Source organism: Klebsiella sp. 141198 (genome assembly GCF_050600785.1).
In the GTDB taxonomy this organism is placed as follows: domain Bacteria; phylum Pseudomonadota; class Gammaproteobacteria; order Enterobacterales; family Enterobacteriaceae; genus Klebsiella; species Klebsiella aerogenes.
The window spans coordinates 745,569-802,371 of the sequence record NZ_JAQIRM010000003.1 but is presented as its reverse complement, the minus strand read 5'-3'; the positions used below and the strand labels follow the sequence as shown (position 1 = coordinate 802,371).

Annotated in this window: 55 protein-coding genes, 1 other RNA gene and 3 pseudogenes (1 of these 59 running past the window's edge); 32 read left to right on the top strand and 27 right to left on the bottom strand. The window is 52.3% G+C overall.

Features of this window, described 5'->3' with window-relative positions:
- Nucleotides 1-199: 199 nt before the first annotated feature.
- On the bottom strand, nt 200-1,564 hold the full coding sequence (ffh, locus tag PGR10_RS13785) for a signal recognition particle protein (RefSeq protein WP_020078159.1): 1,365 nt from the start codon (nt 1,562-1,564) through the stop codon (nt 200-202).
- A gap of 166 nt (nt 1,565-1,730) precedes the next feature.
- Between ffh and PGR10_RS13780 the strand changes: the two genes are divergently transcribed.
- A complete protein-coding gene (locus PGR10_RS13780; RefSeq protein WP_015703199.1) occupies nt 1,731-2,522 on the top strand; it encodes a cytochrome C assembly family protein in 792 nt (263 codons plus the stop codon).
- Between the two features lie 17 nt (nt 2,523-2,539).
- Entirely contained in the window at nt 2,540-3,826 is a 1,287-nt protein-coding gene (locus PGR10_RS13775; protein WP_026612238.1) for an HlyC/CorC family transporter, read from the top strand.
- 102 nt (nt 3,827-3,928) lie between these two features.
- On the opposite strand, the gene grpE is transcribed toward PGR10_RS13775, so the two are convergent.
- The gene (gene grpE / locus PGR10_RS13770; protein ID WP_015370253.1) at nt 3,929-4,519 is read right to left on the bottom strand and encodes a nucleotide exchange factor GrpE; all 591 of its coding nucleotides are present in this window, start codon (nt 4,517-4,519) and stop codon (nt 3,929-3,931) included.
- Between the two features lie 123 nt (nt 4,520-4,642).
- Here grpE and nadK point away from each other — a divergent pair, with 123 nt between their 5' ends.
- The 3 genes from nadK to bamE all read left to right on the top strand — a co-directional run bounded on the left by nadK (nt 4,643) and on the right by bamE (nt 7,755).
- Nucleotides 4,643-5,521, top strand: coding sequence for an NAD(+) kinase (gene nadK, locus PGR10_RS13765; protein ID WP_015370252.1), 879 nt, complete (start codon nt 4,643-4,645; stop codon nt 5,519-5,521).
- A gap of 86 nt (nt 5,522-5,607) precedes the next feature.
- The gene (gene recN, locus PGR10_RS13760) at nt 5,608-7,269 is read left to right on the top strand and encodes a DNA repair protein RecN (RefSeq protein WP_430923636.1); all 1,662 of its coding nucleotides are present in this window, start codon (nt 5,608-5,610) and stop codon (nt 7,267-7,269) included.
- A 147-nt stretch (nt 7,270-7,416) separates the two neighbouring features.
- Nucleotides 7,417-7,755 carry an outer membrane protein assembly factor BamE gene (gene bamE / locus PGR10_RS13755; protein ID WP_047044418.1) on the top strand — a complete coding sequence of 113 codons (339 nt, stop codon included), beginning with the start codon at nt 7,417-7,419 and terminating at the stop codon, nt 7,753-7,755.
- Between the two features lie 63 nt (nt 7,756-7,818).
- On the opposite strand, the gene PGR10_RS13750 is transcribed toward bamE, so the two are convergent.
- Both PGR10_RS13750 and PGR10_RS13745 read right to left on the bottom strand, forming a co-directional pair.
- The gene (locus tag PGR10_RS13750) at nt 7,819-8,109 is read right to left on the bottom strand and encodes an RnfH family protein (protein WP_015370249.1); all 291 of its coding nucleotides are present in this window, start codon (nt 8,107-8,109) and stop codon (nt 7,819-7,821) included.
- Nucleotides 8,099-8,536, bottom strand: coding sequence for a type II toxin-antitoxin system RatA family toxin (locus tag PGR10_RS13745; protein WP_015370248.1), 438 nt, complete (start codon nt 8,534-8,536; stop codon nt 8,099-8,101). The genes PGR10_RS13750 and PGR10_RS13745 overlap by 11 nt, the downstream gene beginning before the upstream one ends.
- 153 nt (nt 8,537-8,689) lie before the next feature.
- On the opposite strand from PGR10_RS13745, the gene smpB reads away from it, so the two are divergent.
- The 8 genes and pseudogenes from smpB to PGR10_RS13705 form a co-directional block, all read left to right on the top strand.
- Nucleotides 8,690-9,172 carry an SsrA-binding protein SmpB gene (smpB, locus tag PGR10_RS13740; RefSeq protein ID WP_015370247.1) on the top strand — a complete coding sequence of 161 codons (483 nt, stop codon included), beginning with the start codon at nt 8,690-8,692 and terminating at the stop codon, nt 9,170-9,172.
- Nucleotides 9,173-9,314: 142 nt separating this feature from the next.
- Nucleotides 9,315-9,677, top strand: a transfer-messenger RNA (tmRNA) gene (ssrA, locus tag PGR10_RS13735).
- Between the two features lie 204 nt (nt 9,678-9,881).
- Nucleotides 9,882-10,376 (top strand): annotated as a pseudogene (locus PGR10_RS13730) (integrase arm-type DNA-binding domain-containing protein); the annotation flags it as partial.
- 80 nt (nt 10,377-10,456) lie between these two features.
- Nucleotides 10,457-11,564, top strand: a pseudogene (locus tag PGR10_RS13725) (IS3 family transposase).
- A gap of 417 nt (nt 11,565-11,981) precedes the next feature.
- Nucleotides 11,982-15,188, top strand: coding sequence for a hypothetical protein (locus PGR10_RS13720; RefSeq protein ID WP_430923635.1), 3,207 nt, complete (start codon nt 11,982-11,984; stop codon nt 15,186-15,188).
- Nucleotides 15,181-15,633: a response regulator gene (locus PGR10_RS13715; RefSeq protein WP_430923634.1), complete on the top strand. Its 453-nt coding sequence runs from the start codon at nt 15,181-15,183 to the stop codon at nt 15,631-15,633. Before PGR10_RS13720 ends, PGR10_RS13715 begins: the two co-directional genes overlap by 8 nt.
- Entirely contained in the window at nt 15,630-16,805 is a 1,176-nt protein-coding gene (locus tag PGR10_RS13710; protein WP_430923633.1) for a response regulator, read from the top strand. Before PGR10_RS13715 ends, PGR10_RS13710 begins: the two co-directional genes overlap by 4 nt.
- Nucleotides 16,806-17,356: 551 nt before the next feature.
- A pseudogene (locus PGR10_RS13705) lies at nt 17,357-17,458 on the top strand (integrase arm-type DNA-binding domain-containing protein); the annotation flags it as partial.
- Between the two features lie 157 nt (nt 17,459-17,615).
- Here the strand turns inward: PGR10_RS13705 and PGR10_RS13700 are convergent.
- On the bottom strand, nt 17,616-18,416 hold the full coding sequence (locus PGR10_RS13700; RefSeq protein WP_430923632.1) for a nucleotidyltransferase domain-containing protein: 801 nt from the start codon (nt 18,414-18,416) through the stop codon (nt 17,616-17,618).
- 451 nt (nt 18,417-18,867) lie between these two features.
- Here PGR10_RS13700 and PGR10_RS13695 point away from each other — a divergent pair, with 451 nt between their 5' ends.
- Nucleotides 18,868-19,626: a hypothetical protein gene (locus tag PGR10_RS13695; RefSeq protein ID WP_063447414.1), complete on the top strand. Its 759-nt coding sequence runs from the start codon at nt 18,868-18,870 to the stop codon at nt 19,624-19,626.
- A 1-nt stretch (nt 19,627) separates the two neighbouring features.
- Nucleotides 19,628-20,014, top strand: a complete 387-nt coding sequence (locus PGR10_RS13690) for a DUF7079 family protein (RefSeq protein WP_064736906.1) — start codon at nt 19,628-19,630, stop codon at nt 20,012-20,014.
- Between the two features lie 180 nt (nt 20,015-20,194).
- Here PGR10_RS13690 and torA read toward each other — a convergent pair whose 3' ends face one another.
- The 12 genes from torA to PGR10_RS13630 all read right to left on the bottom strand — a co-directional run bounded on the left by torA (nt 20,195) and on the right by PGR10_RS13630 (nt 32,266).
- Nucleotides 20,195-22,714 carry a trimethylamine-N-oxide reductase TorA gene (torA, locus tag PGR10_RS13685; protein ID WP_430919178.1) on the bottom strand — a complete coding sequence of 840 codons (2,520 nt, stop codon included), beginning with the start codon at nt 22,712-22,714 and terminating at the stop codon, nt 20,195-20,197.
- A gap of 9 nt (nt 22,715-22,723) precedes the next feature.
- Nucleotides 22,724-23,887, bottom strand: a complete 1,164-nt coding sequence (locus tag PGR10_RS13680; RefSeq protein WP_006798114.1) for a NapC/NirT family cytochrome c — start codon at nt 23,885-23,887, stop codon at nt 22,724-22,726.
- A 225-nt stretch (nt 23,888-24,112) separates the two neighbouring features.
- Nucleotides 24,113-24,979, bottom strand: coding sequence for a c-type cytochrome biogenesis protein CcmI (gene ccmI / locus PGR10_RS13675; protein WP_308957871.1), 867 nt, complete (start codon nt 24,977-24,979; stop codon nt 24,113-24,115).
- Complete coding sequence (locus PGR10_RS13670; protein WP_045378283.1) at nt 24,976-25,443, bottom strand: cytochrome c-type biogenesis protein; 468 nt, start codon at nt 25,441-25,443, stop codon at nt 24,976-24,978. Before PGR10_RS13670 ends, ccmI begins: the two co-directional genes overlap by 4 nt.
- The gene (locus tag PGR10_RS13665; protein WP_015370115.1) at nt 25,440-25,997 is read right to left on the bottom strand and encodes a DsbE family thiol:disulfide interchange protein; all 558 of its coding nucleotides are present in this window, start codon (nt 25,995-25,997) and stop codon (nt 25,440-25,442) included. Before PGR10_RS13665 ends, PGR10_RS13670 begins: the two co-directional genes overlap by 4 nt.
- On the bottom strand, nt 25,997-27,949 hold the full coding sequence (locus PGR10_RS13660; protein WP_430919181.1) for a heme lyase CcmF/NrfE family subunit: 1,953 nt from the start codon (nt 27,947-27,949) through the stop codon (nt 25,997-25,999). Before PGR10_RS13660 ends, PGR10_RS13665 begins: the two co-directional genes overlap by 1 nt.
- On the bottom strand, nt 27,946-28,422 hold the full coding sequence (gene ccmE, locus PGR10_RS13655; RefSeq protein ID WP_015703212.1) for a cytochrome c maturation protein CcmE: 477 nt from the start codon (nt 28,420-28,422) through the stop codon (nt 27,946-27,948). Before ccmE ends, PGR10_RS13660 begins: the two co-directional genes overlap by 4 nt.
- Entirely contained in the window at nt 28,419-28,643 is a 225-nt protein-coding gene (ccmD, locus tag PGR10_RS13650) for a heme exporter protein CcmD (RefSeq protein ID WP_087858647.1), read from the bottom strand. The genes ccmE and ccmD overlap by 4 nt, the downstream gene beginning before the upstream one ends.
- Nucleotides 28,640-29,386, bottom strand: a complete 747-nt coding sequence (locus PGR10_RS13645; protein ID WP_430923631.1) for a heme ABC transporter permease — start codon at nt 29,384-29,386, stop codon at nt 28,640-28,642. Before PGR10_RS13645 ends, ccmD begins: the two co-directional genes overlap by 4 nt.
- Nucleotides 29,387-29,419: 33 nt before the next feature.
- A complete protein-coding gene (ccmB, locus tag PGR10_RS13640; RefSeq protein ID WP_430923630.1) occupies nt 29,420-30,079 on the bottom strand; it encodes a heme exporter protein CcmB in 660 nt (219 codons plus the stop codon).
- The gene (gene ccmA, locus PGR10_RS13635) at nt 30,076-30,699 is read right to left on the bottom strand and encodes a cytochrome c biogenesis heme-transporting ATPase CcmA (RefSeq protein ID WP_430923629.1); all 624 of its coding nucleotides are present in this window, start codon (nt 30,697-30,699) and stop codon (nt 30,076-30,078) included. Before ccmA ends, ccmB begins: the two co-directional genes overlap by 4 nt.
- A gap of 184 nt (nt 30,700-30,883) precedes the next feature.
- Nucleotides 30,884-32,266, bottom strand: a complete 1,383-nt coding sequence (locus tag PGR10_RS13630; RefSeq protein WP_430923628.1) for an MFS transporter — start codon at nt 32,264-32,266, stop codon at nt 30,884-30,886.
- A 229-nt stretch (nt 32,267-32,495) separates the two neighbouring features.
- On the opposite strand from PGR10_RS13630, the gene PGR10_RS13625 reads away from it, so the two are divergent.
- Nucleotides 32,496-33,383 (top strand): LysR family transcriptional regulator, encoded by an 888-nt coding sequence (locus PGR10_RS13625; RefSeq protein ID WP_045413269.1) that lies wholly within the window; start codon nt 32,496-32,498, stop codon nt 33,381-33,383.
- Here the strand turns inward: PGR10_RS13625 and PGR10_RS13620 are convergent.
- Nucleotides 33,331-34,221 (bottom strand): MBL fold metallo-hydrolase, encoded by an 891-nt coding sequence (locus tag PGR10_RS13620; protein ID WP_430923627.1) that lies wholly within the window; start codon nt 34,219-34,221, stop codon nt 33,331-33,333. The genes PGR10_RS13625 and PGR10_RS13620 overlap by 53 nt on opposite strands.
- Nucleotides 34,222-34,850: 629 nt before the next feature.
- Complete coding sequence (locus PGR10_RS13615; RefSeq protein ID WP_430923626.1) at nt 34,851-35,663, bottom strand: DUF4225 domain-containing protein; 813 nt, start codon at nt 35,661-35,663, stop codon at nt 34,851-34,853.
- Nucleotides 35,664-36,028: 365 nt separating this feature from the next.
- On the opposite strand from PGR10_RS13615, the gene PGR10_RS13610 reads away from it, so the two are divergent.
- The gene (locus PGR10_RS13610; protein ID WP_045395163.1) at nt 36,029-36,823 is read left to right on the top strand and encodes an SDR family NAD(P)-dependent oxidoreductase; all 795 of its coding nucleotides are present in this window, start codon (nt 36,029-36,031) and stop codon (nt 36,821-36,823) included.
- Between the two features lie 330 nt (nt 36,824-37,153).
- Nucleotides 37,154-37,762, top strand: coding sequence for a transporter (locus PGR10_RS13605; RefSeq protein WP_430923624.1), 609 nt, complete (start codon nt 37,154-37,156; stop codon nt 37,760-37,762).
- 50 nt (nt 37,763-37,812) lie between these two features.
- Here the strand turns inward: PGR10_RS13605 and PGR10_RS13600 are convergent, their stop codons facing one another.
- Complete coding sequence (locus tag PGR10_RS13600) at nt 37,813-38,574, bottom strand: transporter substrate-binding domain-containing protein (RefSeq protein WP_316424865.1); 762 nt, start codon at nt 38,572-38,574, stop codon at nt 37,813-37,815.
- 321 nt (nt 38,575-38,895) lie between these two features.
- On the opposite strand from PGR10_RS13600, the gene PGR10_RS13595 reads away from it, so the two are divergent.
- From PGR10_RS13595 to PGR10_RS13565, 7 genes are read left to right on the top strand one after another with little or no spacing between them, the layout of a single operon-like run.
- Nucleotides 38,896-39,762: a MurR/RpiR family transcriptional regulator gene (locus PGR10_RS13595; protein WP_087858664.1), complete on the top strand. Its 867-nt coding sequence runs from the start codon at nt 38,896-38,898 to the stop codon at nt 39,760-39,762.
- Nucleotides 39,763-39,773: 11 nt separating this feature from the next.
- Complete coding sequence (gene ddpX / locus PGR10_RS13590; RefSeq protein WP_430923623.1) at nt 39,774-40,355, top strand: D-alanyl-D-alanine dipeptidase; 582 nt, start codon at nt 39,774-39,776, stop codon at nt 40,353-40,355.
- Nucleotides 40,352-41,914, top strand: a complete 1,563-nt coding sequence (locus PGR10_RS13585) for an ABC transporter substrate-binding protein (protein ID WP_113374610.1) — start codon at nt 40,352-40,354, stop codon at nt 41,912-41,914. Before ddpX ends, PGR10_RS13585 begins: the two co-directional genes overlap by 4 nt.
- Nucleotides 41,915-41,974: 60 nt before the next feature.
- The gene (locus PGR10_RS13580) at nt 41,975-42,994 is read left to right on the top strand and encodes an ABC transporter permease (RefSeq protein WP_015370098.1); all 1,020 of its coding nucleotides are present in this window, start codon (nt 41,975-41,977) and stop codon (nt 42,992-42,994) included.
- Nucleotides 42,995-43,888, top strand: a complete 894-nt coding sequence (gene ddpC, locus PGR10_RS13575; RefSeq protein WP_430923622.1) for a D,D-dipeptide ABC transporter permease — start codon at nt 42,995-42,997, stop codon at nt 43,886-43,888. It abuts the gene before it with no gap.
- The gene (locus PGR10_RS13570) at nt 43,888-44,877 is read left to right on the top strand and encodes an ABC transporter ATP-binding protein (protein ID WP_213317219.1); all 990 of its coding nucleotides are present in this window, start codon (nt 43,888-43,890) and stop codon (nt 44,875-44,877) included. The genes ddpC and PGR10_RS13570 overlap by 1 nt, the downstream gene beginning before the upstream one ends.
- Nucleotides 44,870-45,814, top strand: coding sequence for an oligopeptide/dipeptide ABC transporter ATP-binding protein (locus PGR10_RS13565; protein WP_015370095.1), 945 nt, complete (start codon nt 44,870-44,872; stop codon nt 45,812-45,814). Before PGR10_RS13570 ends, PGR10_RS13565 begins: the two co-directional genes overlap by 8 nt.
- A 323-nt stretch (nt 45,815-46,137) precedes the next feature.
- On the opposite strand, the gene exaC is transcribed toward PGR10_RS13565, so the two are convergent.
- Complete coding sequence (gene exaC, locus PGR10_RS13560; RefSeq protein WP_087858669.1) at nt 46,138-47,658, bottom strand: acetaldehyde dehydrogenase ExaC; 1,521 nt, start codon at nt 47,656-47,658, stop codon at nt 46,138-46,140.
- A gap of 265 nt (nt 47,659-47,923) precedes the next feature.
- Between exaC and PGR10_RS13555 the strand changes: the two genes are divergently transcribed.
- Complete coding sequence (locus PGR10_RS13555) at nt 47,924-49,705, top strand: sigma-54-dependent Fis family transcriptional regulator (RefSeq protein WP_430923621.1); 1,782 nt, start codon at nt 47,924-47,926, stop codon at nt 49,703-49,705.
- Here the strand turns inward: PGR10_RS13555 and PGR10_RS13550 are convergent, their stop codons facing one another.
- The gene (locus tag PGR10_RS13550; protein ID WP_087858671.1) at nt 49,706-50,302 is read right to left on the bottom strand and encodes an undecaprenyl-diphosphatase; all 597 of its coding nucleotides are present in this window, start codon (nt 50,300-50,302) and stop codon (nt 49,706-49,708) included.
- A gap of 59 nt (nt 50,303-50,361) precedes the next feature.
- Complete coding sequence (locus PGR10_RS13545; RefSeq protein WP_213793432.1) at nt 50,362-51,300, bottom strand: LysR family transcriptional regulator; 939 nt, start codon at nt 51,298-51,300, stop codon at nt 50,362-50,364.
- A gap of 102 nt (nt 51,301-51,402) precedes the next feature.
- Between PGR10_RS13545 and PGR10_RS13540 the strand changes: the two genes are divergently transcribed.
- From PGR10_RS13540 to PGR10_RS13530, 3 genes are all read left to right on the top strand, one after another.
- Entirely contained in the window at nt 51,403-52,008 is a 606-nt protein-coding gene (locus PGR10_RS13540) for an FMN-dependent NADH-azoreductase (protein ID WP_087858673.1), read from the top strand.
- 78 nt (nt 52,009-52,086) lie between these two features.
- Nucleotides 52,087-52,386 (top strand): ArsR/SmtB family transcription factor, encoded by a 300-nt coding sequence (locus tag PGR10_RS13535; protein ID WP_015370089.1) that lies wholly within the window; start codon nt 52,087-52,089, stop codon nt 52,384-52,386.
- A gap of 9 nt (nt 52,387-52,395) precedes the next feature.
- Nucleotides 52,396-52,917 carry a rhodanese family protein gene (locus tag PGR10_RS13530; RefSeq protein WP_430923620.1) on the top strand — a complete coding sequence of 174 codons (522 nt, stop codon included), beginning with the start codon at nt 52,396-52,398 and terminating at the stop codon, nt 52,915-52,917.
- On the opposite strand, the gene lpxO is transcribed toward PGR10_RS13530, so the two are convergent.
- The gene (lpxO, locus tag PGR10_RS13525) at nt 52,914-53,816 is read right to left on the bottom strand and encodes a lipid A hydroxylase LpxO (protein WP_045395192.1); all 903 of its coding nucleotides are present in this window, start codon (nt 53,814-53,816) and stop codon (nt 52,914-52,916) included. The genes PGR10_RS13530 and lpxO overlap by 4 nt on opposite strands.
- A gap of 208 nt (nt 53,817-54,024) precedes the next feature.
- On the opposite strand from lpxO, the gene PGR10_RS13520 reads away from it, so the two are divergent.
- A complete protein-coding gene (locus PGR10_RS13520; RefSeq protein ID WP_087858676.1) occupies nt 54,025-54,204 on the top strand; it encodes a hypothetical protein in 180 nt (59 codons plus the stop codon).
- 40 nt (nt 54,205-54,244) lie between these two features.
- Here the strand turns inward: PGR10_RS13520 and stpA are convergent, their stop codons facing one another.
- The gene (stpA, locus tag PGR10_RS13515; protein WP_213317215.1) at nt 54,245-54,646 is read right to left on the bottom strand and encodes a DNA-binding protein StpA; all 402 of its coding nucleotides are present in this window, start codon (nt 54,644-54,646) and stop codon (nt 54,245-54,247) included.
- 703 nt (nt 54,647-55,349) lie between these two features.
- Here stpA and alaE point away from each other — a divergent pair.
- Nucleotides 55,350-55,799: an L-alanine exporter AlaE gene (gene alaE, locus PGR10_RS13510; protein ID WP_015370082.1), complete on the top strand. Its 450-nt coding sequence runs from the start codon at nt 55,350-55,352 to the stop codon at nt 55,797-55,799.
- A gap of 64 nt (nt 55,800-55,863) precedes the next feature.
- Here alaE and PGR10_RS13505 read toward each other — a convergent pair whose 3' ends face one another.
- Nucleotides 55,864-56,226 (bottom strand): DUF2002 family protein, encoded by a 363-nt coding sequence (locus tag PGR10_RS13505; RefSeq protein ID WP_045361405.1) that lies wholly within the window; start codon nt 56,224-56,226, stop codon nt 55,864-55,866.
- A 149-nt stretch (nt 56,227-56,375) separates the two neighbouring features.
- Here PGR10_RS13505 and PGR10_RS13500 point away from each other — a divergent pair, with 149 nt between their 5' ends.
- Nucleotides 56,376-56,723, top strand: a complete 348-nt coding sequence (locus PGR10_RS13500) for a DUF883 family protein (RefSeq protein ID WP_015370080.1) — start codon at nt 56,376-56,378, stop codon at nt 56,721-56,723.
- Between the two features lie 76 nt (nt 56,724-56,799).
- Here PGR10_RS13500 and PGR10_RS13495 read toward each other — a convergent pair whose 3' ends face one another.
- A protein-coding gene (locus tag PGR10_RS13495) for a PLP-dependent aminotransferase family protein (protein WP_430923619.1) crosses the window boundary here: on the bottom strand, nt 56,800-56,803 show its final stretch. Its footprint extends 1,355 nt past the window's final position; 4 of the gene's 1,359 nt are visible here — the last part of the coding sequence; the start codon falls outside the window, past its right edge; the stop codon is at nt 56,800-56,802.

The following is a 56,803-nucleotide window of genomic DNA, read 5'->3' as shown; positions in this document are numbered from 1 at the left end:
GAAAATTTTACTGATTTCTGGGAAAAATGCAATCAGCATCTTGGTACTGAGCATTAAACAAGGGATAGAAGGCGTATATCGGTGCAGCTAGTTTAGTTCCGGCGTGCGCGCAGAAAGCGGAGCGTACACGTAGTACGTGAGCATTTCGAGCACACCCCGGAGCTAAAATGGCAAACAAGATAGCCTTATACCCTTGTTTTTAGCGGCCAGGGAATCCTGGCGGCATCATCCCTTTCATCCCGCGCATCATCTTCATCATGCCGCCTTTCGACTTCATCTTCTTCATCATGCGCTGCATGTCGTCGAACTGCTTCAGCAAGCGGTTCACGTCCTGCACCTGCATCCCGCAACCGGCGGCGATACGGCGTTTACGCGAACCTTTGATGATTTCCGGCTTGGCGCGCTCTTTCATCGTCATCGAGTTGATGATCGCTTCCATACGCACCAGCACTTTGTCGTCCATCTGCGCTTTCACGTTATCGGGAATTTGCCCCATGCCCGGCAGTTTGCCCATCAGGCTGGCCATGCCGCCCATGTTTTTCATCTGGCGCAGTTGCTCAAGGAAGTCGGTCAGGTCGAAACCGTCGCCTTTCTTCAGCTTGGATGCCAGCTTCTCGGCCTGCGCGCGGTCAACTTTGCTCTCGATATCTTCGATAAGCGACAGCACGTCGCCCATGCCGAGAATACGGGAAGCGATACGGTCCGGGTGGAACGGCTCCAGCGCTTCGGTTTTCTCGCCGACGCCGAGGAATTTAATCGGCTTGCCGGTGATATGACGAATCGACAGCGCCGCACCGCCGCGGGCGTCGCCGTCCACTTTGGTCAGCACTACGCCGGTCAAAGGCAGCGCTTCGTTAAAGGCCTTCGCGGTATTCGCCGCATCCTGACCGGTCATCGCATCGACGACGAACAGCGTCTCAACCGGATTAATCGCGGCGTGGACCTGTTTGATTTCGTCCATCATCGCTTCATCGACGTGCAGACGGCCGGCGGTATCCACCAGCAGCACGTCGTAGAATTTAAGCTTCGCTTCTTTCAGAGCCGCGTTGACAATATCAACTGGCTTCTGGCCAACGTCGGACGGGAAGAAATCCACGCCGACCTGCTCAGCCAGCGTTTCCAGCTGTTTAATCGCCGCCGGGCGGTATACGTCTGCGGAAACGACCAGCACTTTTTTCTTGTGCTTCTCGCGCAGGAATTTACCCAGCTTACCGACGCTGGTCGTTTTACCCGCACCCTGCAGGCCCGCCATCAGAACGACGGCCGGCGGCTGCGCGGCTAAATCCAGCGTCTGGTTTTCTTCGCCCATCGCCGCAACCAGCTCGTTGCGGACAATCTTGACGAACTCCTGACCTGGCGTCAGGCTTTTATTGACTTCATGGCCTACCGCGCTCTCTTTGACGCGGCTGATGAAATCACGCACCACCGGAAGCGCGACATCGGCCTCCAGCAGCGCCATGCGCACTTCGCGCAGGGTGTCTTTAATGTTGTCTTCGGTAAGGCGTCCGCGGCCGCTAATGTTGCGCAGCGTACGCGACAAACGATCGGTTAAATTATCAAACATTGTCTCTCGCCTGAGGTGGAAACGGTCGGTCGCCGCAGCGACACAAAAATACGAATTTGGCGCAGTATAACACGACATAAACCTGAATGTGCTGCAACGGTTGGAGCAGACGTCGCGTGACGCTATACTGCTTCTCTTTCTTATTTAGTCAACAGTCGACGCTCCTATGCCTGTGTTTGCTCTACTTGCCCTTGTCGCCTACTCCATCAGCCTTGCGCTGATCATCCCTGGCTTGCTGCAAAAAAACAGCAGCTGGCGGCGGATGGCGATTCTCTCCGCGACGATAGCGCTGATTTGCCACGCCTTCGCGCTGGAGTCACGTATTTTCCCCGGCGGCGAAGGTGGGCAAAATCTCAGCTTACTTAACGTCGGCTCGCTGGTCAGCCTGATGATCTGTACGGTGATGACCATCGTCGCCTCGCGTAATCGCGGCTGGCTATTGCTGCCTATCGTATACGCCTTCGCGCTGATCAATCTCGCCTTCGCCACCTTCGTGCCTAACGAGTACATCACCCACCTCGAAACCACCCCGGGGATGTTGGTGCATATCGGCCTGTCGCTCTTTGCCTACGCCACGCTTATCATCGCCGCGCTGTACGCGCTGCAGCTGGCGTGGATTGACTATCAGCTTAAAAATAAAAAGCTGGCTTTCAGCAGCGAAATGCCGCCGCTGATGAGTATTGAGCGTAAAATGTTTCATATCACCCAGGTTGGCGTCGTGCTGCTGACCCTGACGCTGTGCACCGGGTTGTTCTATATGCACAACCTGTTTAATACCGAAAATATTGATAAGGCAGTGCTGTCTATCGTGGCCTGGTTTGTCTATATCGTACTGCTGTGGGGGCACTACCACGAAGGCTGGCGCGGCCGCCGGGTGGTCTGGTTTAACGTCGCCGGAGCCGGGCTGCTGACCCTGGCTTATTTTGGCAGCCGCGTCCTTCAGCAGTTTGTTAGTTAAAGACTAAGGAGTCTCTCCTGGAACACATTTCTACCACCACGCTGATCGTCACGCTGATCATCATGGTGATTATCTCCGCCTATTTCTCCGGTTCCGAAACCGGCATGATGACGCTGAACCGCTATCGGCTGCGCCATATGGCGAAACAAGGCAACCGCCCGGCTAAGCGGGTGGAAAAGCTGCTGCGTAAACCGGATCGCCTCATTAGCCTGGTGCTCATCGGCAACAACCTCGTCAATATCCTGGCCTCGGCGCTGGGGACCATCGTCGGCATGCGTCTGTACGGTGACGCCGGCGTGGCTATCGCCACCGGCGTGCTCACCTTTGTCGTGCTGGTGTTTGCCGAAGTCTTACCTAAAACCATTGCCGCCCTGTACCCGGAAAAGGTCGCCTACCCCAGCAGTTTCCTGTTGGCGCCGCTACAGGTACTGATGATGCCGCTGGTGTGGCTGTTGAACACCATTACCCGCGTACTGATGCGCATGATGGGCATTAAAACCGATCACGTCATTAGCGGCGCATTAAGCAAAGATGAACTACGAACGATTGTGAATGAATCCCGTTCACAAATCTCACGGCGGAATCAGGACATGCTGCTGTCGGTCCTGGATCTGGAAAAGGTCAGCGTTAATGACATCATGGTGCCGCGCAATGAGATCGTCGGTATCGATATCAACGATGACTGGAAATCTATCGTCCGCCAGCTAACCCACTCGCCGCATGGCCGTATCGTGCTGTATCGTGATTCGCTGGACGATGCCATCAGCATGCTGCGCGTCCGTGAAGCCTATCGGCTGATGACGGAAAAGAAAGAGTTCACAAAAGAGATCATGTTGCGAGCGGCAGATGAGATTTACTTTGTGCCGGAAGGTACGCCGCTCAGCACGCAATTGGTGAAATTCCAGCGTAATAAAAAGAAAGTCGGCCTGGTGGTTGATGAATATGGTGATATTCAGGGGCTGGTCACCGTTGAAGATATTCTTGAAGAGATCGTGGGAGATTTCACCACCTCAATGTCGCCGACCCTTGCCGAAGAAGTGACGCCGCTTAATGACGGCTCGGTGATTATTGACGGCGGCGCCAACGTACGGGAAATCAACAAAGCGTTCAACTGGCACCTGCCGGAAGACGACGCGCGTACCGTTAACGGCATTATTCTGGAAGCGCTGGAGGAGATCCCAGTCCCTGGAACCCGCGTACGTATCGAACAGTATGATATCGATATTCTCGACGTACAGGACAATATGATTAAGCAGGTGAAGGTGATGCCGGTGAAATCATTACGCGAAAGCGTGGCGGAATAGCGCAGCCAGCAAAGAACAACGGTGAACTTCGGTTCGCCGTTTTTTATTTAAAGCCAATAAAAACGGCCACCCGCAGGCAGCCGTTACTGGCGAACTAGCGAATTACTTCGCTTTCGCGACGGTTACCATCGCGGCGCGAATAGTACGACCGTTCAGGGTATAACCCTTCTGCATCACGCCCAGCACGTTGCCGGCAGCCACATCGTCAGACTCGACCATCGCGATGGCCTGGTGCACGTTAGGATCCAGCGGTACGTTGGTATCGGCAACCACTTCCACGCCAAACTTACGCACGACGTCCAGCATCGATTTCAGAGTCAGTTCGATCCCTTCAACCATCGGCGCCATATCCGGGTTAGCTTTATCAGCCACTTCCAGCGCGCGATCCAGGCTATCGATAACCGGCAGCAGTTCGTTAACGAACTTCTCCAGGGCGAATTTATGCGCTTTTTCGATATCCTGTTCGGTGCGACGACGCAGGTTGTCTTCTTCCGCTTTTGCGCGCAGCATCACATCACGTTCACGCTTTTGCGCTTCGGCCAGCTGTGCTTCCAGATTCGCAATTTTTTCATCGCGCGGATCCACCTGCTCAGCAGAAACCTCAGGCTCTACCGCCTCTACGTTGTCGTGCTGCTCCGTGATAATTTCTTCCGGGGCTTGCCCCTCAGGCGTTTTCTGTTCTTTACTACTCATGAATTTCTCCGCGTTTTTTTCGCATTCATCTCGCTAACTTCGCTTATTATGGGGATCAGTTTCCGGGATTCAAGGGAAGCAGACAGATTGTCATCATTCATTTAACCCAAGGACATCCAGATCATGAAGAACCATTTCAAGTGTATCGGCATTGTGGGACACCCTCGTCACCCAACCGCCCTGACCACACATGAAATGCTCTGGCGCTGGCTATGCGGCAAAGGCTATGAGGTGCTGGTTGAGCAGCAAATCGCCCATGAACTCCAGCTTAGCAATGTTAAAACCGGCACGCTGGCGGAAATCGGCCAGCAGGCGGATCTGGCGGTGGTGGTCGGCGGCGACGGCAATATGCTCGGCGCGGCGCGTACCCTGGCGCGCTATGACATCAACGTCATCGGCATTAACCGCGGCAATCTTGGTTTTCTTACCGACCTTGACCCGGATAACGCGCTCCAGCAGTTGGCCGACGTACTTGAAGGCCACTATATCGCAGAAAAACGTTTTCTGCTGGAAGCCCAGGTGTGCCAGCATGACTGCCAGAAGCGGATCAGCACGGCTATCAATGAAGTGGTGCTGCACCCGGGTAAAGTCGCGCACATGATTGAGTTCGAGGTCTATATCGATGAAGTGTTCGCCTTCTCCCAGCGCTCCGACGGCCTGATTATCTCCACGCCTACCGGTTCGACGGCCTATTCGCTCTCGGCCGGCGGCCCTATTCTCACGCCTTCTCTGGACGCCATCACCCTGGTACCGATGTTCCCGCATACGCTATCAGCGCGGCCGCTGGTGATTAACGGCGATAGCACCATTCGCCTGCGCTTCTCGCAGCGCTGCAACGATCTGGAAATCAGCTGCGACAGCCAGATTGCGCTACCCATCCAGGACGGCGAAGATGTGCTCATCCGCCGCTGTGATTATCACCTCAATCTGATTCACCCGAAAGACTACAGCTATTTCAATACATTAAGCACTAAGTTGGGCTGGTCGAAAAAATTGTTCTGATTTTACAAGCTGCCTCTTTACTGGATAAAAAACCAGTCTATACTGTACGAAAACACAGTAATGGTTTTTCATACAGGAAGGCAGCTATGTTGGCGCAACTCACCATCAGCAATTTCGCTATCGTTCGTGAACTGGAAATTGATTTTCACAGCGGCATGACCGCCATCACCGGGGAAACCGGCGCCGGGAAATCCATTGCCATCGACGCGCTGGGGCTGTGCCTCGGCGGCCGAGCCGAAGCTGACATGGTGCGCCGCGGCGCCAGCCGTGCCGACCTGTGCGCGCGCTTCGCGCTGAAAGATACCCCTGCCGCCCAGCGCTGGCTGGAAGAGAACCAACTGGAGAGCGGGCGTGAGTGTTTACTTCGTCGCGTGATCAGCGCTGACGGCCGCTCCCGCGGTTTCATCAACGGCACCGCCGTGCCTCTTTCTCAGCTTCGCGAGCTGGGCCAGTTGCTTATCCAGATCCACGGCCAGCATGCCCATCAGTTACTCACCAAAGCCGAACATCAGAAAACCTTGCTTGATGGTTATACCGGTGAGTATGCGCTTACTCAGCGCATGGCGGAACGCTACCGCCAGTGGCACCAGAGCTGCCGGGAGCTGGCGCAGCATCAGCAGCAGAGCCAGGAGCGCGCCGCCCGCGCAGACCTGCTGCAATACCAGCTCAAAGAGCTGAACGAATTTAATCCTCTGCCGGGCGAGTTCGAACAGATTGACGAAGAGTACAAACGTCTGGCCAACAGCGGCCAGTTGCTCAGTACCTGTCAGCATGCGTTAACGGTACTGGCCGACGGCGAAGAGGCCAATTTGCAAAGTCAGCTTTATACCGCTAAACAGCTGGTTAGCGAGCTGGTCGGTATGGATAGCAAACTCTCCAGCGTGCTCGATATGCTGGAAGAAGCCTCTATTCAGCTCAGCGAGGCGACTGATGAGCTGCGCCACTACAATGACCGTCTCGATCTCGACCCTAACCGTCTGTTCGAACTGGAGCAGCGCATTTCGCGGCAGATCGCGCTGGCGCGTAAGCATCAGATTGCGCCGGAAGAGCTGCCGGCGTTCTATCTGGCCATGCTGGATGAGCAGCGTCTGCTGGACGATAGCGCCGGTTCGCTGGAGTCGCTGAGCCAGCTGGTCGTTGAGCATCACCGCCTGGCGCTGGAAACGGCGCAAGAACTGCACGCCCTGCGTCAGCGCAGCGCCGATGAACTCACCCAGTTGATTACTGAAAGTATGCACTCACTTTCTATGCCGCACGGGGTGTTTGCCATTGATGTCGCCTTTGATGAACGCCATCTGACCGCCGAAGGCGCCGACCATATTGAGTTCCGCGTCACCACCAACCCGGGGCAACCTCTGCAGCCGATCGCTAAAGTGGCCTCCGGCGGCGAGCTGTCGCGTATCGCACTGGCTATTCAGGTTATTACCGCTCGTAAAATGGAGACCCCGGCGCTGATTTTCGATGAGGTCGATGTCGGCATCAGCGGCCCGACGGCGGCAGTGGTCGGCAAACTGCTCCGCCAGTTGGGTGAATCCACACAGGTCATGTGCGTGACTCACCTGCCGCAGGTTGCTGGCTGTGGTCACCATCATTTCTTCGTCTGCAAAGAGACCGATGGCGAGATGACCGAGACGCACATGCATGCGCTGGATAAACGCGCCAGACTGCAGGAACTGGCCCGTCTGCTGGGCGGTAGCGAGGTGACCCGCAACACCCTGGCGAACGCGAAAGAGTTGCTTGCGGCGTAAACTTTTTGATTTTCACAGAGTCATAGTGAACAGCAAATTGCCAATAGACCTGCAGTCGAAGGTTCCCAACCGGGCAAAGGTCTATTATTATCGGCATATTACAGATGAGCCACGTATTGCTCGGGCCCAAAAAGGAATCAAATCACTATGCGCTGTAAAACGCTGACTGCTGCCGCAGCGGTTCTCCTTATGTTGACCGCAGGCTGTTCCACTCTGGAACGAGTGGTTTACCGTCCTGATATCAACCAGGGTAACTATCTGGCACCAACCGATGTCGCAAAAATTCGTGTCGGCATGACACAACAGCAGGTTGCTTATGCGCTGGGTACGCCGATGATGTCAGATCCATTTGGTAGCAACACCTGGTTCTACGTTTTCCGCCAGCAGCCGGGCCATGAGAAAGTGACCCAGCAGACCCTGACCTTGACCTTCGACAGCAGCGGTGTGTTAACCAACATTGATAACAAACCGGCGCTGACCAAGTAATCTCAGGCCAGTAGAAATGCAAAAAGCGCTCAATGAGCGCTTTTTTTAATTGTGCATTCCCGCTTATTTCTCAGCGTGCTTTTCAGCCCGCTGCCGACGCAGCTCTTTCGGGTCAGCAATCAGCGGGCGATAAATCTCTACGCGGTCGCCATCATGGACTTCGTCGTGCAGCTTGACCGGACGGCTGTAGATGCCGACTTTATTCTTCGCCAGATCGATATCTTCGCGCAGCGCCAGAATGCCGCTTGAGATAATCGCCTGCTCGACCGTCGCCCCAGCCTGCAGCTTCACGCGTTGCAGGTACTGTTTTTCCGGCAGCGCATAGGCGACTTCAACCACAATATTAGCCGACACGATACACCTCTTTGGCGCGCGTGGTGAACGCCTGCACCATATTGGCGGCCAGCTCTTTAAAGATGCGACCAAAAGCCATTTCAATCAGCTTGTTGGTGAACTCAAAATCGAGATGAAACTCAATTTTACACGCATCCGGGCTGAGCGGAATAAACTTCCAGCCGCCAATCAGCTTTTTGAACGGCCCATCGACCAGGCTCATCAGGATACTCTGGTTATCGGTCAGCGTATTACGCGTCGTGAAAGTCTTGCTGATGCCGGCCTTGGACACATCAACCGCCGCCGTCATTTGCGTCGGCCCGGCCTCCAGCACTCGGCTACCGGTGCAGCCAGGCAGGAAATCGGGATAGGACTTCACATCATTTACGAGTTGATACATCTGTTCCACGCTGAAAGGCACCAGCGCAGTACGGCTAATCTGAGGCATAGCAGGTTCCACATTTAAACACGGGACAAATAATATCATTTATCTGCTGCTAAAAAAAACGCTGTACCATAACTCGTGCTAAGATAGCCCATTACGCCTCGCAGGAAGGATTGAGGTAACAATGTTTAGAACTAGCGATGACTTCAGGACATTATGACTAAGAAAAAAGCCCACAAACCTGGATCAGCCACCATTGCGCTGAATAAACGCGCCCGTCACGAATACTTTATCGAAGATGAATACGAGGCAGGCCTCGCGCTGCAGGGTTGGGAAGTGAAATCTCTGCGTGCAGGCAAAGCCAACATCGGCGATAGCTATGTCATTCTGAGAGATGGCGAAGCCTATCTTTTCGGCGCCAACTTTACGCCAATGGCGGTCGCCTCCACGCATTACGTTTGCGATCCGACCCGCACCCGCAAGCTGCTGCTCAATCAGCGCGAGCTCGATGCGCTATACGGCCGCATCAACCGCGAAGGTTATACCGTCGTCGCTCTGTCGTTGTACTGGAAGAACGCCTGGTGCAAAGTGAAAATCGGCGTGGCGAAAGGTAAGAAACAGCACGATAAACGCACCGACGTGAAAGATCGTGAATGGGCGGTCGATAAGGCGCGCATCATGAAGAACGCCGGGCGGTAATCCCCCCTTTCTGCGGGCCAGCTCCCCTGGCCCCACGCTATATTGCTGTTGTCGCTGCTTTTTCATTCGATATGCTGCCAGAATCCTCGCTTCAGGGGCTGGTAACCACCTTCACAAATCTGTTATACTTCAAGTACACATTGGGGCTGATTCTGGATTCGACGGGATTCGCGAAACCCAAGGTGCATGCCGAGGGGCGGTTGGCCTCGTAAAAAGCCGCAAAAAAATAGTCGCAAACGACGAAAACTACGCTTTAGCAGCTTAATAACCTGCTTAGAGCCCTCTCTCCCTAGCCTCCGCTCTTAGGACGGGGATCAAGAGAGGTCAAACCCAAAAGAGATCGCGCGGATGCCCTGCCTGGGGTTGAAGTGCTAAAACTAATCAGGCTAGTTCGTTAGTGGCGTGTCTGTCCGCAGCTGGCGTGCGAATGTAAAGACAAACTAAGCATGTAGTACCGAGGATGTAGGAATTTCGGACGCGGGTTCAACTCCCGCCAGCTCCACCAAAATTCTCCATCGGTGATTACCAGAGTCATCCGATGAAGTCCTAAGAGCCCGCTCGGCACAAGCCCTGCGGGCTTTTTTGTGCCTTGAATTTGTCCCGCGAAGTCTGATGCCAACTAATTAAATCCGAACCTTTTAGGCACCTTGTTAGGCACCTCATAAAGCTTTATTGTTTTTGAGGTGCCTAAAACTATGGAAACCCGGCAATGGCAAGACAAACCAAACCTCTATCCGTTAAGGAAATCGAATCCGCCAAACCTAAGGAAGCGGACTATGTTCTTTACGATGGCGATGGCCTTGAGCTGCTCATCAAATCCACCGGAAGCAAAATATGGCAGTTTCGCTACATTCGCCCTGTTACCAAGAGACGTGCGAAAAAGAGCATAGGCCCTTACCCGTCAGTTACCCTTGCCGATGCCAGAAACTACCGGGCAGAGTCACGCTCTCTCCTGGCGAAACAAATCGATCCACAGGAACATCAGCAAGAACAACTGCGTAGTTCGCTTGAAGCTAAAACCAATACTTTCCAGCTCGTGGCAGAACGTTGGTGGAATGTGAAGAAAGCCAGCGTGACAGAGGACTATGCCGACGATATCTGGCGCTCTCTTGAAAGAGATGTCTTTCCTGCAATTGGCGACGATAGCGTTACAGATATTAAAGCTCACACACTGGTTCAAGCCGTCCAACCAGTTCAGGCCAGAGTGTAAGCATCCCGGTAAAACGAACCATTCACTTTTAGAGAGCTTCCGACATACTGATTATGTTCTCTGAGGAGATCGCCATGCGTAAAGCCCGATTCACCGAACACCACATCATTACCGTTCTGAAGTCCGTCGAAGCCGGACGTACCGTCAAGGATATCTGCCGTGAAGCCGGTATTTTGAAGCCAGCTATTACAACTGGAAAGCGAAGTTTGGCGGTATGGAAGCGTCTGATATCAAGAAGATGAAGGACCTGGAGGATGAGAACCGGCGATTAAAACAGATGTTTGCGGGCCTGAGTCTCGAGTGCAGTGCACTGAAAGACGTTATTGTAAAAAGCTTTAAAACCTGCGATATAGCGAGAACTCGTCAGCTATCTGACGGCACAATTCGCCATGAGCATCCGCACGGCCTGTAGGACATTATCGCTGAGCAGGACGGTCTATGTTTACCAGCCCGATACCCGGCGCGATGAACCAGTGATCCAGCTGCTGACTGAGCTGGCAGAGCGCTACCCGCGATATGGTTTTAAGAAGTTGTTCCAGTTGCTGCGCAGACAGGGTAACACCTGGAATCATAAACGTGTTCACCGGATTTATTGCCTGCTGAAACTGAATTTTCGCCGTAAGGGAAAACAGCGCCTGCCGGTGCGTAATCCTGCTCCGCTGGCGACGCCAGAGGCGATGAACCAGAGCTGGTCCATCGATTTTATGCACGATGCGCTGGTGTGCGGTAGACGCTTCCGGACCTTCAACGTAGTGGATGATTTTAACCGCGAAGCACTGGCGATCGAAATTGACCTGAATATCCCGGCGCAACGGGTGGTCATAGTACTGGACAGGATAGTGGCGAACCGGGGTATCCACTGAACTGCGGATGGACAACGGCCCGGAACTGGTTTCGCTAACACTTGCGCAGTGGGCTGAAGAGCATAGTGTGGCACTGGATTTTATCAAGCCGGGTAAGCCGACGCAGAATGCGTTTATCGAATGGTTCAACCGGACGTACCGGACAGAAATCCTGGATTTTTACCTGTTCAGAACGCTGAATGAAGCACGGGAAATCACGGAAAGCTGGCTGAATGAATACAACAGCGAGCGTCCCCATGAATCCCTGAATAACCTGACGCCGGAGGAATACCGGTTGATGGCTGAAAAACCGGAACTCTCAAAAAGTGCGTGGAACTAAAACGGGTGCGCTTACAGGATACTTACACTAACCCATCCGGGAATCTGAGAAAAGTAAAGGGTGTTTAATTTGTGAGCTTGATTGATTAGATAGTAAGCCTCCCCCACCTACGAGAATACTCGAACATCGTATGCATTTCTTGACAGAGCTATCATTTTCAGTTGTTGTCTACCGAGGTAGGGTCAGTCTAAGGGAAATCTTAACTCAATACTTAAATTGTGGTATGGTAAATTCAATAGTTTCCTAATCATGTAAATCGTTAGGCTAACCTCGAATAAATTGTGAGTTTTATACGATTTGCAAGTTTCCTTTAGAAAGAATTTTTTGACAATTGAAGTCGACTTTAACTACCACAGCATATTTCACAACTGAAATATGTGCGGTAGCTATGTCTAATGTAAATCAGGGGGGGTAAAAATGAAAAAGAGAAATAGGATCTCCGTTAAGAATGTTAATTTTGGTAAAAATTTCATTCCAGCTTTAAATAAAGCAAGTTTATTATTTATTAACAAAGAGTCGATTCCTGTCGCACTAAATAAATTTTTGCATTCCAAAAATCACACAAAAATAGAAAGCGAACTTCCATTTTTAATAAGTTCAAAAAAAGTCAAGGAATCAATGAATGCGTTCGCATATGATTTCAACTCTATGGGTTTAAATCCCATACATACTGACTTACCTTTTAGAACGTTAATTTCCCTTTATAAAAATATATATAAAAGTGAATCGGAACGCCTTTTAAAATATGTTAAATTCAGAGATGATGTCGAATCAGCATTAGCAAGCGGCTGTTATGATGTGTTAGATGAGTTACTTGAACAAGTGAAAGATGAATTGGGTGAATCGTTATGGTACGCTCGCATTAAATTACTTACACTTTATCTTAATGGTGAGGCTGGTGAGATGCAGGACTTCTGTACCTCATTGAAATCTCGTACAGCGGACAGCATGTCCTTATTTATAATTCACTACCTAATCATTTTAACACAATCAATAGACCCAAGAAATGTTATCAATGTTGTATTAAATAAACAATTAAAAGAATTAAAGTCCGCTGGTTTTGTAGACTACGCAAACCTTATGCAAGAGTTTTTAGTTCCGTCACATATGAAAGAAGTAGTAATAACTCCATATATGTTAGAGTTATTCCAAAAAGTTAACTTGATTGATCAATATAATCTGATTACTTCAAGTTTGATATCTTTCTTGATAGATGCAAGGGATGAATTGGATGCCGAGGATAAAAATATTTTCAAAGGACTTTTTCATCTCCTTCAGGATATTACCAACGACTATAAAATTAACAATTTCCTAAACTCTTCAGCACTTGAGGTTGAGCAAAAACCGAACGCCTGTCCCACAAAATCTGTTTCGAACACGCAGATCACAGTACCAGATACTAGCCTTAATAAGGGTGTGTACAATAAACCTATCAGAAATCTTATCGAAATTTATGAATTATCAAAACGTTCCACACAATCTTTTGATGAGCTAAGGGCTCATATTACGCGCTTAAATGGTACAGAAGCATGTTTCTGGCTTGAGGCTGAATTGGTCAAAGCAGTTCCTCATTATCTTCCAGAAAAAAAATCTATACACATTAAAACCACCCATTCCATACTAACTAAAAACACTACACCTGATGAGTTAGTAAAGTTAACGCTTTTGGTCTCACCAGATGATTGTATACCTAATATAGATGAAATAAATCTCATTGATTTCAGTGAAGAAAAACTAACACCAAGCAATGCATTAAGTTCTAATATTGGGTATTCAAAAAAGATCATTGAAAGAAACATCCAATTTTTTATTGATAGTAATGATTTAGACCAAGCAATTAATTTAGCAGCGAACGTTCTTGTTCACAAAGAAGAAACATACTTAAGCCTTCCATTAAAACTATTGATACAAAAAATAGAATCTGAATTCAAACCTACATTAGATTACCTTATCGTCAGCCATTTTTATAAAAAGTACATTTCATCTAATAAATCGACATTGCATAATGAATTATTTGAAGAGTATATAATCGATAACGATGTGACAAAACCATCAGAATTAGTTTCAAACAAAATAACAAAGTCTAGTAAACTTTACTTTTTCTTCAAAGAAATCTGTTCACTTGAAACTATGGATTTTTTATCTGATTTCCAAAATAGCGATGAGCTTCGAGCCGAAAGATTACGACTTCTGGAGTATCTGTATGCTAATGGGAAAATTAGTAAAGATGTATTTTACAAAGAAACAGACGAAATAGTAAACCAGTTTATACTCGATTCTTCAGCAAGCCATTTTCAAATCAGTAAAATTTATGTCGATGAGGTATCTCTAAAGAAAAAGCTAAACAAAGAAATCTCCACTTTATTTGAATCGTATAAATATGCAGAGGATTCAAACGAAGAGATAGAAGTAGTAACTTTAGATGGTGATGAAAGTGTACCAATACAAGCCTTCGTTCGTGGGGCCAAAAGTGATATTTTATTAAAATCAATTGGACTCATGTTAGAAGCTTTCTTATACGATGAAAATCATGGTTTAGATACAAATTTATCTACTGAAATCAGACATGGATTCTTCTCAAATTATCTTCGGTCTGACCTTGAATCCCGACGGTTAATTTCTGAAATTGATGTTGACGGAAATTTTAAAAGCATGACCTACTGGGATGAGATGTATTCAAACATCTTATCAACACCTTTTCTACAGAGTATAACTGAAGAGTTCAAAACATTTACGAATGGATTTAACGAAACAATACGCGAAGCACAAGCATGGATGAAGGTAAGTACATCGCACGAAGATAAAAATGCACTTTTCATTTATAACGTATATGTCAGCCAGTATGACTACTTTAAATTATGGATGGAGTATTGTGAGACCGCTGATGAGTTTATGGACGAAGTTTTTACTATGTTCTGGGAGATCACGGACGAGATTTTAACTCTAATGCGTGAAAAAATAAACGTCGACCTTAAAGGCAAAGTCCAACAGTTGTTTTACGATCTACTGACTCGATTAGATTTAGTGAAAGGTGGTGCACTTTTAACTGACTTGATATCAAACATTGTTGCTTCTCAAAATAAAACAAGTGAGATAATCAGTGAAATATCTGACTGGTTTAATATTAATCAACACAGAGACTTTTCTCAGCAGACATTATCTCAAGTTATTGATGTATCCGTAAATTGCCTTGAGAAAATAAAAGGCAAGAATATTAACATAATAAAATCATTTAATAACGAGCTAAATAATTTTATAGTTGATGGCTTTACTGTTAAAAAATTCATCCTTGCACTAATAAATATTTTTGAAAACAGTTTAAAACATTCAGGACTGAATAGTGAATTACAGATAAACGTTAATGCTTATCTGTCCAACTCAAACATTTGCATTGATATCGTCAATAATTTATCTGAAGATGTCAACCTTGGTCTTACTGGAAGTAAAATTAAATCGTTGAATGAATTATTATCATCGCCTAACTCTCTAGAGTTAATGCGGGAAGAAGGCGGGACGGGGTTGGCTAAAGCCAGTAACTATATGAAGCAAGCCAATCGAGGTTACAGTCTAAATGTTTTTTGCGAACATCAGAAGTTTGTAACGAGGCTATTAAAAAATGATTAAACTACTAATAGTTGAAGATAATTCACATAAGCGTGAGAAAGTTATTGATTATATCCTTGAACTTTTACCAGATGCTATTATAGACCAAGCACATTCGTTTAGCTCAGGAAGTAAATTAGCGATAGATAATAATTATGACACAATAATACTTGATATCAGCTTACCTACATATGACAAAACCGAAAATGACACCGGGGGTAGGAATAGAGCATTTGGTGGCCATGAAATTGCCAGAAAGATAATAAGAAGAAAACTCAGAACAAACATCATATTTATTACACAATTCGATTCTTTTAGTGATCAAGATAGATCGCATTCTATAGATTCATTAGAGGAACTATTAAAAAATGATTGCGGAAATAATTTTATCGGCCTCGTCCGCTACGATAGTTCAAAATATTCATGGAAGGAAACGTTAAGCGAATTTTTGGGAATTAAGTCATGAGAGTAATCATAGTAGATGATGATAAAGTCCGCAGTGAGAGTATAAAAAATTGGCTTGTTGCAGTAGGTATTACCTCAAGTGATTTTGTCACTATTGTATCTTGCACAAGCATGGCTCGAACTTCAATAAAGAATTTTTTCTACGATATTTTAATTTTAGATGTAGTGTTACCTAAAAGAGATGATGACAAATCTAAATGGATCAATGGCATTGATCTTTTGAGCTACATTAATACATCTCCGCTTGCCAAAAAACCTAGCAAAATAATAGGAATGACCGCCTACTCCGATGATATACAAAATTTCAAAGCTGAGTTTGAACGTTATTGCTTCACGGTTGTTGAAGTGGTTAAAGACAATGAGGAATGGAAACCAAAATTCCTTAATGTTTTCAATTATCAGTCATCATCAAAACTTGCCAGTTTAGATGACGAAAAACCGATCATTGCTATGACAGTACACGGTATTAGAACTTTCGGGAATTGGCAGGAGAAGTTAAGAACACTGATTCAAAACAGAGCATCATATATCGATTTTCAAACGTATAAATATGGCTATTTTGCAGGTGTCAACTTCTTCATACCCTTCATTAGAAATACTCAAATAAAAAGATTAAAAGCAAAACTTACAGACTCATTCAAAATAAATCACAATAAGCATTTCGTTTTTTTCGCTCATAGCTTTGGGACATACATAGTAGCAAGGGCTATCAATGAAATAATAGAAAATGGAGATATTGTACCACAATTAACATTGGTACTTGCAGGTAGTGTTCTTCCATCAAACTATGATTTAAATACCATACTTGACCACAATAAAAATAATGTCATTGTAAATGATTGTGGTAATAGTGATTATGTCCTATGGCTTAGTGAGGCACTTGTACCATCCACAGGCATGGCTGGTAGAACCGGCTTTTATGGTGTAAGCAATAGTAGGTTTGTTAATAGATATCATCCAGGGGGCCATAGTCATTACTTTGAAGTTGATGGCTTCATGGAAAAATATTGGCTCCCTATACTTTGGAATGATACAGTGATAGGCAACACTGATATTAGACCATTTTCATTTTTTGAGCATGGGATACTTGAGCAATTGGTTGTTCTTTCGCGAAAATTAAAACCCCTTTACCCATTAATATTCGCATGCTTACTATACTTTGCTTTCAGATAATTTACAGCAGTGCATTACACTCTTAACTTTAAATATTTTATGCTCATCAACAGTCCCTCTTTCCAATTGATAGCATGAGGGATTGTTTATTTTTACTTTATTTTCTGTCAACATAAACATTTCTATTTCAGAACCTATCATTTCGACATATTAAACATTAACAACATTTACTTTTACAATCACGTTTAGAATCAGTTGTTGTCGAGCATAGTATTTCCCGGTTTTTATTATTTTAAAATCGACCAACTTATAAACCTTTATTTAATGATTCCTTTTTAGGCCCGTGAAAAAATCACTTTAAATGTATGTTATTACAATTCAAATAATTACAACCTAAAACACAGAGACGCCAGCCCACCAAAATTCTCCGTCGTAATTACCAGAGTCATCCGATGAAGTCCTAAGAGCCCGCACGGCGCAAGCCCTGCGGGCTTTTTTGTGCCTTGAATTTGTCCCGCGAAGTCCGAAGAGAACTCATTAAATCCGAACCTTTTAGGCACCTCATAAAGCTTTATTGTTTTTGAGGTGCCTAAAACTATGGAAACCCGGCAATACCAAGACAAACCAAACCTCTCTCAGTTAAAGAAATCGAATCTGCCAAATCCAAAGAAGCGGGCTACGTTCTCTATGATGGTGGTGATGGTGTAAATATCGCATACAGGCAGGTCACGTTTTTAGATAGCGGACCTTACTCTTGACACCTGAACCTGGCTTTAGCATGGGATTGTAGTAACTAAACTGCGACAGCCAATCCTGGGATTTAGATCGCTGGTACTTTACTCCGACCGTGTAAGCGACCGGAGTACAGGTTTAAACCCTGTTAGAATACGCTTTCAGCATCGCGAGAACCGCACAACGAGCCGCATCATCTGCGATATTCTCAGGCAGAGCATCAGCTCGCAGATTGATATAAGCGTCAACAGCCATTCTGATGGCCATGCTGACGGAGTCACGATCGTGCGTTGCCAGCGTGGAAGTCAGTAGACCATCAGGATCAATGCCGTGGAATTCAATGCGGCGAACCCCACGTTGCGGAAGATTGGCACGACGGTACAGCATTGGCCCCAGCACCTGCTCGCGGAAGAATGACAGCATCCCCATCGCTTCGAAGAGTTCGCCCCTTCCCAACTTAACCACTGCATAATGCAGCCAGATCCAGGCTCGGGACTCAAACCACTCCGGCGTCATATCAGGCCAGTGAGCACTAAATTTTGCCAGTTGTCGCTGCAGAGCAGTGTTATCACGGGTAAATAACACTGCTGGCTCCTCAACGCGTTGAGTGAGCATTTCCAGAGTGACGAATTTCAGATCGACATGAAGTAGTTCTGGGCCATACAGGCATATTAGCAGGCGAGGCTCTCCGACATGTTCCCCGGTAAAAGCATGGAGCAGATGGCCTAATGTTCCGGCAAGCTCCCTACGCTGCGTCATGATTTCGTCATAGTGTAGAGTGTCTACGACAACGACAAAATCGAGATCGGAGTATTTATCAAACCCACCATGAACAATTGAGCCACCAGCGAGAAGGGAGTGAATTCGCGAATCAGACTGAAATTTAAGTTTGAGTTGCTCTGCAAAACTTCTGTGTAAATCGGGTAATGTACTCAGCATACTTTTTCCTGTTCACAAAAAATACAAAGCATTTCAGAATATCGAGTTGTTTATATTCAGGCCAGATATTTTTGCAGGAACAGTGATGTCCGCAGCAGGTTATCCCGACGAGAAATATTGTCCTATGAGTCTGGCGCTACTTCTGGCAATCGTTTATTCCGGTATCTGACATACACTGTAGTGTCAGATACGCATTGTGAAGTGATAACTCTTCGCACTTCACTTGCTATGTACTTAATATTTTAATAAAAATAACTTATTGAACAGTATGACCCGTAAAACAAAAAAGAATTTTAAGCTCTATTCAAAACGCAGCTGGAGCTTAGTTCCAGTAACTAAGGGAACTCCGAATTGCCGGTTTCGTTTCAGAAATCATATAGAGTTCACTTAGCAAAAAAACAGACCATAAGTATCATTAGGAACCTATCTATTAGTAATGATGAGGTGCTGAATGGGATTCACATACCCTGCTGTCGCTGGAGCACTGCAGAATGATCAGAGAGCCTTTTCTGCTGCTCTGGCCTCGCTGCAAGGAACGGCATCAAACTTTGCCGCGCATTGTATTCAGGACTCCCGTGTTAGAGTGCAATATCTACGTGATATTCAAAACATGTCCGCCGAGTTTGTTCAATCAGTTGGAAGTGGGAAAATGTCTCCCAGAGAAGCCGCCACATTAGCCTCTCAGATGCGCAACGAAATTCTGGATCTTTCACGGCTAAGAAACAGCCCTGTCGGTAGAGCCTACGCGAAAAAGTTAAAACCATCGGGGCGTACGATGGCTGACCTAACTGAACATTATGCTACGAAGATGTTTCAGCAACCTTTCGAGTCTCTATCGGAAAGACAGCAGGCCACAATCTTTAAAGAAATGATCCACTCGGCTGGACGTGACAGGGGCGCAGTATCGGGCATCGCTAAAACCTTGGGTATGGCCGGTAAGCGTGTCCTCTTTGTCTCTTTAGCTGTCGCCGCTTACGAAATCTATCAAGCGGAAGATAAAACCACCGAAACGATGCATCAAGGTGCTATAGCCGCTGCTGGTGTTGCCGGAGGATGGGGAGTCGGAGCTGCAGTGGTCGCAACAGGTGTTTGTGCGGCAACTGCGCCTGTTTGTATTGGTGTTGCTGCATTAGTGGGCGGAATTCTCGCATCGGTCGGAACAGACCTTCTGTTTGGAACCTTATATGTTTCACCACAGGGGAGAAACTAATATGCAACTAACAGAAGCTCAACTGATGACCCGCGTTCCTGTCTGGCACGCATTATCGGAGCTGTTTACCGGACGCGAACTCCAGGACTACGACTACCGATGGATGGCGCAGAAGTTAAAGGAGTCTGGTTTAAGTCGGGAAGAGATCTTTGTGATTCTGGATGAGGAGGTTGCCCCTGCCCTCCAGTCAAATCTTCTCTACAACCCAACGCCGGTGATGGACGGTTGGTCAGAGGAAGATATTAAACAGCTCGTTACAGAGTATGTATATAAGAAGCCGACAATTATCGAGCGCATTATTCCAACCCGCTTACTGCTGAAACAGCGACGTAAACATATTCAGGATGAACTCACCAAGCTTTTCGATGAGCTGGATAAATGCTTCTGAAAGGGTTTTAAGCGAAGCGATTGGCATACGTTTAGGTTTACACCCAAAAGCGAGGCTCATGCAGTACAGGAAATAAGACGTTGTGAAATTAGAGATGCCGTGAATATATTCACTTTCACCTGATAAACAGACACTCCCTCACGGAAGTGTCCGTTTTGTCTTTCAAACGTCAGCTGCGGGTTACGCGCCTACCGGCACATCGTGCGCGGTGTTTTTCAGCGCCGGTCCGGTGTACTTCTCGATCTGCAACTGCGACATCTGGCCACAGTTCCCCTGCGCCAGGCTGGAGGAGCCCACGTCAAAGGTCAGACAGTTGACGTTACCGTTTTTACACAGCGATCCCGGCTGTGACGGGTCGGCCGGATCAAACCATGCCCCTTCGCTGATGCGCACCACACCTTCGCGAACGTTATCGGTAATCACCGCTCCGACCAGGATCTGCCCGCGATCGTTAAAGGCGCGAACCAGATCGCCTTCACTGATGCCGCGCGCGCTCGCATCTTTCGGATGGATCCAGATGGCTTCGCGATCGGCTACCGCGTATTTCTTGCGCAGCGGCGTATTATCGAGCTGCGAATGCAGACGGTTAATCGGGTGACCGGTATTAAGCGACAGCGGATATTTCTCGGCTTCCGGCCCGCGATACCACTCGTGCGGCGGCATCCAGGTTGGAATCGCTTTGCAGTCCTCGTAGCCCATTTTAGCGATGGCGTCAGAGTAGATCTCGATTTTCCCTGACGGCGTCCCCAGCGGGTTGAGCAGCGGGTTCTCGCGGAAATCGGCGAAACGCACCCACTGGGTGTTCTCTTGCGGGATCGGGAAGCGAATGTAGTTGTTGGAAGCCCAGAACATATCAAACGGCGGCAGCGCCACGCGGGCGTTGCGCGCCTGGGCTTTCATCTCGTCATACATGCCCTTCAACCACAGCATCTCATCTTTGCCTTCGGTAAAGGCCTCGTGCACCCCAAGGATCTCGGAAATCCCCGCAAAGACATCAAAGTCGTTTTTCGCTTCGTTCTGCGGCGGTACGCACTGGCGCAGCGGGAAGACATAAAGCTGCGAATAGTCGCCGCCCATGTCCATGTCGTTGCGCTCGTAGGTGGTGGTCACCGGCAGTACGATGTCCGCGTGTTTCGCCGTCGCCGTCCAGTACGGTTCGTTCACCACCACGGTTTCCGGATGCTGCCAGGCTTTCACCAGGTTGTTGGTATCCTGATGCTGGTGGAAGGTGTTACCGCCCGCCACGTACACCATTTTAATATCCGGATAGGTGACTTTCGTGCCGTTATAGTCGATGGTCTTGCCTGGGTTCGCCAGCGCATCGGCGATGCGCGCCACCGGGAACGGCGTAATATCTTTCGCCGCCGGCGACGTTGGGCTACCGGCGGAGATCCCCGCCAGAATACCGCCGCGCGCGGTTGGGCTACCGCCGGAAGAGTAGTGATAGCTAAAGCCGAAACCGCCGCCGGGCAGGCCAATCTGCCCCAGCATCGCCGCCAGCGTCACCATCATCCAGTGGGCCTGTTCGCCATGATGCTGACGCTGAATGCCCCAGCCGCCCATGATCATGGTGCGATGCTTCGCCATATCTCGCGCCAGCTGCTTGATGGTCTCAGCATCAACGCCGCTGATATCCGCAGCCCAGTTGGCATCTTTGACGACGCCATCTTCTTTACCGTTCAGGTAGGCTTCAAATTTATCGAACCCTACGGTGTAGGTTTTCAGGAAATCTGGGTTATGCAGATTTTCTGCCAGCAGCGTATGGGCCACCCCCGCCATCAGCGCGCAGTCGGTGTAGCTGCGCGGGGCGATCCACTCGGCGCCTAACTCACGCGCGCTGTCGCTGCGCACCGGGTCGATACAGATCATCCGGGTGCCCTTTTTCTTCAGCGCTTCAAAACCCGTCTGGCCGACGTGATCCGGCAGGTTCCAGCTGTTTTTCAGCGTGATCATGGGGTTACAACCGATCATCACCACCAGCTCGCTGTTATCAATCACGTTTGGCCACGCGGTCTGCTGTTCGTAAACTTCAACAGAGCCGACCACGTGCGGCATAATCACCTGCGCCGCGCCGGTGGAGTAGTCGCCGGAATAGCCGACAAAGCCGCCCGCCAGGTTCATCATGCGCTGCAGCAGCGTTCTCGGGTTGTGGAACATCCCGACGCTTTTCCAGCCGTAAGAACCGGCATAAATAGATGATGGGCCATGCTCTTTTTGCAGACGGCTGATTTCACTCGCCACCAGATGCAGGGCTTTATCCCAGCTGACGCGGACCCACTCATCGCGGCCGCGCAGCTCTGGCTTACTGTTTTTCGCTCCGCCTTCTAACCAGCTTTTACGCACCATCGGATATTTAATCCGGTTTTCGGCGTGAACCTGATACGGCGCCATGGTAATCAGTTCGTTGGGATACGGATCGTCTTTGATCGGGCGAACGTCAACCATTTTGCCGTCGCGGACGATGGCTTCAAACGCGCCCCAGTGGGCGCCGGTGAGAATCCCGCTTTCCGCCTGGCGCAATGCGATAAACTGCGGCATCGCCTGGCTGATGGCCTCCGCCAGCGCCGAACGCGGCCACAGCCCCGCCAGCAGCGGCGCCGCCATCAGGGCGCTGGCGCCAGCCAGAAAACGGCGACGCGTCAGATTCATACCGGGTTCCTGGCTCTGATCCGCCATGTCATAATCGTTATTCTTTTTCATCATGGCTCCTTATTGTTTGTCCTGATTGGCCGCTGCTGGCATGTCGCTCGCATGTTTTTGTACGTACTGGGTCAGGAGACGAACCTGTTCCTGAGTCAGTGAAGTACGGCCGGACATACCTTTAACCACCCCAATCCACTGGTTGGCGTTAAAGCGATTCAACTCGGTCAGGCCATGACAGCCGGTACAGTTGTTAGCCATTAATTCAGAAGCGTAACTCCAGATTTTTTGCTGATCGCCAATCAGATTTTTCGCCGGCAGCCAGACCTGCAGATCGACTTCATGCCAGACCTGTTTGGTCTCTTCATCGGTAACGGAGCCAGACACTTTTAACGCTTTGCGAGCTTCTTCGCCCAGCAGCGCGCTCATAATGCGTTTGCCGCGCGCGGCGTAGAAGGCTTCGGTGACGCCATCCTGTTGCCAGCCATGAACATCCGCCAGCACCATGTCGCCTTCACGTTTCACCACTTTCACTTCAGTGGAGGCCATCAGGTTACCGTCGTTATGGTCGCCCGCTTTCTCGCTCAGCCAGAACGGCTGGGTCTGAATGGTGTAAAGGGTGGTCGCGGTCGCCGGGGTTTTCGCCGCCGCGTTAGCGAGCTCGCTGGCCCCTGCCGCCGCCAGGCCGCTCATGTTCGGCAGAATATGCGCCACGCCTTTATGGCAGTCGATGCAGGTTTCGCCTTCTTTGATCGCGACCGGGTGCTGCTTACGGGCTTCAGGGGTTTGCGCCAGAATATCCATCGCTTTATAGTCGTGGCAGGAACGGCAGGTCGCCGAATCGCTCTTCTTCAACCCATCCCAGACGCTCTGGGCCATCGCCAGTTTATGCGCCTCGTATTTTTCCGGGGTGTCGATTTTGCCGGTCATTTCACCCCAGACATCTTTCAGGGCGCCAATTTTGGTCAGCATATAATCGATCGGCTGATGAGGAACGTGGCAATCGGCGCACTCGGCGCGAATACCTTTATCGTTCTGAAAATGCACGCTGCCCTGATATTCCGCCAGAGGCTGCTGCATGGTATGACATGACACACAAAATTCGGTATCGCTGGTTTTATGCATAATAGTCGCGGTACCAGCCAGCAATACCACGCCAATAATGATCCCAACCAGCAAGGCGATAAATATAATTTTTCGCCTACCAGAGCGTTCCAGTGAAAGTTTACTCATCTTATTATTTAACCCTTTTCCTAAATGAAAGACGCAAAAGTCCCTGCCAGATGGCAATCGTTATATAAATAAATCTATAACGATTGCACTCACCTTCTAATCCAACTGTATTTATGGAGATTTTCGGAGCCAGGATAATCAGCCGGGGGTGATTATCCTGTGATTTCAGAGCGATAACCCATTGCAAATCCAATATGCCTTCGAGCAATACTCACGTTATTTTAATTATTTCAGTGTAGCGGCTTGTTCTTTTTTCGCGCGGTCAATACTACGAATGATAATTTCTCGCTGAACATCATCCGCCGGTAACAGTTGCAGCATCAGCTGCCACGCCGCGATCGCTTTGTCATACTGCTGGTGCTCAAAGGCGTTAAACGCCGCCAGGCTAAGCACCCGTACATCGTTATGGTTATTCTTCAGCAACGTATCGAGCAGTTGCTGGGCTTCACGGCTATCGTTGGGATCCGTAGAGTGAAGTAACGCTTCGGTATATCCCAGTTGCGCATCGGCGTTGCCTGGCGCCAGCTGTCGCGCCTTATCAAACGCCTGTAACGCGGCTCCTGGATTATTGAGCACCAGCTGCAGCCTGCCGAGCATCGTCCAGCTCAGCTGGTCGGCCGGGTATTGCTGCAGGCGGGTGCGTAGCCCCAGCGCCAGTCGAAACAGCTCTTCTTCCGACAACGGTTTGCCCTGTGGATCCATCACCCGCTGCATCAGCTGCGGCGTTTGCTGGACGACTTGCTGCCACTCAACCACGCGAGTCATGTAACTCGTTCGGATAAAAACCCCTACGCATAAAGAGGTTAGTATAATAACCCCAAGAATATACACCCAATAACTACTATTTTTGTGATTCGTTTCGGCAGATTCGGGCAAATCTTCCAATAAATTCAAGCGTAAATCGTCAACCAGCTGCTGTTGCTGCGCCGCGTTCACCGCTGAAATGTCCTCATCAAGCTCCTGCAGGCGCGCCCGATAAATCATATGGTTCATGGTATTGCGGTCAACGCGCTGCCTGCCGCTCCACGGAATAAACAGCAGCGCCGCGGTTCCCAGCAGTAACACCAACATGATGAGCAAAGCGACAATCATTTCAGGGTCCTTTTATTGTCATCAAGCAGCGCCTTTAAGCGTTCCTGTTCCTGCGCGCTCAGTTCGCTGACGCGTTCAGCCCGTGAGCGACGGCTTAAACGGAAAATCACCAGCGCGCCGCCCACAACAAAACAAGCCGGCAGCAGCCAGAGGATAATCGTCGCGGGGGTCACCGGCGGTTCGTAGGTCACGAAGTTGCCGTAGCGCGCCACCATGTAATCGGTGATTTGCTGATTGCTTTGTCCCTGCTCCATCAATTGCCAGACCTTTTTGCGCATGTCGGCGGCAATCATCGAGTTCGAATCGGCAATACTGTTGTTCTGGCATTTCGGGCAGCGCAGCTGTTCGGTCAACTGGCGGAACTGCTGCTCCTGAGCCTCATCTTTAAATGGATAGGTATCAATCGCCGCCAGCGCCTGAAACGAGAGCAGCGCCGTCAGTAAAGTGATGAGAAGATATTTCACGCGCCCCCCTGCTGGCTGTATTTATTCCACAGCGGCAGAATCTCCTGCTGCCAGACCCGCTCGTTCACATCGCCGGCATGGCGGTAGCGGATAATGCCTTTGCCGTCGATGAGGAAAGTTTCCGGCGCGCCATACACGCCAAGATCCAGCCCCAGCATACCGTCGCCGTCAAACACCCCCAGCGCATACGGGTTGCCCAATTCGTGCAGCCAGTTCACCGCTTTCTGGCGATCGTCTTTATAGTTGATGCCAACGATGCGAATGCCCTGCGCCGCCAGGGAGCGCAAATACTGATGCTCCGCCCGGCAGGTGGGGCACCAGGTGGCCCAGACGTTAATCAGCACCGGTTTACCATTGATAATGTTAGAGGGATCCAGCATGACATCCGGTTTTTCCAGCGACGCCAGGCGGAAATCCGGCAGAGGCTTACCCACCAGCGCTGATTCAAGCACGGTAGGATCGTCGCCGTCGCTATTGCGCATCAGTTGCCACATCAGCGCTGCCGCCAGAATCAGGAAGATAGCCAGCGGTAAATATAAGACTTTGCGGTTCATCACGCGTTCTCCGGCAGTGATTTACGTAAGCGGTAACGTGGGTCCAGAATGCACAGCACGCCGCCAAACGCCATTAACATCCCGCCGAACCAGATCCAGCGAACAAAAGGTTTATAGTACAAGCGCACCGCCCAGCTACCGTCGGCCAGCTCTTCACCCAGCGCGGCGTACAGGTCGCGCGCCAGCCCGCCGTCGATGGCGGCTTCGGTCATCTCCATCCGGCTGCTGCTGTAAATGCGTTTCTCCGCCCGCAGCGTACTCACGTGACGGCCATTCTGCGAAACTTCGATCACCCCTTCACCGCCAAAGTAGTTCGGCCCGGTGATATCCCGCACGTCACGGAACACAAAGTGATACTGGTGGATATCGACGCTATCGCCCGGCTTCATTCTCACGTCGCGTTCGATGCTGTAATTCTGACTGAAGGCGATGCCAATGACGGTGACCACCAGCCCTACGTGACCGGCGACCATTCCCCAGTGGCTGCGTCCGAGGCGGGTCAGCCCGCGCCAGAAGGGGTGGCGGTCGGTGGCGCGCTCCACCACTTCCATCACGGTAAGCACAAATGCCCACAGCGACATCAGCAGGCCAACCACGGTCATGGCTTTAATACGATCCTGCATCAGCCATGGCAGTACAACAGCCAGCACGATAGAGACCAACGCGGCAATCAGCAGCCGCTTACGCAGCTTGTGGAATTCATCGCGACGCCAGCGCACCAGCGGCCCGATACCAAGCAGCAGCGAGAACGGGATCATCAGCGCAATAAAGAGGGAATTAAAGAACGGCTCGCCAATAGAAATGCTGCCTAACCCCAGTAGCTTGTGTATCAGCGGCAGCAGCGTCCCCAGCAGTACCACCAGCATGGCGGCAATCAGCAGCACATTGTTGCCCAGCAGTAGCGACTCGCGCGACCACAGTTCGTGACGCACCCGGGAACGGACCTTGCCGCCTTTGATGGCGAATAACAGCAGCGAACCGCCGATAGTGATCACCAACAGCGCCAGAATAAACATGCCGCGCGTGGGATCGGAAGCGAAGGAGTGTACGGAAATCAGTACCCCGGAACGCACCAGGAAGGTGCCCAGCAGGCACAGCGAGAACGCCAGAATCGCCAGCAGCACGGTCCAGGATTTAAAGCTGCCGCGCTTTTCAGTGACCGACAGCGAGTGAATCAGCGCCGTTCCCGCCAGCCACGGCATCAGAGAGGCGTTTTCTACCGGATCCCAGAACCACCACCCGCCCCAGCCGAGCTCATAATAGGCCCATGCGGACCCCAGCACGATACCGACCGTCAGAAAGCTCCACGCCGCCAGCGTCCACGGGCGCGACCAGCGCGCCCACGCGCTATCAAGGCGCCCGGTCATCAGCGACGCAATGGCGAAAGCAAAGGCCACGGAGAAGCCCACATAGCCCATGTACAGCATCGGCGGGTGGAAGATCAGCCCGATATCCTGCAGCATAGGGTTCAGATCGCGCCCCTCGATGGGGAAATCAGGTAGCGTACGCACGAATGGATTTGAGGTCAGCAGGATAAACGCCAGGAAGCAGAAGGAGATCATCCCCATTACCGCCAGCACCCGTGACGAGGCCTCCAGCGGAATATTACGGCTCAGGGCCGCGACCGCGCAGGTCCAGCCGCTCATCAGCAATACCCACAGCAGCAACGATCCCTCGTGGGCCCCCCAGGTCGCCGCTACGCGATACCACACCGGCAGCAGCGTATTCGAGTTACTGACGACATACAGAACGGTGAAGTCATTCACCACAAAGGCGTACACCAGAATGAGAAACGCCCCGAGGATGGCGGCAAACATCGCTACCGACAGCGGCTTCGCCAGCGCCATCATCCGCGCATCCTGCCGCATCGCGCCCCAGGAGGGAAATAGCGCCAGCAGGCAGGAAATGCCCAGCGCCAGGCACAGCAGGAAGAGGCCGATTTCAGGGATCATTGCGCGGCTCCCTGCGGTTTCTCAGCCGGATGATGATTCTCTTCCATCGCTTCTTTCACTTCCGGAGGGGTGTAATTTTCATCGTGTTTCGCCAGCACTTCTTTCGCGCGGATATGCGTCCCGTCCTGCAGCGTCCCCTGGGCTACGACCCCTTGCCCCTCGCGGAACAACGCCGGCAGGATCCCGGTATAGCTCACCTCGACGACGCCGCGGGCATCATAGAGTTTGAAGGTCACATCGAGGGTTTTATCGTCACGCTTCACGCTGCCGGGCATCACCATGCCGCCGATACGTAGACGCTGCCCCGGCTCTGGCTTCTGGCCATTTTCCCGTTTGCCGTATATCACTTCGCCCGGTGTATAGAAGAGATCGATATTGGAGCTTAATGCATACATCACCAGACCAACGGTCAGCGCCAGCCCCCCAATCACTCCGCAGGCGAGCCAGAGACGTACTTTACGCCGAGGATTCACAACGCATCTCCCTTCATTGAGCTTTGCTTACGCGCCGCCGATACCCGGCGCTCGCGCGCCATCTGCCGACGTATATCCGCCAGTAGCGCCCGGCGCTGCCAGCGGGTATGGATGAACAAAATCAGCAGCGCGATGACCGTCACTGCAACCGCCAGCCAGACATAAAAGGCGTAGCCGCCCATCTGCCAGAAATCGCTCCAGGAGTGAAAAGCGCGGGTCATGAGTTCTCCTCGCGCTTACTAGCGCCAGCCAGCGCCACGACCCACGGGCGGCGGCGCTCCTGCAACAGAATTAAATTACGCATACGCATTAATGTCAGAGTAATAAAGAGGAATAAGAAACCGAAAATGGTTAAACGCAACGGCATGCGCATCGACGGATCGATGGTTTTCTGCATATTGGTCGAGCCCTGATGTAGGGTGTTCCACCATTCCACGGAATAATGAATAATCGGCAGGTTGACCACCCCAACCAGCACCAGTATCCCGGCGGCGCGCCCGGCCAGCCGGCGATCGTCAAAAGCGTGATACAGGCCAATCACCCCGACGTATAAAAACAGCAGGATCAGTTCGGATGTCAGACGCGCATCCCAGACCCACCAGGTTCCCCACATCGGTTTTCCCCACGCGGAACCGGTCACCAGCGCAATGAAGGTGTAAACCGCGCCTGGCAGCGCCATCGCCATCACCGCTTTATCCGCCATTTTCATCTGCCAGACCAGGCCGACAAAAGCGGTCACGGCCATTGAGCCGTAAATCCCCATCGACCACATCGCCGCCGGGACGTGCAGATACATGATGCGATAGCTTTCACCCTGTTGATAATCTGCCGGGGCGTAGACAAATCCCCAGACGCAGCCCACCATCAGAAACAGCGCGCTGAGGATAGCCATCAGCGGAATGAATCGTCCGCATACGCTATACAGGCGCTCTGGAATGGCGAGTTGATGTAACACTTTCCACATTTTCTTTGCCTCATTGCCCCGAGGGAACGGGAATTATTGCACGCTAATTCTGAGTGCCGCCGCGGTAGCAAACGGACTTAAGGTGGCGCTTCCCGCCAGAAAGGCGCCAAGAATGGCCATATAGCCGTCAACCGGCAACTGCATCTGCGCCGCGCCCACGGCGGCGGTGGCGAAAATCAGTAACGGAATCATCAGCGGCAGCACCAGCAGGCTCAGCAATACGCCGCCGCGCCGCAGGCCGACGGTCAGCCCCACGCCGATGGCGCCAATAAAGCTCAGCGTTGGCGTGCCCATTAACAGCGTCAAGGCCAGCACCTGCCACTCCGCCGTCGAAAGTCCGAATAACATAGCGATCAGCGGGGAGATTATCAGCAGCGGCATCCCGGAGACTACCCAATGCGCGGCGATTTTTGCCAGCACTACCAGCGACAGCGGCACCGGCATCAGCATCAGTTGCTGCAGCGAGCCATCCAGCCAGTCATCGCGAAACAGCCGGTCCATTGCCAGCAGCGAAGAGAGTAACGCGGCCACCCAGACAATGCCCGGCGCAATCTGCCGGAGCAGCTGCGGTTCGGGGCCGATACTGAGGGGGAACAGGGTGATAATAATCAGGAAAAACCACAGCGGGTTGATAATTTCGGCGTAATTGCGAAAGGCGAGGCGCAGGTCGCGCCAGAATATCTGCTTGATCATGCCGCGACCGCCTCATCGTCGCTCAACATAATCGTGCGTAAGGGAACGCAGAGCGGGCGCAGGGGTTGATGGGTGGTCAGGATGACCGCACCGCCCTGGCCGACGTGCTGCTCCAGCCGGGTGGTCAGCGTTTGCACGCCAGCCGCATCGAGCGCGGTGAAGGGTTCATCTAAAATCCAGAACGTCGCGCGGCTGAGCCATAGTCTCGCGAGCGCGACGCGCCGCTGTTGCCCGGCGGAGAGTTGCGCTACCGGAACATCTTCAAAGCCCACCAGCTCAACCTGCGCCAGCGCCTGCCAGCGCGCCTCAATGGTCGCCTCAGGATGGTAAAAGCGCAGATTTTCGTCCGCCGTTAGCGCCCCTTTAACCCCCACCTGATGACCGAGCCATAAGAGCTGCGCATGCCAGCTATCGCGAGTACGCCGCAGCGGTTTGCCCTGCCAGAGAATTTCCCCTTCTTCTGGCGTCGATAACCCGGTTAAGAGGTGTAATAACGAGGTTTTTCCCGCGCCGTTGGGGCCTGAAATTTGAATAATCTCGCCGGGCTGTACCGCAAACGATAAGTGGGTAAAAAGGATTCGTTCATCCCGCAGGCAGGCGATATTTTTTATTTCCAGCATCAGAAAGCAGGTCCAGTCCGGGCGTCAGCGCATTCAAGTGCCTTATTATAACGAAAGAAAACAATCTGTTTTGCTGAATGTATTAAAATTTTTATACCGGAACTAAGCGGGTAAAAATGCTAAAAACACTTAATCGAACGTGCCAGTAGCGGTTGCATTTTCACCACTACCGGCATTCCCTTCTTTAGCGATGCAAGCGTAAAGTGCTGGCAATAGAGGATATTGCCGCAATAGCGCAGGCGAAGCCAAACACATAAACGGCAAACTGTGCGCCGCCTGGGCCGGTTAAGCCGTTCAACAGCGCAATGACCATCGCCACCAGCGCCGCACCGATGGACTGCCCTGTCGTCCTGGCCGTTGATAGCACGCCGGAGGCCGTTACCGTGCGATTTGCTGAGACATTGGCAAACATCTCCTTATTGTTTGGCGGCAGGAATAAGCCATACCCCACCCCGCAAACGGCAACGCGCCACAAGAAATCATTCACCGTCGCGGCGTGCGGCAATAGCGCCAACGACCCTAAGCCAAGACAAAAGATAACCACCCCGACGGTAGAAATTTGCGTCGGATTAAAACGGTTTGACAGTCTTCCCGCTACCGGGGCGCAGAAGGCGACAGCTACCGGCCACGGCGTAAAGATAAACGCCGATTCAAGTACTGAATAGTGATAGCTATGTTGCAACACAAACGGTAAGCCGACCAGCGCCATTCCCTGAGCCACGAACATAGAGACGGATGAAAGCACCGCAAAGCTATATTGCCGTGAACGAAATATATCAAGCGGCAATAAGGGGTGCTTTGCTCGCGTCTGGACGATAATAAAGAAGGCAATTAACGCCACTGACGCCGCCGCGCAATAGATAAGCGTCAGGCTCTCCCAGCGGCCAATTTGATCGACTGCCACCACCATCAAGCCCAATGCCGCTGCCGAACTCAGAGCCCCTGCCCAATCAAAGCCCTTCTCCTTTTCGTTATCCGCCCCTAATGAAATCAGGGAGAAAATAATCGCAGCGCCGCCAAGCGGGATATTGATATAGAAAAGCCACGGCCAGGAAAGATACGAAATGATAAGTCCGCCCAACGCCGGACCGATTGCCGTGCCAACCGCAAAGGCCAGCGCATTCAGCCCGAATATCGTTCCTAGCGCGCGAGGTGGAAAAATAACCCGATATAATCCCAGCCCCACGCTTATCATGACCGCATAACTTACCCCTTGTAGTATCCGCATGGTAACCAGTACGCCAAAGGTCGGCGCAAGGCTACAGCCCAGCGAAGAGAGCGTAAATAACACCATTCCCGCCGTGTAAAAACGCTTCTCACCGATTCTGCTGCCCAGCGACGCGCAAATCAGCATCGTCGCTGCGCTGGCTACCTGATAGCCGTTGGTGATCCAGATACCGGACGCCGAATCGACCCGTAACGCACTGGCAATCGAAGGCAAGGCGACATTGACAATGGAACTATCCAGCGCCGCCATTAGCACGCCAATTAATATGGCCGCGGCGGCTAAATAGCGCCTCGGCGCCTCAAAACCTTGATCAAGTGAACAACTACTTACCAGCGACATATCCGCAGGTCCTTATCAAAACAGATCAAATGGTTTTATTGTTATGAGCGTCGCCAGAGGGAAAAACCAGAGAATAAAATCGAGATTATTAGCGAAAAAATCGATGGCCGTTCGTCACCGCGATAATCATCGCTAAATTCGTCAATAATTAAAAATCTGATGACAAAGTAGTCACCAAAATTTATAAATATGCTGGCGGTTAGAAAATAACGCTCATATAAGGTTTAAGATGAAGCTTAATGAACTTCTGGCGTTCGTTACTGTTGTGGAAACGGGGAATATCACCCTGGCGGCAGAACGTCTGAATCGAGTGCAATCCAGTATTTCCCATCGGATACGCAGCCTGGAAAGTAGCCTGGATGCCACGCTATTAGACAGGAAGAACGAGGGGTGCATCCCAACCGAGCAGGGAAAGATATTGTATGAATATGCCCTCAAAATGCTTAACCTGGCGGATGATTGCAAACACAACATTACCCTTTCAAAAAGACGCCGATTAACGATTAAAATCGGCATCATTGAATGTTTGCCGCCCTATGTTATCAGCGCATTGATTGATTCAGGCCATGACTTAGGCTGGGATATTGATGTTTCAATCGGCAATACCAGCAGTTTACTTAATGCTTTCGATAGACACGAATATGATGCGGTCATTATTGGCGCGGGCTTCTCCTCCCCACAGCATACGCGCGCTATGTTGCTCACTAGTGAGTTAGTGATTATCACCGCGAAAGATCATCCAGCCATCACCGCGACCTCCGCTCTGGATGACAATGTCTTTTTATTGAGTAGTAAAAAATGCGCAACTTCAATGCGCAATCTGGATATGTTATTCCGTGAAGGCAACATTACTCCCAGGCGCGTCGTGGAGTGCGGCTCTTACCCGGTGCTGTTCTCAAATATCGCCGATGGCAAAGGGGTCTCGCTGGTGCTGCGTTGCTCAATCAGCGATGAGATCCAGCAAAAAATAAAAATCCATCCATTAACAGGTGAGTTTAATGATTTTGGAATTGAGCTGCTATGCCGCCCTGAGGGCGCCCATTTCGATTTGCAGCAGTTGAACCTCATGGTGGCATCCGTATTTCAGGATCCACGGCTGCGTGAGACTGGCTATTAATTCCGTCCGCCGGGATAATTTGATAGCCGGACGAGCATTTTTTAATCCTGGCGAAACCTGCTGTATCAAAATGCATCCCGGCAACCAGTATCTGTTCAGCGCAGACCTTTTCAAGAAGGCGAATGCGCGTCTCCTGCGCCAAAAGCGGGTCGAAGTCGAAGGCTATCGTGACCTCGGGGTCTAATAACTGAATATGGGGAAAATGCACAATATCCCCCCACACTAATACGCGTTCTATGCTTCCAGAGAGGAGATACCCCGTATGACCTGGCGTATGTCCTTTCAATGCCAGGGCACTGATACCAGCAAACACCTCGCCTTCATCAATCAGCCGTAAACGATGCTGATATTGTTTAAACACGCTGCGCGCGAACATAACATTACCTTTAACGCGTTCACTGGCCGTAACCAAATTACGGTCATCTTCGAGATAACTGAATTCATCTTGAGGTATTATCAATTCAGCACGAGGAAATACCGCGTCTTGCTGCGAATTAATTAAGCCACCGATGTGATCGGGATGCGCATGGGTCAACAGTACGGCGTCAATATCCTCTGGTTTGACGCCAAGTGTAGCCAGATTATTGATCAGTTGGCCTCCCCACCCCATAACGCCGCCAGCGCCGCTATCGATCAGGATATTCATCCCAGCTTGTTGTACCAGAAAGGTGTTTATGTTGACCGCATTCGGTTGTGCTATACGGGCGTTTGCCTGAATGTTTCTGCACTCGTCTTCATCAATTTTGGTTAACAGGCCAAAACCTACCTGCAAATAGCCATCGCTTACGGCAGTAACGCGCATATCGCCGAGGACTTTACTGGGAAAAGTCGTATTCATCGTTTACTCATCAGTATCAGTGTAATCGCCAAAAACAGCCTCCATTATTAGAGGCTCTCACCGCTATGCTCTAACGGATAATTTCGATATCGCCATCGATATTGTTGATTGCCGCTGACCGAAGCCCCCTTCCCCTACCTGCTACACTTACTACTCCATTCGATAAAAAAGGCTCAACCATGAATATTGATTTATCGGGGAAAGTCGCGCTGGTGACGGCAACAAAATATGAGTTCAAAACCTGTTCATATAAATGTAGACTATCCCTGCTAATGCTTTCAATGGGTGCCAATTGATGAAAACAAACATTACTGAAAAAGATTTGGTTGATAACGGTTTTAGTGATAAGAACATATCCCGTCTGAAAGAAATTCTATCCCGACAGGAAAACTCTGATGAATCATTAACGTCATTAATTACTGACCTAAGAAAACGTTTTTACGCGGGAGTCCTCTGTTTAGCTTTACTATTTTCGCTAGCTATTTTCGCACTAATCTTCTATCCCATAGCAGTAAGTTTAAGCTATATACCTGCGATGATTATAGGGATAGCTATCATTTATTACGTTATCCCGTTAGACCTCTCATGGAAGGCCTGGAAATTTGTTAAGGGTTCGAAATGAAAATTATTCAATTTCGACCATTTTGTATTTCATAAATGTTATTCCCTATCTGTAGTCCTTTCCAACCAGCACCTGTACCTTTAATTACAAGGGCTGTACGACTCATGGCCGAGACTTTCCGATAGAAATCAGGTGCGGTATATCGATATAACCGCCAGACGTCCGGTTTTAACGTGAGCTTGAAAAGTCCATAGTATGATGTTGCTAGATCAACGAACTGGTATGCTAAAAGACCGAGCTTGCGATCAAACCCTAGAAATTGTGCTGAATTTTCATAAGCATCTCGCATAAGATTCGAAGGATTATCTGAACCGGAGAGCTTCTGGACACCCTCTGCGACAGACGAAACGCCATTGAGAAATAAAGTTGCTCCCGCAAGCATTCCTATAACGTTACCGGTTGGCAACGATGTGGCAAACACGCCAGTTCCAGCAACCATTTGCAGCCCAGCCACCACCACACCTATTCCATCGATGATATAGCCGGCCACCTTTCTATTCTCTTGATATATTTTAACTGAAGCAGCGACTACAGACTCCCCTGTTCTTAACATGCGGTCCTGTATTTTAAGATTATTTCTTTCTTCAATAAGATTACGAATGTAATGTTGACATTCTTCATTACTAGCGCTTCTTTTGATAAAAAGTAATTGTTGGTGCGCAAAGTTTTTTACTTCCTCCTGAAATCTTATACGTGTAAGAGCATCGCTTAAATGAAAAGCAGACACGGCCACAGCTGTATTCATCAAGCTATTAGCTTCCATTGCGGCCAGAGTAGAAAAATAAGTTGAGAAACGATAATTGCCAATATAAATATCCATTACTAACCCTTAATGCATGTGGCTATTTTATTTAACCTAACATGATTCAGCTGTCTTGTAGAACAAAATTGTAAAGCCAGATAGGACTCCCTCACCTATTTAAATCATCAAATGAATGATTAATGGCGCTTGTAATCATCCCGAGCTATATATTAATAGCGTAAAAGCAGCACATTCAGAAAAAAATTAATATAAATTAATACGCGTCACCGCATTAGTAATATTTAAAAACATTTCATTTTTAGAACATAATGTTAATTCTCTATATTACCACACAACAACCCTCAAACTTCCTTCCCCGCCCCCATCAGCGCAATCCCCTACCTGCTACGCTTACTACTCCATTCCATAAAAAAGGCTCAACCATGAATATTGATTTATCGGGGAAAGTCGCGCTGGTGACGGCATCCACGGCCGGCATCGGTTATGCCATTGCCAAAGGGCTGGCGGCCAGCGGCGCTGAAGTGATAATCAACGGCCGCAGCGAACATAGCGTTAATGCGGCGATGGCGCGGCTGCAACAGGAGGTGCCGGGATTCAGGCCCTATCCCGCGGTGGCCGATCTCAGTGACGCCGCCGGGGTTAGTCAACTGCTGCAGGCGGTGAATGAAGTCGATATCCTGGTGAATAACGCCGGTATTTACGGCCCGCAGGATTTTTACGCCACCGATGACGCCACCTGGGAAAACTACTGGCAAACCAACGTGATGTCCGGCGTTCGCCTGTCACGCGCGCTGTTGCCCGCCATGGTGCGTAAAGGCTGGGGACGGGTGGTCTTTATCTCCTCCGAATCGGCACGCAATATTCCCGCCGACATGATCCACTACGGCGTAACCAAAACCGCGCAACTATCGCTGGCGCGCGGGCTGGCGAAATACGTCGCCGGCAGCGGCGTCACCGTAAACAGCGTGCTGCCCGGCCCAACGCTTTCTGACGGTTTTGCCGAAATGATGAAAGAGGAAGTCGCCCGCACCGGTAAGCCGCTGGAACAACTGGCGAAAGAGTTTGTTATGGCGCAGCGCCCCGCTTCCGTTATTCAGCGTGCAGCCTCGGTGGACGAGGTGGCCAATATGGTAGTCTACGTCTGTTCGCCGCAGGCATCCGCCACCTCCGGCGCCGCGCTGCGGGTCGATGGCGGCGTAGTCGATGATATTGTCTGAATTGCCCGCTAAGCAGGGGGAGCAAAGCTCCCCTGAGATTGATGACAAACCTCATGCAACCGTTGGACTTACAGATTGCAAGAGACAAATAACAAGGAAAATCAATTTATTGGTTTTCGGCTGATAACCACAAAGAAGGAAAAACCACGCTTTTTCCTTCTTTGTCAGCAGTCTGGGGGGAGTAAAGCTCCCCTTTCTCACCTGCAGTTGCGCTATTTAGCGCTAAATAGCTCAAAAGGTTTAAAACACGCCGCGATGTCGCACAAAGTGAACAGGAAGTCACATTCACGATATTTATCATTACTGTTTTGAATATAAATAGTGGTGTTAATGTCTGTCATCAGAAGCTTACTTTTCTTTCTCGGCGCGGCGGCGGCTTCCGCCATTGCGGTACTGTGTCTATGGGTGGATATCCGGGTGTTTGGCAACGATATTCCGGAGATTTCGCTTACCGAGGTGGTACAGGAGGTCGTGCTGACGATAATCGTGCTGATTCACTTCCTGCTGGCGAAAAAATATGAGCTCCTGCGCTACTGTAATATCCTCGTTGGCGGCTTCTTCCTGGCGATGCTGATCCGCGAACTGGATGCGCTGTTTGATCTTATTACTCACGGTAGCTGGGTGTGGTTCGCGCTGGCAGCGACGATAGCCGCGCTGATCGCTCCGCTGCGCCACGCTCGTCAAACGCTGTCGCAACTGGCGCAATACACCCGCACGCCCTACTACGGCATGATGATAAGCGGCCTGCTGGCGATTCTGGTCTTCTCACGGCTGTTCGGCATGCATGGCTTATGGTATGCCGTACTCGATGAAAATTACGCGCGGGTGGTGAAAAACACCGTTGAAGAGGGTAGCGAATCGTTCGGCTACATGCTTTGTCTGACCGCCTCGATTGGCTACTACTGCTACTTCCGCTATCAGGCGCGGCAGAAAAGCTAATCCACTGCGCCGCCAGAATGTCGCATTCTGGCGGCTGCGCGAATCATGAATTACCCCTGAATTTTCCACTTCCGCTTGAGCACATTTTTATCCTGGCTATCCAGCCACTGGTTCACTTTCTCAAGCAGCGCCGGATTATCCTTATTCATCATATAGACCTTATAGCTGGCGGTGCCGGGGAACGGCTTCTCATTCGCCACGCAGAACACGCCGGGCTCCTTACTCTGGTAGTAATCCCCTTCTATCAGGTCGGTCACCATCATATCGGCCGTTTTTTGCCGCAGCGCCTGCAGATTATCGACATTGTTCTGCACGCGGATGATCTGCGCATGCTTGATGTGCTCATCAACAAAACTTTGGTTGGTGCCGCCGGGGTTCACAATCACCTTCACATTCGGCTGGTCGATTTTTTCAAGGCTGCCGAGCGCTGGCGCGGCGCTGCAGTTCGCCAGGGCGATTTTACCATTGGCCACAACCGGATGGCTCAGGGAGAAATCTTTCGCCCGTGCCGCCGTCTCCGTTACGCCGCCCATAGCGATATCAAACTTATCGGCTTTTAAATCAGTCGATAGCGTTGGCCAGCTGGTGATAATAAACGTCACCTTCACCCCCAGCGTTTTCCCCAGATCGTGCGCCATATCGACGTCGTAGCCGATAAGTTCGCCGGCGCCGTTATGAAACGCCAACGGCGCATAATCCCCCGGCACGCCAACCTTTAACTCGCCGCTTTGTTGAATCGACTGCATATCACGCGCATGGCCCGCCAGTGCGGCCAGGGATAGCGTCAGGGCAAGCACCGCCTTCACTTTCATTTCATGATCCTTTTTTAATCATCAGGTTTTTGGTTATCACTCTGTCTGTCTCTGACGGCAAGCAAAATTATCTCTCTACCGCTCCGGCTTATAACCGCTTTGTTAACCATATGTTTTATTTTTGTGATGCACAACCAGGATTCATTGCACCTTCTTTGTGCAATGAATCGCCAAAATCTACGCTCAAGATCCGACACTTCCCCATTACATTCGCGATATTGCTGGAAACAGCGCTTTCTGGCACAGCTGGCACGCATCGTGCTTTGTTAATTGAGTATCAGAATTCTGTTAAATGAGAGCGAACTATCATTAAGGGCAGAGATGAACGATAGCAACGGCTTGTTTCACATTATTGAATCCACTTTCAGCCAGCTCACGCCGAGCGAAAAGCGTATTGGCAGTTGGTTGTTAAGCCATCGGGAGCATATCCCGTTTGAGACCGCCGACAGCATTGCGCAGGCCACCGGCACCAGCGGGATAACCGTAGGCCGCTATCTGCGCAAGCTGGGCTATCGCAATCTCGATGACGTGAAGCACAGCCTGAAGGAGCCCGCTTCAACGCCCTACCGCCAATGGGGAGTGATTGACCGGCTTGACTCCTGGTCACAGCAGCAGGCGCAGCCAGATCGCGCCAGCCTGTCGTTGCAGATGGAGCTGGATGCCATTCGCTATGTCTACCAACTGGCGCAGGAACCGATCTTCGCCCGCGTCAGTCAACGCATCGCCGAAGCCGACGCGGTTATCATCATTGGCATTCAGTCGACCCGCGGCATCGCCAACACGTTCTTCAGCCATCTGGAATACCTGCGCCCGCGCGTGACCTACGCCGACGGCAGCTCCGGTAGCTGGCTGGAATCATTGAATTCTGAATACCAGCGCCCCTATGTGGTGCTGACCGATACCCGCGCTTACTCCGTCGCCGCGCGCCAGTTTTGCCGGGTCGCCTGCGAGCGCGGGGTTGCCACCGCGCTGGTCACCGATATCTGGTGCCCATGGGCACGCGACTATCCGGTTGATTTATTACAGGTGAAAACCGATACCGGCCACTTCTGGGATTCACTGGCGCCGATCGGTTGTCTTTTTAATCTGCTGCTCTCCGCGGTGGTGGAACGGCTGGGACCGAGCCTCTCCAGCCGCCTTGCCGCGAACCGCGCGCTGCAGCAGGAATTTGGTCAGTTTGAACGTTAAGGAAATTTTCGATGAGCCATCTTTCCCTGGTGGATATCGCCGCGCGTTTTCCCACGCTGCGTGTCGACCTGAAATACGCCACCGCAGATAATATTACCGGCCAACCGATTTATCGCGAAGCCCGCTGCCTGCTGCACCCCGACGCTGCCGCCGCGCTGGAGAAATCTATCGCCATCGCCGCGCTGGCGGGCTATCGCCTGCTGGTGCTTGACGCCTATCGTCCACAGCGCGCCCAGCAACTGCTGTGGAATGCCTGCCCGAACCAGGATTATGTCGTACCGGCCAATATCGGCTCCAACCACAGCCGCGGCACCGCCATCGACGTAACGCTACTCGATGACCACAACAACCTACTCGACATGGGCACCGCCTTTGACGAAATGGACGATCGCTCGCATCCCTACCACCCGGCGGTAGCGCAGGAGGCCCAGCGCAATCGCCTGTTGCTGAACGCCATTATGTTCGGCGGCGGATTTAAAGGTATTACCACGGAATGGTGGCACTTCGAACTACCGGACGCGGCCGGTTATCCGCTACTCGATGATGTTTTCGCCTGTTTCTCCCCCGCTCAGATTGACGGAGTTTCACCATGAACATGACTCGCCCAGCATCCGTAGGTTTTCGCCCGTTACTGTTAGCCGCCGCGCTCTGCGCCGCTGTCCCCTCCGCCTTTGCCGCGGTGCCGAAAGATATGCTGGTGATAGGCAAAGCCGCCGACCCGCAAACGCTCGACCCGGCCGTCACCATCGATAACAACGACTGGACGGTGACCTACCCGGCCTATCAGCGACTGGTCAAATACAAAACCGATAATGGCAAAGGTTCAACCGATGTCGAAGGCGATCTCGCCGAAAACTGGCAGGCCTCCGACGACGGCAAAACCTGGACCTTCACTCTGCGCAAAGGCGCGCAGTTTGACGACGGCTCGCCGGTGACGGCAGAGGCGGTCAAACTCTCTTTCGAACGGCTAATGCGCATTAAACAGGGGCCATCGGAGGCGTTTCCCAGCGGGCTGAAGGTGGATGCCGTCGATCCGGCCACCGTTCGCTTCACGCTGCCGGAATCTTTCGCGCCGTTCCTGCATACGCTCGCCAATGACGGCGCCTCCATCATTAACCCGGCGGTGCTGAAAGCCAACGCCGCCGATGACGCCCGCGCCTATCTGGCCGAGCACACCGCGGGCTCCGGCGCGTATAGCCTGCAGCGCTGGCAGAAAGGGCAACAGTTGGTGCTGGTGCCCAACCCGCACTTCAGCGGCAACAAGCCGGCCTTTAAGCGCGTCACGGTGAAAATCATCGGCGAAAGCGCCGCCCGTCGTCTGCAGTTGACCAAGGGCGATTTGGATATCGCCGACGCCCTGCCGGTCGATCAGTTTGCGGCGTTGAAGAAAGAGGACAAGGTCGCGGTCTACGACTACCCGGCGCTGCGCGTCACCTACCTGTATCTCAACAACAGCAAAGCGCCGATGAACCAGGCGGATCTGCGCCGCGCGGTGTCGTGGGCAACGGACTATAAAGGCATGGTCGACGGCATTCTTGGCGGTAACGGTAAGCAGATGCGCGGGCCGATCCCCGATGGCATGTGGGGCTACGACGCCAGCGCCATGCAGTATTCATTAGATCCCGACAAAGCCAAAGCGGCGCTGGATAAGGTGGCGGATAAGCCGAAAACGCTGACGTTCCTCTACTCCGATAACGATCCGAACTGGGAGCCGATTGCGCTCTCCACTCAGGCCAACCTGCAGGCGCTGGGTATCCAGGTCAAGCTGGAGAAACTGGCCAACGCCACCATGCGCGAGCGCGTGGGTAAAGGTGATTACGACATCGCTATCGGTAACTGGAGCCCGGACTTCGCCGACCCCTATATGTTTATGAACTACTGGTTCGAGTCGGACAAAAAAGGGCTGCCGGGAAACCGCGCATTCTACGACAACCCGCAGGTTGATGCGTTATTGAAACAGGCGGTCGCCACCACCGATCAGGCGGCGCGAACCAAAGATTATCAGCAGGCGCAAAAGACCGTCATTGATGACGCCGCCTACGTCTACCTGTTCCAGAAAAACTATCAGGTCGCCATGAACAAAGAGGTGAAAGGCTTCGTTTTCAACCCGATGCTTGAGCAGATTTACAATATCGCCGACATGCACAAGTAGCGGGCCGTCTCTCCATCTTGTCTGGTCGGGCCGTCGCAGGCCCGGCCGAGGAGCGCCATCATGAGTTTCTGGGGTTTAATACGACAGCGCTGTTGGGGGCTGATTTTAGTCGTCGCCGGCGTCTGCGTGATTACGTTTATTATTTCGCACCTGATTCCCGGCGACCCGGCGCGGCTGCTGGCGGGCGATCGCGCCAGCGATGAAATCGTCCGCCATATTCGCCAGCAGCTGGGGCTGGATTTACCGCTATGGCAGCAGTTTGCCCGCTACGTTGACGCCCTGCTCCACGGCGATCTCGGCACCTCGATTCGCACCGGCCGCCCGGTACTGGAAGATTTAAAAACCTTCTTCCCGGCGACGCTGGAGCTGGCCTTTTGCGCGCTGCTGATTGCCCTACTGGTCGGCATCCCGCTCGGCGTGCTGTCGGCGGTTTACCGCAATCGCTGGACCGATCACCTGGTGCGCCTGATGGCGCTGACCGGCATCTCGACTCCGGCATTCTGGCTCGGTCTCGGGGTAATCGTCTTGTTTTACGGCAAGCTCGATTGGCTACCCGGCAGCGGCAGGCTCGATGACTGGTTCGATCCGCCCACCCGTGTCAGCGGTTTTTATCTGCTGGATTCACTGCTGGAAGGCAATATCGAGGTCTTCTTCAATGCCCTGCAGCACCTCATTTTGCCGGCGGCCACCCTTGCCTTCGTTCATCTTGGCATCGTCGCCCGGCAGATCCGCTCGGCGATGCTCGAGCAGCTCAATGAGGATTACATTCGGACCGCGTTAGCCAGCGGCCTGCCGAAATTCACCATTGTGGTGCGCTATGCGCTACCCAACGCGCTGATTCCCTCCATCACCGTACTCGGGCTGGCGCTGGGCGATCTGCTGTACGGCGCGGTGCTCACTGAAACGGTTTTCGCCTGGCCTGGAATGGGCGCTTACGTGGTGTCTTCGATTCAGGCGCTCGATTTCCCCGCCGTGATGGGCTTCGCCATCGTGGTCTCCTTTGCTTACGTACTGGTCAATCTGGTAGTCGACCTGCTCTATTTATGGATCGACCCGCGCATGGGTCGGGGAGAAAGCTAAGTGATGATGACTCAGGAACAACCGCTTCCACGGCCAAAGGCTGAAAAAAGCGGCCACTGGAAGCGTCGTTGGTGGTTGATCCGCCAAAGTCCTCTAACGCTAATTGGCGCGGCGATCATGCTGCTCATGCTGTTTTTAATGATCTTCTCGCCGTGGCTGACGCCGCACGATCCTAACGCTATCAACCTTGCCGCGCGTCTGCAGGCGCCGTCGTTCGATCACTGGTTTGGTACCGACGAGGTCGGCCGCGATCTGTTCAGCCGCGTGCTGATCGGCAGCCAGCAGTCGGTAGCCGCCGGGCTGGCGGTGGTATTGATCGCCGGGATCAGCGGCTCGCTGCTGGGCTGTCTCTCCGGGGTGCTTGGCGGGCGCAGCGACGCGCTGATTATGCGTCTGATGGACATTATGCTGTCGATTCCGTCTCTGGTGCTGACCATGGCGCTGGCGGCGGCGTTAGGTCCGAGCCTTTTCAACGCGATGCTGGCGATCGCCATCGTGCGTATTCCATTTTACGTGCGGCTGGCCCGCGGCCAGACGCTGGTCGTGCGTCAGCATACTTTCGTCGAGGCCTCGGTGACGTTTGGCGCCTCGCGCTGGCATCTGATCAGCTGGCATATTCTGCGTAACGCCCTGCCGCCGCTGGTGGTGCAGGCCTCGCTGGATATCGGCAGCGCGATCCTGATGGCCGCCACGCTCGGTTTTATTGGCCTCGGCGCCCAGCAGCCCACTGCGGAGTGGGGCGCGATGGTCGCTAACGGCCGCAACTACGTGCTCGATCAGTGGTGGTACTGCGCCTTCCCCGGCGCGGCGATCCTGATCACCGCCGTCGGCTTTAACCTGTTTGGCGATGGCATTCAGGATCTGCTGGATCCCAAGGCCGGAGGGCGCAACTAATGGAAAATCGGGTCTTAACTATCGATAACGTTCGCCTGAGTTTCCCGGTCTATCAGGGCCAGGTCAACGTGCTGAATAATATCTCGCTGCACATCGATCGCGGTGAAATCGTCGGCGTGGTGGGCGAGTCGGGTTCCGGTAAATCGGTGACCGCGATGCTGGCGATGCGTCTGCTCCCCGCCGGTAGCTATCAGATTCATAGTGGCGCTATCACCCTGATGGGTCACGATATGCTCAACCTGACGGAAAAAACGCTGCGCGATATTCGCGGCAGTAAGGTCGCGATGATTTTTCAGGAGCCGATGACCGCGCTAAACCCTACCCGACGCATCGGTAAGCAGATGGTAGACGTCATTCGCCAGCACCGTCCCATGTCGATGCGTGAGGCGCGCGCACGCGCCGTCGAACTGCTGGCGGATATGCAAATTGCCGATCCGCAAAGCGTGCTCAAGCGCTATCCCTTCGAACTCTCCGGCGGCATGCGCCAGCGGGTGATGATCGCTATCGCCTTTTCTTGCGAGCCCGACCTGCTGATTGCCGACGAACCAACCACCGCGCTGGACGTCACCGTGCAGCGTCAGGTGCTGCGCCTGTTAAAGCAAAAGGCCCAGGCGACCGGTGCCGCCGTGCTGTTTATCAGCCACGATATGGCGGTGGTCTCTCAGGTGTGCGATCGGCTGTACGTCATGTACGCCGGCGCGGTCATTGAAAGCGGCAACACCGGGGAAGTGCTGCAGCAGCCGCAGCATCCCTACTCTATCGGCCTGTTAAACAGCGCCCCCGATAATGGCGAACCGCGCGCGCCGCTACGTTCTATTCCCGGCACCGTGCCCAATCTGGCGCGTCTTCCTGCCGGCTGCGCCTTCCGCGAACGCTGCTTCGCCGCGGGTGAAGCCTGCGGTATCACCCCCACGCTGCAGGCTCATGGTAGCGCCGCCGATAGACAGGCTGCCTGCTGGTACCCGCAACGGGAGAACGCCCATGTCTGAGACGCTATTAACCCTCAATGATGTGCACCTGACCTTTGCCGCGCAGAAAAACTGGCGCGGGAAAGTCATCGAACGCGTCTATGCGCTAAATGGTCTGGATATGACAGCCAGGCGCGGCGAAACCTTAGGGATCGTTGGCGAATCCGGCTGTGGAAAAAGCACCCTGGCGAAGCTACTGATGGGCATGTTAAAGCCCTCTTCCGGCCACTTCACCCGCGCGCCGGCTCGCGGCGAAAACCAGAGCGGACGCATGCAAATGGTGTTTCAGGATCCGCTCTCATCGCTGGATCCGCGGCTACCGGTCTGGCGCACCATCACCGAACCGGTGTGGATCCAATCGCGCATGCCTGAAAAGGCGCGTCGCGATCTCGCCGAGCAGCTGGCGCTACAGGTGGGGATCCGTAGCGAATATCTCGATCGGCTGCCGCACGCTTTTTCCGGCGGCCAGCGCCAGCGTATCGCCATCGCCCGCGCGCTCTCGTCACAGCCGGAGATAATCGTGCTCGATGAGCCGACTTCGGCGCTGGATATCTCGGTGCAGGCGCAGATCCTTAATCTGCTGGTCGAACTGCAGCAGCGGCAGAATCTCACCTACGTGCTGATTTCGCATAACGTCTCGGTGATACGCCATATGAGCGATCGGGTGGCGGTGATGTATCTCGGGCAAATCGTTGAGATGGGGGAGGCCCGGCAGGTACTGGATAATCCCGCGCATCCTTATACCCGGCTATTGATGGAGTCGGTACCACGCATCGGTTCGCCATTAGGCGAAGGTGTGCGCAATACCGAACTACCGGGTAACCGCCGGCTGCCGACGGGCTGCTACTTTCGGGAACGCTGTCCTTACGCCAGCCAGGGCTGCGAACGGCCGCAGCCGCTGGAGGCACAAGCGAATGGCGCGCAGGTCCGCTGCTGGAAAGCGCAAACAATAAGATGAGACCGGTCGCCGCCCGGTGCTACTGTTATCGGTTTGCAACGGTTTTGTGTACGGAAAACATGTGCTTTGTGTTAATTCAGAGCACATTGCGCTCCCGATATTTCTTCTGCGTTATGGCTCTCATGGCGCAGGGAGCGCACAGACCGTAGGCCGGATAAGGCGAAGCCGCCATCCGGCGCAAAAGCGGCGCCTTATCCGCGGATATTGCCCGGCGGCGCTGCGCTTGCGCGGGCCTACAGATCCAGTGCAATGAGTGGCCCAGTGCCATAGGTAGCCCGGGGAAGGCGGTTACGCCGCCCCCCGGGTCAGCCGTTATAAATGAATCAGAACAGCCCCAACGGCGCGGTGCCGTAGCTCACCAGCAGGTTTTTGGTCTGTTGATAGGCTTCCAGCGCCATTTTGTGGGTTTCTCGCCCGACGCCGGACTGCTTATAGCCGCCAAACGCGGCATGCGCCGGATAAACGTGATAGCAGTTGGTCCACACTCGACCGGCCTTGATGCCACGCCCCATGCGGTACGCCAGGTTGGTATCCCGCGTCCATACCCCAGCCCCTAAACCAAACTGCGTCTGGTTCGCGATAGCCAGCGCCTCCGCCTCGTCCTTAAAGGTAGTCACGCCGATGACCGGGCCAAAGATCTCCTCCTGGAAGCTGCGCATCTCGTTGTGCCCTTTAATCAGCGTCGGCTGAATATAGAAGCCGCTATCCAGCTCGGCGGTAATGCTCGCCCGATCGCCGCCGGTGAGGATCTGCCCGCCTTCATCACGAGCGATCTTGATATACGACAGGATCTTATCGAACTGCTGACGTGACGCCTGAGCGCCGATCATCGTTTCGGTATCAAACGGATCGCCGCGACGGATCTGCATCACTTTCGCCATAACCCGCTCCATAAACGGCTCATAGATCGATTCGTGGATCAACGCGCGCGATGGACAAGTACAAACTTCCCCCTGATTGAAGAAGCCCAGTACCAGCCCTTCCACCGCCTTCTCAATAAACTCCTCCTCGCCATCCATCACGTCGGCGAAATAGATATTCGGTGATTTGCCGCCCAGCTCAACGGTGCAGGGAATAATATTCTCTGCCGCGCAGGCCATAATGTGACGGCCTACTGGCGTCGAACCGGTAAAAGCGATTTTAGCGATCCGCTTGCTCGTCGCCAGCGCTTCGCCGGCCTCTTTGCCAAAGCCCTGCACCACGTTCAACACCCCTGCTGGGAAGAGATCGCCGATGATTTCCATCAGCAAAGTAATACTCAGCGGCGTCTGCTCCGCCGGTTTTAAGACCACGCAGTTGCCTGCCGCCAGCGCGGGCGCCAGTTTCCATGCCGCCATCAGCAGCGGGAAGTTCCACGGAATAATTTGTCCGACCACGCCCAACGGTTCGTGGAAATGATAAGCCACGGTGGTGTCGTCAATTTCGGCGGTACTGCCTTCCTGCGCGCGCAGACAGCCGGCGAAATAGCGGAAATGATCGACCGCCAGCGGCAGGTCGGCGTTCAGGGTTTCGCGGATCGGTTTGCCGTTATCCCAGCTCTCCGCTACCGCCAGATACTCCAGATTCTCCTGAATGCGGTCGGCGACCTGCAGCAGAAGATGAGAACGCTGCTGTACCGAGGTTCGCCCCCAGGCGTCCGCCGCCCGGTGTGCCGCATCAAGGGCCAAATCGATATCTTTGGCGTCGGAACGGGGAAACTGCGCAATGTTGCTCCCATCGACGGGAGAAATATTCATGAAATATTCGCCGCTTAACGGCTCGACGAATTTACCGTCTATGAAGTTGCCGTAGGCCGATTTGAATGAAACCAAAGCGCCCGGTTTGCCAGGATGAACATAACGCATAGCAATCTCCTTCTGTAGGGTTAAGGCGCAGCGGCGTGGTGGTTTTTGCTATTGTCCGCTGCACGCTTTCTCCTGTAGCAGGGGTTATGCCAATTTTGCGTACTTCACATAAAATTCATAACTTCCAAATAATTACATATATCCCTCTGCCGATTCGCGTCCTCTTTGTCGCACAAGATCCCGCTTCTGTGTTGCGAATCGCAACACCAAGAAAACCAAATAGCTACAATATTGCAACACAACCCAGCCGACCACGAGGTGCGCCGTGCAAGGAAATCCGTTCACTATCACCGCCGAGACGCAGTCAAGCGCCCTGCTGAGCGACTCCTGGCAACGCAGCCAGCGCTACGGCCTGCAGCCAACGAGCGACGAGTTTCCGCGCCTGCGCGGCGGCGAACTGGCCGACGTGCTGGAAAGCAACCGCAGCCTGCAACGGCTGGCGCAACCGGTGGCGACGCCGCTGGCGCAACGTGCTGCCGGGCTGCAATCGGTAGTGATTCTTTCCGATGCCAGCGGGCTGGTGCTCCAAACCTTCGGCAATAGCGCGGCAATGAAAAAAGCGCAGAGCTTCGCGCTGGAGCCTGGCAATATCTGGAGCGAAAGCGGTCGCGGCACCAACGCTATCGGTACCGCGCTGGCGATTGATGACAGCTGCGAAGTCGAAGGCCGCCAACACTATTTAACCCGTAATCAGGATTTGTACTGCGCGGCGGTCCCCCTACAGAGCCCCGATGGCCAGATTGCCGGGGCGCTGGATATTTCCGGCCCGGCGCATATCCCGCATCCCCACTCTCTGGCGTGGATTAAAGAGGCGGCCAAACAGATTGAATATCTGTGGGTGAAACAGAGCCTGCATCCGCAGCAGTGGTTAATGAGCCTGCACTCGCGGGTGCAGAAGCTCGATAGCGCCGAAGAACTGCTGCTGGTCTTCTCCGATAACCTGCTGACCGCGGCCAATCGGCTGGCCATTCGCGAACTGGGCCTGCAGTCCGGTCAGATAGGGCAAATGACCTTCCAGCAGTTGTTCCCCCGCCTGACGCAAACGGCGGTTAGCGTGCCGCTGCCGATGACCTTCCAGCAACGTGGCTACTACTACCGCCTGCGTGCGCCAACCTGCACCAGCGTCGCTGTCCCCGCGCAACCAGCGCTTAACCTGCCGTTTTGCCCGTCCGGCGAAGGCGAGAAAATGGTCCGCCTGCTCAATGCCGGTATCGCGCTGTGTATCGAAGGAGAAACCGGCTGCGGTAAAGAGTTCCTCAGCCGCGAACTACATGCACATAGCCGCTGGCGCAGCGGTAAATTCGTCGCCATCAACTGCGCGGCCATCCCCGAATCGCTGATTGAATCGGAGCTTTTCGGTTATCAGGCGGGCGCTTTTACCGGCGCGAATAAAAACGGCTATATCGGCAAAATTCGCGAAGCCGATGGCGGGGTGCTGTTTCTCGATGAAATCGGCGATATGCCGCTGGCTCTGCAAACCCGTCTGCTGCGGGTGCTGCAGGAAAAAGAGGTCATGCCGCTGGGCGGGAATCGCAGCGCGCCGGTGAACTTCGCCTTGATTTGCGCCACCCACCGTCATCTCGCGCAGCGCGTCGCCGAAGGCGCATTTCGCGAAGACCTGCTCTATCGCCTGCGCGAGTATGCTTTTACCATCCCGCCGCTACGCCAATGGCCTGAACTCAAGCAGTTTATTCCAGCGCTGTGGCGCTCGCTTGGCGCGGCAGAACGCCATATTACTCTCTCCGATGCCCTGATTCATCAACTGACATTATGCCGTTGGCCGGGTAACGTGCGTCAGTTGCAAAGCCTGCTCAAAGTTCTGTTGGCGCTGGCGGACGATGGCGAATGCCTGGGCGTCGCGGCGCTGCCGGAGGAGTATCAAAGCGCGCCGCAAACCAGCGTTCCAGGCGGGCTTCAACAACATGATGCAAAGCTGATTGCCGATACGCTGGCCAGCTTTAACGGCAACGTGAGTAAAGCGGCGCAGGCGTTAGGCGTCGCGCGCAGCACGCTGTATCGGCGGGCCGCGCGCGTACAAAGGAAGTGACTACGGCGTAAAGCGCGCCGGCAGCCAGGAGAAGAGACGGCGACTCAGCGCTTCGCACAGGGCCACCAGCGTCTGCCCCAGCCGTTGCCAGACCACTTTCGCCACGCAGACGCCCAGTGCTGAAATCAACGCCGCGCCCAGCATATCCAGCGGGAAATGGACGCCGAGAAAAATACGCGCCCACGCCACCGGCAGCGCCGCCGCCAGCACCAGCAGCCCCATGCCGCGCAGGCGTAATGATAGCAGCGCGAAAGCGGCGCTGAACATCACGGTGCCGTGATCGCTTGGGAAAGAGTTATCCGCCGGGTGGCTTATCCAGGTATGGCCCAGCGGGATCATAAACGGCCGCGGATGGAACCACAGCGTTCCGCAGGCAAACCCAAGCCCCAACGCTATCAAAATCGTCATGGCGCAAAACAGCGCCTGTCGATGTCCCTGACGACCGCCGAGGAACCATAATCCGAGCAATATCGCCGGGACTAAAAGGATAATCCAGCTGGCGGAGAATCGCGCCAGCAGCAATAGGCTGTCCGGCGTACCAGGCCCGGCATTCAGCGCGAGGAAGGCGCTCTGGTTAAACGTTTCTAACAGGTTCATGGCGAGTTCTCGTCACAGTCATCATGCTGTCATTATCGCCAGAATACCTTAAGCCAGGATTAACCTGGCGCTGAAGAATCCTCCTGGTTTTCTCCACCAGCTAACTGCTGCGGCAGCCGCGCCAGCAGTTCATCTACCACTACGCGAATTTTCTGCGGTACCCATGCCGCTTCCGGCCAAACGGCGCTAATCGCAAAACTGCCGCTGACGGACGACGGCAATATTTGCTGAAGTTCTCCCCGCGCTATCTCGTCTGCCGCCAGCCAATCCGGCAGCCAGGCGATTCCCAGTCCGCTTTTCGCCGCCGCGGCGATGGCGGCGAAATCATCCATTGCCAGCCCGGGCTGCGGGCGGAACGCGAGCGCCGCTCCCTGCGCATCGCGCAGATGCCATTTCTGCATCTGCCCGGCGTAGAGATAGCCAATGGTAAGATGCCCGTGTAGTTCTTCCGGCGCCTGCGGCGCTGGCCGATGTCGTAGATATAACGGCGATGCGCAGAGAATCATGCCATGCTGGCCTAAACGCCGGGCCTTAAGAAAGCTGGAGTCGCTCAAGGTGCCGATCCGTATCGCCATATCGAATCCTTCTTCAAACAGATTGACCTGGCGGTCGCTAAACGACAGCTCGAGCTTAAGCTCAGGATAACGTTGGCTAAGAGGAAACAAGATCGGCGCCACGCAGCGCTGGCCAAACAGCACAGGCAGGCTGATTCGCAGTCGCCCTTGTACCTGGGTTTTTCCACGCTGTATTTCATTTTCCGCATCACGCAGGTTATCCAGCGCCCGGCGGGATTGTAGATAAAAAACCTCGCCTTCTTCGGTCAACGCCTGCCGGCGAGTAGTGCGCTGGAACAACGCGACGCCGAGCCGCTGCTCCAGCCGGGAAATCGTCTTGCCGACGGCGGATCGCGTCACGTTTAGCTTCTCTGCGGCTTGCGCAAAGTTACCGCATTCGACGACGGCGACAAATACCGGGATCGCGTTCAAGTCACTGCGCATTGATTGGTTCCTGAGTGGATACAATTATAAAAAATAATGTCACTACTGGAGAAAAAAAGACAGTGTTACCCTGCGGACCATCAACTTTATGAGGAGTCCGTCATGAGTAACGTATTGATTTTAAAATCCAGCATCAACGGCCCGGCGTCGCTAACTAACCAGCTAATAGATGAATATATGCAGATTCGCCGCGAAGCCGGCCATCAGGACTCGGTTGTCGAACACGATCTGACCACCCTCGCCTTGCCGAAACTCGATGGCGCGCTGTTTGCCGCGCTGCGCGGCGCGCAAGATACGCGCCCGGCGATCCAGCAAGGAGTTGCCCTCTCTGATTCACTCATCGCCGAGTTAAAGGCTAGCGATCTGCTAGTGATCGGCGCACCGATGTATAACCTCAACGTGCCAACCGATCTCAAAAACTGGTTCGATCTGGTGGCGCGAGCGCGGGAAACCTTCCGCTATACCGAGACCTGGCCGCAGGGGCTGGTTGAAGGCGTGCGTGCGGTGGTTATTAGTTCGCGCGGCGGCGTCCATGACGGGCAACCCAGCGATGCGGTCACCCCTTACCTGCGCGCGGTGCTGGGATTGATGGGGATTAGCGACGTCGAATTTATCTATGCTGAAGGGATGGATATTCGCCCGCACGGCCGCGACGCGGGCATCGCCCACGCCCGCCAGCATATCGCCAGGGCTGCTCAGTTGGCGTGAGGTCGATTCTTTATGCGGGCTGGTAAAGGGTCATCTTTTACTTTAGAATAATCTAAATTTAGAAAAGACTAAAATAAAATGACCACAGCACAACAACTGCAGGCTAGCGCCGGGGAAGCCGCTGTCCTGCTGAAAGCGATGAGCAATCCCCACCGATTATTGATTCTATGCATGCTCTGCGAAGCCCCGCGTACAACCGCAGGCGAGCTGGCGCAAATCACCGGCCTGAGCCCTTCAGCCACCTCTCAGCACCTCGCGCGAATGCGTGATGAAGGGCTAATCGACTGCGAACGCGATGCGCAGCGCCTGCGCTATTTCATTACCCATCCCGCCGTTCAGCAGGTCATCGCCACGCTGAAAACCATCTACTGCCCGTAAGGAGTCCTTATGAGTATCGCCACCGTTTCAGCCAGCGAAGCCCAGACGCTAATCGCCCAGGGGGCGCGGCTAATTGATATCCGAGCTGCCGACGAATATGCCCGCGAGCATATTCCGGCGGCGACGCTGCTGCCATTAGAGCAACTGACTCACGGCGCAGCGCTCAATATGCAACCGGGCGACATCATCATTTTTCACTGTCAGGCCGGCTCGCGCACGCAAAATAACGCCAGCCTTCTGGCCGCCGCCGCCGCGCCCGCGCAGGTCAAGCTGCTGGCTGGCGGTATTCAGGCATGGCGGGCGGCGGGATTGCCGATAGTCGAAGATAAATCCCAGCCGCTGCCGCTAATGCGCCAGGTGCAAATCGCCGCAGGCGCGCTGATTTTACTGGGAGTAGTGCTGGGATACGCCATCAACAGCGGCTTTTTCTTGCTGAGTGGTTTCGTTGGCGCGGGGCTCACTTTCGCTGGCCTCACCGGTTTCTGCGGCATGGCGCGCCTGCTGGCGGTCATGCCGTGGAACCGACGTTAAAACGCCTGCCAGATGAGTAGCGCAATGCCGCCAAAAAGTAGCCATTTGACGATGTAGTAAACCGTTTTATTCCATTTTTTCAAACGCTTGCCGACAATGCGGATTTGATAAATGTAGCGGAAGCTGCGGTTAATCCCGCCGGTACGGTCGCCGATATCATTCGGCGCGGCGGCGGCGCTCATTAAATTTCGCCCCAGCCAGTGGTTCACCTTCTGCGCCCAGCGGTAACGCATGGGCCGTTCGATATCGCAAAACAGAATCAGCCGGTTCTCACCGCTGGTATTTTCCGCATAGTGAATATAGGTTTCGTCAAATAGCACACCTTCGCCATCGCGCCAGCTATAGCGTTCGCCGTCCACTTCAATAAAACAGCGATCGTCATTCGGCGTCGCCAGCCCAAGATGGAAACGCAGCGACCCGGCATAAGGATCGCGGTGGCGAGGCAAACGGCTACCATCGGGTAACGTGGCGAACATCGCAGCTTTAACCGAAGGAATACCGCGCAGCAGTTCGGTCGTTTTTGGACACAGCTGGCTGGCGGAGGGATGTGCATCTTCATACCATTTCAGGTAAAACCGTTTCCAACCGGTTTTAAAGAATGAGTTAAATCCGGCATCATTATATTTTTCCGCCGCTTTTATTTGCTCCAGTCGCTGCAGGTTAATCCCCTCTTCACGAATAACCAGCCAGTTCTTTTGTAATATCGCAAGCTCCGGAAACGTTTCAGGACGCAGAAACGGGGTGTTCGGCACACGTGAAAAGAGGTACATAAACCCGTTAAGTGGGGCAGTAAAAGTTGAATGGTCGGAAAGCTGACGCCAGAAACGATAGCGAACTTTTCCGCGATAATGGACGTAGAGCACAGCAATTATAATAATCAGTAAAATGATATACTTCATATTCGCTTATCTGACCATGTTCTGTTTTGAATCATTCCGCGCCAACAGTATAAGTTTCCCTCACCGCAGCGCCACAAAAACCATTAACAAAGATAATACATCTACCCATAAATTGTTTTAACAAAAAGCAGCACGACCATTGAATCCGTCAGCATCGTTGAGCTATCGTTTAGGTTCTTAGTTGTTACCCATGCTCAGGAGAAACACCATGTTTGCAACAGGCGATCTGGTACAACCGCGCGTCGGCGGGCCAAAATTGAAGGTAGTGGAAGTGAATGGCGATAGTCTGATCGTTGTTCAGGCAAGTAACGAACAGGGTGAGAAATTTACTCTGAAAGCGGTTGATGTCACGCCTTATACAGAAGAAGGCGATTTCGGCGTCTGCTAAGTAAAACGGTGGGTTTCCCCACCGTTGAAACAAACGTTGTTTAAATCAGGAAGCTCTCAAGCGATTTCCCTTGCGCGACAGCCATAGCGATCGGCTTCGGCATACGTCCCTGACCAGTCCAGGTTTTTTCTGCGCCGGTATGATCGGTATAACGATATTTAGCCGGGCGCGGCTGACGTTTTTTACTGCTTTTCGCCGGGGCCATTTCATGCAGCGCTAATTCATCAGGTGAAATACCATCAGCAACCATTAATTCCAACCAGGTATTAATTTTTTCCTGATATTCCGCCTGCTGCTGTTGCATCTTCTGCTGCTCTTCACGTTTTTCTTCAGTGACGATCCTGAGTTTTTCCAGCATCTCTTCAAGCACGTCAGTGGAGAATTCACGCGCCATAGCACGCAGTGAGCGAATATTATTCAGTTTTTGTAACATAAAAGACATAAAGATCAAAAATCCCAAATCGAAAAAATAAAACAAGAATTACCTAGGCAGTTTAATATATATGTATATATATTTCCAGCCTTTGATTATTCAAATAAATATGAACAGGTTTGCGCCCATAGACTCACTAAAATTTATTGGCGGTTAATATCGAAATAGAACACAAACTCTGACTAGCGCAGATGAATAATGCATAGCGCGACATAATAATATATTTATAGCCACGTCAGTGAGTTATAAAATCAACGCCCATGCAGGGGAACGCCAATGGCTTTGTGGTAATGAATTAAAATTCATATAATCAGAATAAAACACACACTTTGCATGCAGCAGTAAATGCTGGAAAATCGGCATTTATACGGTAAATAACGCCAATAGTGACCACTATCACATAACGCAATCAGGCATCCGCTTTACCAACCCTACTTCTCCTGCCATGCGTACTCGCCACCTGACAAAACAAAATCATATCTAATTGATATTAAACGATATAATCAATTAAAGGAACAAAAGTAGCGCAAGCTGAGAAAAACGCCAGTTCACAGAGTGTTTTATCGACAAAAAGGCGATAAATAAAAATTTATAGCTAGTTGTCACTTACAACACAGAGATATACTCTACACACATCAAAACAGGCAGCCCAAAACCGCTACACCATGCGCACTTTTCGGCGTTATTGACTTCATTTTCGAGGAGCATACCGATGTTCTCTGCTCAATCCCGCTTGCGTCATGCGGTAGCAGACACCTTTGCAATGGTGGTCTACTGCACCGTTGTCAACATGATGATCGAAATTTTCCTCTCCGGAATGACCTTTGAGCAGTCGTTATCTTCACGACTGGTCGCGATCCCGGTCAACATTATTATTGCAGTGCCTTATGGTTTCTATCGCGACTTCGCCATGCGACAGGCGCGCCGGATCAGCACCTCGGGATGGATGAAAAACATTGCTGATGTCGTCGCGTATGTGACTTTCCAGTCACCGGTGTATGTATTGATTCTGTTGTCGGTAGGCGCGGACTGGCATCAAATTGCCGCCGCGGTCAGTTCAAACATTCTGGTATCAATGATGATGGGCGCAGTGTACGGCTACTTTCTCGACTTCTGCCGTCGCCTGTTCCGCGTCAGCCCTTATCAGCAAGCTAAAGCCTGATCCCCCTCTTTCGGCGACTGGTCGCTGCCAGTCGCCTACTTCAAAGCAGCCCGCATTAGACTATTCAGCCGTGAGACATCTGCGGCTGCGCTTCGCCAAACAGCCCATTCAGAAAACGCTCAAGCGCCATCCGCGAACTAAAACCATGTGGAATGCCGTAATGCTGCTGCGCATCCCCCGCCAAATAGAGCGGAAACTGTTCATAATGGTCGCAAGTTTTAATCTCGCTGGCAGGTTCAGCCAGTGAATTACTGAGCTCTTTAAGCGCCGGATGAATAACTAAAGCGGTACGCCCCATGCGCGCTTCGCGGTTCACATATACATAATTATCGCCACGGCGATATCCATACGCTTTTTGTGTCACAACATCCATGGTGAAGCCGGCTTTTTCAAGAACACGCGCCACCTCATCGGGTCTTAAATACATACTGATTCCTCGTTATCTTTTACCGCACATTTACCTTACCTTATTCACGAATAGCAGCGCTTTCAGAAAATTCCATAAACTCCCGCAAAAGCATAATGCAAAATCATGTCCTACACTTAATCACTCGAATGGAACAAAGGGAGAAACCAATGGCTAACCGTGTGAACCGCAACGACATTGATGAAAGCGCCGAGGATATTCATAACGAAGTCAGCCAATTAGCGGATACGCTGGAAGAAGTGCTGAAATCATGGGGTAGCGATGCGAAAGATGAAGCTGAGAACGCGCGTAAAAAAGCGCAGTCGCTGCTGAAAGAGACGCGCGCCCGCCTGAACGGCAATACCCGCCTGCGCCAGGCAGCCTATGATACCGTTGAACGAGCCCGCGATGCCGCCGGCTGCGCCGACAGCTACGTGCGTGATAAACCCTGGCAGAGCGTTGGCGCCGCCGCCGCCGTTGGGGTGTTTATTGGCGTTTTGCTTAATTTGCGTCGATAATAGTATCGATAGACTACATGTGAAGATAACAAATACGCGTCTAACCCTGCGTCCCAATGGTGCGCAGGGTTTTTTATTAT

Excerpts from the sequence above, each read along its gene's own strand:
- ffh (WP_020078159.1), bottom strand. The coding sequence starts at position 1,564 with ATGTTTGATAATTTAACCGATCGTTTGTCGCGTACGCTGCGCAACATT.
- PGR10_RS13780 (WP_015703199.1), top strand. The coding sequence starts at position 1,731 with ATGCCTGTGTTTGCTCTACTTGCCCTTGTCGCCTACTCCATCAGCCTT.
- grpE (WP_015370253.1), bottom strand. The coding sequence starts at position 4,519 with ATGAGTAGTAAAGAACAGAAAACGCCTGAGGGGCAAGCCCCGGAAGAA.
- nadK (WP_015370252.1), top strand. The coding sequence starts at position 4,643 with ATGAAGAACCATTTCAAGTGTATCGGCATTGTGGGACACCCTCGTCAC.
- recN (WP_430923636.1), top strand. The coding sequence starts at position 5,608 with ATGTTGGCGCAACTCACCATCAGCAATTTCGCTATCGTTCGTGAACTG.
- bamE (WP_047044418.1), top strand. The coding sequence starts at position 7,417 with ATGCGCTGTAAAACGCTGACTGCTGCCGCAGCGGTTCTCCTTATGTTG.
- PGR10_RS13745 (WP_015370248.1), bottom strand. The coding sequence starts at position 8,536 with ATGCCTCAGATTAGCCGTACTGCGCTGGTGCCTTTCAGCGTGGAACAG.
- smpB (WP_015370247.1), top strand. The coding sequence starts at position 8,690 with ATGACTAAGAAAAAAGCCCACAAACCTGGATCAGCCACCATTGCGCTG.
- PGR10_RS13720 (WP_430923635.1), top strand. The coding sequence starts at position 11,982 with ATGAAAAAGAGAAATAGGATCTCCGTTAAGAATGTTAATTTTGGTAAA.
- PGR10_RS13715 (WP_430923634.1), top strand. The coding sequence starts at position 15,181 with ATGATTAAACTACTAATAGTTGAAGATAATTCACATAAGCGTGAGAAA.
- PGR10_RS13710 (WP_430923633.1), top strand. The coding sequence starts at position 15,630 with ATGAGAGTAATCATAGTAGATGATGATAAAGTCCGCAGTGAGAGTATA.
- PGR10_RS13700 (WP_430923632.1), bottom strand. The coding sequence starts at position 18,416 with ATGCTGAGTACATTACCCGATTTACACAGAAGTTTTGCAGAGCAACTC.
- PGR10_RS13695 (WP_063447414.1), top strand. The coding sequence starts at position 18,868 with ATGGGATTCACATACCCTGCTGTCGCTGGAGCACTGCAGAATGATCAG.
- PGR10_RS13690 (WP_064736906.1), top strand. The coding sequence starts at position 19,628 with ATGCAACTAACAGAAGCTCAACTGATGACCCGCGTTCCTGTCTGGCAC.
- torA (WP_430919178.1), bottom strand. The coding sequence starts at position 22,714 with ATGAAAAAGAATAACGATTATGACATGGCGGATCAGAGCCAGGAACCC.
- PGR10_RS13680 (WP_006798114.1), bottom strand. The coding sequence starts at position 23,887 with ATGAGTAAACTTTCACTGGAACGCTCTGGTAGGCGAAAAATTATATTT.
- ccmI (WP_308957871.1), bottom strand. The coding sequence starts at position 24,979 with ATGATTGTCGCTTTGCTCATCATGTTGGTGTTACTGCTGGGAACCGCG.
- PGR10_RS13665 (WP_015370115.1), bottom strand. The coding sequence starts at position 25,997 with ATGAACCGCAAAGTCTTATATTTACCGCTGGCTATCTTCCTGATTCTG.
- PGR10_RS13660 (WP_430919181.1), bottom strand. The coding sequence starts at position 27,949 with ATGATCCCTGAAATCGGCCTCTTCCTGCTGTGCCTGGCGCTGGGCATT.
- ccmD (WP_087858647.1), bottom strand. The coding sequence starts at position 28,643 with ATGACCCGCGCTTTTCACTCCTGGAGCGATTTCTGGCAGATGGGCGGC.
- PGR10_RS13645 (WP_430923631.1), bottom strand. The coding sequence starts at position 29,386 with ATGTGGAAAGTGTTACATCAACTCGCCATTCCAGAGCGCCTGTATAGC.
- ccmB (WP_430923630.1), bottom strand. The coding sequence starts at position 30,079 with ATGATCAAGCAGATATTCTGGCGCGACCTGCGCCTCGCCTTTCGCAAT.
- ccmA (WP_430923629.1), bottom strand. The coding sequence starts at position 30,699 with ATGCTGGAAATAAAAAATATCGCCTGCCTGCGGGATGAACGAATCCTT.
- PGR10_RS13630 (WP_430923628.1), bottom strand. The coding sequence starts at position 32,266 with ATGTCGCTGGTAAGTAGTTGTTCACTTGATCAAGGTTTTGAGGCGCCG.
- PGR10_RS13625 (WP_045413269.1), top strand. The coding sequence starts at position 32,496 with ATGAAGCTTAATGAACTTCTGGCGTTCGTTACTGTTGTGGAAACGGGG.
- PGR10_RS13620 (WP_430923627.1), bottom strand. The coding sequence starts at position 34,221 with ATGAATACGACTTTTCCCAGTAAAGTCCTCGGCGATATGCGCGTTACT.
- PGR10_RS13615 (WP_430923626.1), bottom strand. The coding sequence starts at position 35,663 with ATGGATATTTATATTGGCAATTATCGTTTCTCAACTTATTTTTCTACT.
- PGR10_RS13610 (WP_045395163.1), top strand. The coding sequence starts at position 36,029 with ATGAATATTGATTTATCGGGGAAAGTCGCGCTGGTGACGGCATCCACG.
- PGR10_RS13605 (WP_430923624.1), top strand. The coding sequence starts at position 37,154 with ATGTCTGTCATCAGAAGCTTACTTTTCTTTCTCGGCGCGGCGGCGGCT.
- PGR10_RS13600 (WP_316424865.1), bottom strand. The coding sequence starts at position 38,574 with ATGAAAGTGAAGGCGGTGCTTGCCCTGACGCTATCCCTGGCCGCACTG.
- PGR10_RS13595 (WP_087858664.1), top strand. The coding sequence starts at position 38,896 with ATGAACGATAGCAACGGCTTGTTTCACATTATTGAATCCACTTTCAGC.
- ddpX (WP_430923623.1), top strand. The coding sequence starts at position 39,774 with ATGAGCCATCTTTCCCTGGTGGATATCGCCGCGCGTTTTCCCACGCTG.
- PGR10_RS13585 (WP_113374610.1), top strand. The coding sequence starts at position 40,352 with ATGAACATGACTCGCCCAGCATCCGTAGGTTTTCGCCCGTTACTGTTA.
- PGR10_RS13580 (WP_015370098.1), top strand. The coding sequence starts at position 41,975 with ATGAGTTTCTGGGGTTTAATACGACAGCGCTGTTGGGGGCTGATTTTA.
- PGR10_RS13570 (WP_213317219.1), top strand. The coding sequence starts at position 43,888 with ATGGAAAATCGGGTCTTAACTATCGATAACGTTCGCCTGAGTTTCCCG.
- PGR10_RS13565 (WP_015370095.1), top strand. The coding sequence starts at position 44,870 with ATGTCTGAGACGCTATTAACCCTCAATGATGTGCACCTGACCTTTGCC.
- exaC (WP_087858669.1), bottom strand. The coding sequence starts at position 47,658 with ATGCGTTATGTTCATCCTGGCAAACCGGGCGCTTTGGTTTCATTCAAA.
- PGR10_RS13550 (WP_087858671.1), bottom strand. The coding sequence starts at position 50,302 with ATGAACCTGTTAGAAACGTTTAACCAGAGCGCCTTCCTCGCGCTGAAT.
- PGR10_RS13545 (WP_213793432.1), bottom strand. The coding sequence starts at position 51,300 with ATGCGCAGTGACTTGAACGCGATCCCGGTATTTGTCGCCGTCGTCGAA.
- PGR10_RS13540 (WP_087858673.1), top strand. The coding sequence starts at position 51,403 with ATGAGTAACGTATTGATTTTAAAATCCAGCATCAACGGCCCGGCGTCG.
- PGR10_RS13535 (WP_015370089.1), top strand. The coding sequence starts at position 52,087 with ATGACCACAGCACAACAACTGCAGGCTAGCGCCGGGGAAGCCGCTGTC.
- PGR10_RS13530 (WP_430923620.1), top strand. The coding sequence starts at position 52,396 with ATGAGTATCGCCACCGTTTCAGCCAGCGAAGCCCAGACGCTAATCGCC.
- lpxO (WP_045395192.1), bottom strand. The coding sequence starts at position 53,816 with ATGAAGTATATCATTTTACTGATTATTATAATTGCTGTGCTCTACGTC.
- PGR10_RS13520 (WP_087858676.1), top strand. The coding sequence starts at position 54,025 with ATGTTTGCAACAGGCGATCTGGTACAACCGCGCGTCGGCGGGCCAAAA.
- stpA (WP_213317215.1), bottom strand. The coding sequence starts at position 54,646 with ATGTCTTTTATGTTACAAAAACTGAATAATATTCGCTCACTGCGTGCT.
- alaE (WP_015370082.1), top strand. The coding sequence starts at position 55,350 with ATGTTCTCTGCTCAATCCCGCTTGCGTCATGCGGTAGCAGACACCTTT.
- PGR10_RS13505 (WP_045361405.1), bottom strand. The coding sequence starts at position 56,226 with ATGTATTTAAGACCCGATGAGGTGGCGCGTGTTCTTGAAAAAGCCGGC.
- PGR10_RS13500 (WP_015370080.1), top strand. The coding sequence starts at position 56,376 with ATGGCTAACCGTGTGAACCGCAACGACATTGATGAAAGCGCCGAGGAT.